This is a genomic window from Paenibacillus sp. FSL R10-2771, assembly GCF_038000205.1.
In the GTDB taxonomy this organism is placed as follows: Bacteria; Bacillota; Bacilli; order Paenibacillales; family Paenibacillaceae; genus Paenibacillus_AQ; species Paenibacillus_AQ phytohabitans.
The window spans coordinates 6,977,779-7,035,449 of the sequence record NZ_JBBOBM010000001.1; the positions used below are offsets into that span (position 1 = coordinate 6,977,779).

51 protein-coding genes (2 of these 51 only partly in view) are annotated in these 57,671 nt (G+C 52.2%); 14 read left to right on the plus strand and 37 right to left on the minus strand.

Annotated elements, in window-relative coordinates:
• The 24 genes from NSU14_RS30030 to NSU14_RS30145 form a co-directional block, all read right to left on the minus strand.
• Window positions 1–440, minus strand: partial view of a hypothetical protein gene (locus tag NSU14_RS30030; RefSeq protein WP_042132999.1) — the 5' portion only. The gene continues 286 nt to the left of window position 1, outside the view; the window shows 440 of its 726 coding nt (coding positions 1–440); the start codon lies at window positions 438–440; its stop codon lies beyond the left edge, outside the window.
• Between the two features lie 36 nt (window positions 441–476).
• Window positions 477–1,532, minus strand: coding sequence for an ATP-grasp domain-containing protein (locus tag NSU14_RS30035; protein ID WP_340948226.1), 1,056 nt, complete (start codon window positions 1,530–1,532; stop codon window positions 477–479).
• Window positions 1,529–2,362: an HAD family hydrolase gene (locus tag NSU14_RS30040; RefSeq protein ID WP_042132998.1), complete on the minus strand. Its 834-nt coding sequence runs from the start codon at window positions 2,360–2,362 to the stop codon at window positions 1,529–1,531. Before NSU14_RS30040 ends, NSU14_RS30035 begins: the two co-directional genes overlap by 4 nt.
• A complete protein-coding gene (locus NSU14_RS30045) occupies window positions 2,359–3,513 on the minus strand; it encodes a cysteine protease StiP family protein (RefSeq protein ID WP_340948227.1) in 1,155 nt (384 codons plus the stop codon). Before NSU14_RS30045 ends, NSU14_RS30040 begins: the two co-directional genes overlap by 4 nt.
• Complete coding sequence (locus tag NSU14_RS30050) at window positions 3,510–4,802, minus strand: phosphoribosyltransferase family protein (RefSeq protein ID WP_042132994.1); 1,293 nt, start codon at window positions 4,800–4,802, stop codon at window positions 3,510–3,512. The genes NSU14_RS30045 and NSU14_RS30050 overlap by 4 nt, the downstream gene beginning before the upstream one ends.
• A 76-nt stretch (window positions 4,803–4,878) precedes the next feature.
• Complete coding sequence (locus NSU14_RS30055; RefSeq protein WP_171720333.1) at window positions 4,879–6,087, minus strand: HpcH/HpaI aldolase/citrate lyase family protein; 1,209 nt, start codon at window positions 6,085–6,087, stop codon at window positions 4,879–4,881.
• Window positions 6,088–6,319: 232 nt separating this feature from the next.
• The gene (locus tag NSU14_RS30060; protein ID WP_042132991.1) at window positions 6,320–7,063 is read right to left on the minus strand and encodes a TerC family protein; all 744 of its coding nucleotides are present in this window, start codon (window positions 7,061–7,063) and stop codon (window positions 6,320–6,322) included.
• A 27-nt stretch (window positions 7,064–7,090) separates the two neighbouring features.
• Window positions 7,091–8,413: a TerD family protein gene (locus tag NSU14_RS30065; RefSeq protein ID WP_042132989.1), complete on the minus strand. Its 1,323-nt coding sequence runs from the start codon at window positions 8,411–8,413 to the stop codon at window positions 7,091–7,093.
• Between the two features lie 93 nt (window positions 8,414–8,506).
• On the minus strand, window positions 8,507–9,088 hold the full coding sequence (locus NSU14_RS30070) for a TerD family protein (RefSeq protein ID WP_042132987.1): 582 nt from the start codon (window positions 9,086–9,088) through the stop codon (window positions 8,507–8,509).
• Between the two features lie 51 nt (window positions 9,089–9,139).
• Window positions 9,140–9,715: a TerD family protein gene (locus NSU14_RS30075; protein ID WP_042132985.1), complete on the minus strand. Its 576-nt coding sequence runs from the start codon at window positions 9,713–9,715 to the stop codon at window positions 9,140–9,142.
• 29 nt (window positions 9,716–9,744) lie between these two features.
• Complete coding sequence (locus NSU14_RS30080; protein WP_042132983.1) at window positions 9,745–10,341, minus strand: TerD family protein; 597 nt, start codon at window positions 10,339–10,341, stop codon at window positions 9,745–9,747.
• 123 nt (window positions 10,342–10,464) lie between these two features.
• Window positions 10,465–10,911 (minus strand): tellurite resistance TerB family protein, encoded by a 447-nt coding sequence (locus tag NSU14_RS30085; protein ID WP_042132981.1) that lies wholly within the window; start codon window positions 10,909–10,911, stop codon window positions 10,465–10,467.
• 256 nt (window positions 10,912–11,167) lie between these two features.
• Window positions 11,168–11,890, minus strand: coding sequence for an amino acid ABC transporter ATP-binding protein (locus NSU14_RS30090; RefSeq protein ID WP_340949020.1), 723 nt, complete (start codon window positions 11,888–11,890; stop codon window positions 11,168–11,170).
• Between the two features lie 15 nt (window positions 11,891–11,905).
• A complete protein-coding gene (locus NSU14_RS30095) occupies window positions 11,906–12,553 on the minus strand; it encodes an amino acid ABC transporter permease (protein ID WP_039299378.1) in 648 nt (215 codons plus the stop codon).
• Between the two features lie 110 nt (window positions 12,554–12,663).
• Window positions 12,664–13,479 carry a transporter substrate-binding domain-containing protein gene (locus NSU14_RS30100; RefSeq protein ID WP_081969796.1) on the minus strand — a complete coding sequence of 272 codons (816 nt, stop codon included), beginning with the start codon at window positions 13,477–13,479 and terminating at the stop codon, window positions 12,664–12,666.
• A 260-nt stretch (window positions 13,480–13,739) separates the two neighbouring features.
• The gene (aguB, locus tag NSU14_RS30105) at window positions 13,740–14,615 is read right to left on the minus strand and encodes an N-carbamoylputrescine amidase (protein ID WP_076243521.1); all 876 of its coding nucleotides are present in this window, start codon (window positions 14,613–14,615) and stop codon (window positions 13,740–13,742) included.
• Between the two features lie 160 nt (window positions 14,616–14,775).
• Window positions 14,776–15,807, minus strand: coding sequence for an agmatine deiminase family protein (locus NSU14_RS30110; protein ID WP_042132976.1), 1,032 nt, complete (start codon window positions 15,805–15,807; stop codon window positions 14,776–14,778).
• A gap of 147 nt (window positions 15,808–15,954) precedes the next feature.
• Entirely contained in the window at window positions 15,955–16,497 is a 543-nt protein-coding gene (gene yfcE, locus NSU14_RS30115; protein WP_042132974.1) for a phosphodiesterase, read from the minus strand.
• A gap of 473 nt (window positions 16,498–16,970) precedes the next feature.
• Window positions 16,971–18,455, minus strand: a complete 1,485-nt coding sequence (locus NSU14_RS30120; protein WP_042132970.1) for a glutamate synthase subunit beta — start codon at window positions 18,453–18,455, stop codon at window positions 16,971–16,973.
• Between the two features lie 282 nt (window positions 18,456–18,737).
• A complete protein-coding gene (locus tag NSU14_RS30125; protein WP_076243574.1) occupies window positions 18,738–19,712 on the minus strand; it encodes a permease prefix domain 1-containing protein in 975 nt (324 codons plus the stop codon).
• A gap of 5 nt (window positions 19,713–19,717) precedes the next feature.
• A complete protein-coding gene (locus NSU14_RS30130) occupies window positions 19,718–20,044 on the minus strand; it encodes a PadR family transcriptional regulator (RefSeq protein ID WP_076243519.1) in 327 nt (108 codons plus the stop codon).
• A gap of 156 nt (window positions 20,045–20,200) precedes the next feature.
• Entirely contained in the window at window positions 20,201–22,156 is a 1,956-nt protein-coding gene (gene pulA / locus NSU14_RS30135; RefSeq protein WP_340948239.1) for a type I pullulanase, read from the minus strand.
• Between the two features lie 199 nt (window positions 22,157–22,355).
• Window positions 22,356–22,982 carry a C39 family peptidase gene (locus NSU14_RS30140; RefSeq protein ID WP_042132965.1) on the minus strand — a complete coding sequence of 209 codons (627 nt, stop codon included), beginning with the start codon at window positions 22,980–22,982 and terminating at the stop codon, window positions 22,356–22,358.
• The gene (locus NSU14_RS30145) at window positions 22,979–26,533 is read right to left on the minus strand and encodes a PAS domain S-box protein (protein ID WP_336102895.1); all 3,555 of its coding nucleotides are present in this window, start codon (window positions 26,531–26,533) and stop codon (window positions 22,979–22,981) included. The genes NSU14_RS30140 and NSU14_RS30145 overlap by 4 nt, the downstream gene beginning before the upstream one ends.
• Window positions 26,534–26,836: 303 nt before the next feature.
• On the opposite strand from NSU14_RS30145, the gene NSU14_RS30150 reads away from it, so the two are divergent.
• The 3 genes from NSU14_RS30150 (at window position 26,837) to NSU14_RS30160 (ending at window position 29,418) form a co-directional block, all read left to right on the plus strand.
• Window positions 26,837–27,658 carry a hypothetical protein gene (locus NSU14_RS30150; RefSeq protein ID WP_052421636.1) on the plus strand — a complete coding sequence of 274 codons (822 nt, stop codon included), beginning with the start codon at window positions 26,837–26,839 and terminating at the stop codon, window positions 27,656–27,658.
• An 89-nt stretch (window positions 27,659–27,747) separates the two neighbouring features.
• Window positions 27,748–28,851: a glycosyltransferase family 4 protein gene (locus NSU14_RS30155; protein ID WP_042132961.1), complete on the plus strand. Its 1,104-nt coding sequence runs from the start codon at window positions 27,748–27,750 to the stop codon at window positions 28,849–28,851.
• A gap of 240 nt (window positions 28,852–29,091) precedes the next feature.
• Entirely contained in the window at window positions 29,092–29,418 is a 327-nt protein-coding gene (locus tag NSU14_RS30160; RefSeq protein WP_039300108.1) for a P-II family nitrogen regulator, read from the plus strand.
• 135 nt (window positions 29,419–29,553) lie between these two features.
• Here NSU14_RS30160 and NSU14_RS30165 read toward each other — a convergent pair whose 3' ends face one another.
• A complete protein-coding gene (locus NSU14_RS30165) occupies window positions 29,554–30,795 on the minus strand; it encodes a DUF445 domain-containing protein (RefSeq protein WP_042132959.1) in 1,242 nt (413 codons plus the stop codon).
• 312 nt (window positions 30,796–31,107) lie between these two features.
• Between NSU14_RS30165 and NSU14_RS30170 the strand changes: the two genes are divergently transcribed.
• Entirely contained in the window at window positions 31,108–31,971 is an 864-nt protein-coding gene (locus NSU14_RS30170; protein WP_039300103.1) for a Cof-type HAD-IIB family hydrolase, read from the plus strand.
• A gap of 323 nt (window positions 31,972–32,294) precedes the next feature.
• On the opposite strand, the gene NSU14_RS30175 is transcribed toward NSU14_RS30170, so the two are convergent.
• Window positions 32,295–32,462: an aspartyl-phosphate phosphatase Spo0E family protein gene (locus NSU14_RS30175; protein ID WP_076243512.1), complete on the minus strand. Its 168-nt coding sequence runs from the start codon at window positions 32,460–32,462 to the stop codon at window positions 32,295–32,297.
• A 161-nt stretch (window positions 32,463–32,623) separates the two neighbouring features.
• Here NSU14_RS30175 and NSU14_RS30180 point away from each other — a divergent pair, with 161 nt between their 5' ends.
• Window positions 32,624–33,079: an Imm30 family immunity protein gene (locus NSU14_RS30180; RefSeq protein ID WP_042132955.1), complete on the plus strand. Its 456-nt coding sequence runs from the start codon at window positions 32,624–32,626 to the stop codon at window positions 33,077–33,079.
• 483 nt (window positions 33,080–33,562) lie between these two features.
• The gene (locus tag NSU14_RS30185; protein WP_340948247.1) at window positions 33,563–35,899 is read left to right on the plus strand and encodes a UvrD-helicase domain-containing protein; all 2,337 of its coding nucleotides are present in this window, start codon (window positions 33,563–33,565) and stop codon (window positions 35,897–35,899) included.
• Window positions 35,900–35,986: 87 nt separating this feature from the next.
• Here the strand turns inward: NSU14_RS30185 and NSU14_RS30190 are convergent, their stop codons facing one another.
• The gene (locus NSU14_RS30190) at window positions 35,987–37,315 is read right to left on the minus strand and encodes a 6-phospho-beta-glucosidase (RefSeq protein ID WP_042132952.1); all 1,329 of its coding nucleotides are present in this window, start codon (window positions 37,313–37,315) and stop codon (window positions 35,987–35,989) included.
• Window positions 37,312–38,292 carry a BadF/BadG/BcrA/BcrD ATPase family protein gene (locus NSU14_RS30195; protein WP_042132951.1) on the minus strand — a complete coding sequence of 327 codons (981 nt, stop codon included), beginning with the start codon at window positions 38,290–38,292 and terminating at the stop codon, window positions 37,312–37,314. The genes NSU14_RS30190 and NSU14_RS30195 overlap by 4 nt, the downstream gene beginning before the upstream one ends.
• Before the next feature lie 286 nt (window positions 38,293–38,578).
• Between NSU14_RS30195 and NSU14_RS30200 the strand changes: the two genes are divergently transcribed.
• Window positions 38,579–39,295 carry a GntR family transcriptional regulator gene (locus tag NSU14_RS30200; protein ID WP_042132950.1) on the plus strand — a complete coding sequence of 239 codons (717 nt, stop codon included), beginning with the start codon at window positions 38,579–38,581 and terminating at the stop codon, window positions 39,293–39,295.
• An 84-nt stretch (window positions 39,296–39,379) separates the two neighbouring features.
• On the opposite strand, the gene NSU14_RS30205 is transcribed toward NSU14_RS30200, so the two are convergent.
• A complete protein-coding gene (locus NSU14_RS30205; protein WP_340948250.1) occupies window positions 39,380–41,923 on the minus strand; it encodes a hypothetical protein in 2,544 nt (847 codons plus the stop codon).
• 23 nt (window positions 41,924–41,946) lie between these two features.
• Window positions 41,947–43,947, minus strand: coding sequence for an S-layer homology domain-containing protein (locus NSU14_RS30210; RefSeq protein WP_042132947.1), 2,001 nt, complete (start codon window positions 43,945–43,947; stop codon window positions 41,947–41,949).
• Between the two features lie 730 nt (window positions 43,948–44,677).
• On the opposite strand from NSU14_RS30210, the gene NSU14_RS30215 reads away from it, so the two are divergent.
• The 3 genes from NSU14_RS30215 (at window position 44,678) to NSU14_RS30225 (ending at window position 47,936) form a co-directional block, all read left to right on the plus strand.
• Complete coding sequence (locus NSU14_RS30215; RefSeq protein ID WP_340948253.1) at window positions 44,678–45,973, plus strand: ABC transporter substrate-binding protein; 1,296 nt, start codon at window positions 44,678–44,680, stop codon at window positions 45,971–45,973.
• Between the two features lie 93 nt (window positions 45,974–46,066).
• Window positions 46,067–46,951 (plus strand): carbohydrate ABC transporter permease, encoded by an 885-nt coding sequence (locus NSU14_RS30220; RefSeq protein ID WP_042132944.1) that lies wholly within the window; start codon window positions 46,067–46,069, stop codon window positions 46,949–46,951.
• 106 nt (window positions 46,952–47,057) lie between these two features.
• Complete coding sequence (locus NSU14_RS30225; protein WP_197074320.1) at window positions 47,058–47,936, plus strand: carbohydrate ABC transporter permease; 879 nt, start codon at window positions 47,058–47,060, stop codon at window positions 47,934–47,936.
• A 129-nt stretch (window positions 47,937–48,065) separates the two neighbouring features.
• Here NSU14_RS30225 and NSU14_RS30230 read toward each other — a convergent pair whose 3' ends face one another.
• The 3 genes from NSU14_RS30230 to NSU14_RS30240 form a co-directional block, all read right to left on the minus strand.
• On the minus strand, window positions 48,066–48,653 hold the full coding sequence (locus NSU14_RS30230; protein ID WP_042132942.1) for a 50S ribosomal protein L25: 588 nt from the start codon (window positions 48,651–48,653) through the stop codon (window positions 48,066–48,068).
• Window positions 48,654–48,737: 84 nt separating this feature from the next.
• Entirely contained in the window at window positions 48,738–49,685 is a 948-nt protein-coding gene (locus NSU14_RS30235) for a DUF1861 family protein (protein ID WP_042132938.1), read from the minus strand.
• Window positions 49,651–49,947, minus strand: coding sequence for a helix-turn-helix domain-containing protein (locus NSU14_RS30240; protein WP_042132936.1), 297 nt, complete (start codon window positions 49,945–49,947; stop codon window positions 49,651–49,653). The genes NSU14_RS30235 and NSU14_RS30240 overlap by 35 nt, the downstream gene beginning before the upstream one ends.
• A 199-nt stretch (window positions 49,948–50,146) precedes the next feature.
• On the opposite strand from NSU14_RS30240, the gene NSU14_RS30245 reads away from it, so the two are divergent.
• The 3 genes from NSU14_RS30245 to NSU14_RS30255 are packed head-to-tail and all read left to right on the plus strand — an operon-like array spanning window position 50,147 to window position 53,509.
• Window positions 50,147–51,328, plus strand: coding sequence for a glycosyltransferase family 4 protein (locus tag NSU14_RS30245; protein ID WP_042132935.1), 1,182 nt, complete (start codon window positions 50,147–50,149; stop codon window positions 51,326–51,328).
• The gene (locus NSU14_RS30250; protein WP_042132933.1) at window positions 51,328–52,434 is read left to right on the plus strand and encodes a glycosyl transferase; all 1,107 of its coding nucleotides are present in this window, start codon (window positions 51,328–51,330) and stop codon (window positions 52,432–52,434) included. Before NSU14_RS30245 ends, NSU14_RS30250 begins: the two co-directional genes overlap by 1 nt.
• Entirely contained in the window at window positions 52,427–53,509 is a 1,083-nt protein-coding gene (locus NSU14_RS30255; RefSeq protein WP_340948258.1) for a mannose-1-phosphate guanylyltransferase, read from the plus strand. Before NSU14_RS30250 ends, NSU14_RS30255 begins: the two co-directional genes overlap by 8 nt.
• Window positions 53,510–53,702: 193 nt before the next feature.
• On the opposite strand, the gene NSU14_RS30260 is transcribed toward NSU14_RS30255, so the two are convergent.
• Window positions 53,703–53,939, minus strand: coding sequence for a DUF6953 family protein (locus NSU14_RS30260; protein WP_336102906.1), 237 nt, complete (start codon window positions 53,937–53,939; stop codon window positions 53,703–53,705).
• 181 nt (window positions 53,940–54,120) lie between these two features.
• Here NSU14_RS30260 and NSU14_RS30265 point away from each other — a divergent pair, with 181 nt between their 5' ends.
• On the plus strand, window positions 54,121–55,029 hold the full coding sequence (locus tag NSU14_RS30265) for a copper amine oxidase N-terminal domain-containing protein (protein ID WP_340948260.1): 909 nt from the start codon (window positions 54,121–54,123) through the stop codon (window positions 55,027–55,029).
• A gap of 101 nt (window positions 55,030–55,130) precedes the next feature.
• On the opposite strand, the gene NSU14_RS30270 is transcribed toward NSU14_RS30265, so the two are convergent.
• The 3 genes in view from NSU14_RS30270 to NSU14_RS30280 are tightly spaced (at most 41 nt apart) and all read right to left on the minus strand, a layout consistent with a single transcriptional unit that may run on beyond the window.
• Window positions 55,131–55,910 (minus strand): ABC transporter permease, encoded by a 780-nt coding sequence (locus NSU14_RS30270; RefSeq protein ID WP_336102908.1) that lies wholly within the window; start codon window positions 55,908–55,910, stop codon window positions 55,131–55,133.
• Window positions 55,911–55,926: 16 nt separating this feature from the next.
• The gene (locus NSU14_RS30275) at window positions 55,927–56,703 is read right to left on the minus strand and encodes an ABC transporter ATP-binding protein (protein WP_042132928.1); all 777 of its coding nucleotides are present in this window, start codon (window positions 56,701–56,703) and stop codon (window positions 55,927–55,929) included.
• 41 nt (window positions 56,704–56,744) lie between these two features.
• A protein-coding gene (locus NSU14_RS30280) for an ABC transporter substrate-binding protein (protein WP_340948262.1) crosses the window boundary here: on the minus strand, window positions 56,745–57,671 show its 3' portion. 102 nt of this gene lie beyond the right edge of the window; only the last 927 of its 1,029 coding nucleotides appear in the window; its start codon lies off the right edge, out of view; it ends in the stop codon at window positions 56,745–56,747.

Below are 57,671 nucleotides of genomic sequence, written 5' to 3' on the forward strand. Positions count from 1 at the left end.
AACAGCGCCAGTGACTTCTCGACGATCTCATTGTCCAGCGTATCCTTCTGCCCTTCAGATATAATCATATCCTCCAGAATGCTAAGATACTCCACTACCGGAGCGAATTCCGCTCCGATGGTAATCTCCCCTCTGGTCTCAGCTCCCGCTTTGACCGCAGAAGCCTGTCCCGCAGCCGGGAGTGGGCCTGCGGCCGGGGCGCCGCCAGCCGGGGACTGAAGCGCCCCGGCTGAAGCTGCAGGAGCCGCTGCCGGCTCTTGGCCGGCGGGAATAACCTCCACCGGGAGATTCACTCTTGTGCGCCTGAAGCCCGGCACCGCAAGGGCGGCCCCGGCAACCGGAAGCAGCAGCGAGATCAGCTCGGGCAGGAACCCGCTGGTCAATACAGCCACAACATAGCCGGCCCCGGCGTATACCAGTACTTTGAATTTAGCTTGCATTCCTTCTCACCTCTTATGAGCGTGAATGCTCCACACTCAATTCACGGAATCCGTAACCACGGATTCTCCGTTTATTTTCATGATCAGCGGCTGCTCAACATGGCTTGCCAAGACATTGTGCGCGAATTCTACAGGCTGAACTTCGCCGCCCAGAGCGCTTTTGACTGCCAGATAAGGGAAGTTAATTCCGGACAGACACGAGATATGCAGGCCCCCGGACATCCGCGGATTAATCTCAAGCAGCTTGGGTACATCGCCGCTATATTTCATCTGGACATTGAAATTATAAGGAATCCGGTAGGTCTCGGCCACCCTGCGGGCAACCTCTTCCAGCTCCGGAATATGCTCCATCAGCCGCAGCCGTCCGCCCGCCTTACGGCGCGGGACAGCGGCAAGCAGATTGCCATCCGCATCTGCCAGACAATCAATACTATATTCATATCCCTCCAGCAGCTCCATAACCATCAGATTAGGAAAACTCTCCGCTCCGGAAAGAATACGGTAAGCATCCTCGAAGGAAATTAACGGCGTTACATGTCCAAACAGCTCTTCCAGCGGGCTGCGGTTATTGTCTATAATCCGGAATCCGAGACCGCCCTCTGTTTCGGTCGGCTTGAAGCAGACCTTATGTCCCTTGGAGACGAGTTCTTCATAGGCTTCCTTGAACTGCTCTGCATTACTTACGACATGATAATCTGGAATCGTCATGATTCCGTTAGACTTCACACTTTCGTAGAACTTGCCTTTATCCATAATCATTTCCAGCAGATCCTGATCGCGGCAGACCAGCACCTTCGTCCCGATGGCATCGAACAAGGACACATGCCGGGCGATATCCAGCATATGCAGCCGCGGAATGAAAATATCAATCTCATTGCGGCGGCAGAAATCAACGCAGAACTGCACGTATTCGATTCCCGTAAGCTCAGGCTCGGCCCCTGCAACATCAGCGCCCTGCAGCGACATATGGCGGATATCCGGGTGGGTGGCGAATATTTGAACCGGGATGCCGTCTTCATTGTTCCGGATGAGATTCATGTAATGAAAAGCCACGGAAAACCAGCGATTGAAATAAATATTTACCTTTTTCATTGTGGCCCAACTCCCAATGCTGTCAAATTATTATAAATCGTTTGAACATACTGCATAATCTCATCCCCGGCAAATACACCCGATTGCTTCGTGAAAGGATACTCTAAGTTTACTAGACCCGCCTGCTGCTCGGCAAATATTTCTCCGTGACAGGGGGCAATGGCATAGTCCGCAGCCGCCAGCAGACTCTTGTCCAGCAGGGAATCGCCTGAAGCGACCATCGGCTCTGACCGGACGGTACGGCGGACATGAAGGATCGCGTCACTTTTGTTCACGGCCTCCGGCACAATGTAGAGCTTGCGCCCCTGCAGCGATACCTTCCAGCCCAGTCCATCCAGCCGCTCAGCCATGCGGGTAATCTCATCCAGCGGCAGAGAATCACGGTGCACTACGAAGGTGTAGAACAGCTCGTCACAATACCGCTCACTGGTAATCCATTCTGCCCGCACTACAGAGCGGACAATCCTGCCGGCTTCCTCAGCCGGCACGGACCCGCGTTCCACCAGCCGCCCGACAGCCGCCCGCCATTCCTGGTCCACTACCCCGTTCACGAGAATGTTGCCTCCATTACTGGTAACGGCATAATCCGGAATAACGGTCTCCTGGAACAGGTTGATCCGCCGGTACTGTGCGATAGTGCGCGTAGTGACCGGCATGAAGATGATCTTCGCCGCAAGCTCTTTCAGCATATCCAGAGCCTGCTGCGATATATACGAGACCGTTCTGCCGTCAATCACTTCGGCCGGCACCAGACCGGGGGCATCCCCGGGAACTCCGATGGCATTCAAAGAGTAGATCAGCGTACGGTCCAGATCACTGGCGTAGATCATTCACTCTCCCCTTTCAGCGGCTTAATGATCCCGCAGCAGGAATACGTCAGTCCGGGGAATACCTCCACAGGCACACCACGGTCTTCGGCCAGCAGCAGAATATGCCGCAGGTTGGGATTGTCCAGCCGATCAACGAGGATTCTCCAGGGCACTCTGCGCAGCAGCACACGCGTGGTCTCGCCAACCCCCGGCTTCACCAGATTGATATTATCAATGCCGAAGGTCTCCTGGATACTGCGGATATCAGCCAGCCCCTGCCAGGTAATCTCCGGAGGATCCGCCTGCATCTCTTCAGCAAGCTTCAGCCCCTCCGCAGCCACCTCACGGAAATAAGGAGTCACAGCTTCCACGAATACATTAGACAGATCACTATCCAGCCATTCCTTATAGAATTTGGCACCATGGAACTCCTCCGGTCCGATCAGATCGTCGCGGAGCACGGTACGGCTCATCAGACCGGATACCGTAGAGTTCAGGCAAGCGCTTGGGATCAGATAATCCTCCCTTGTGCCGAAGGTTCCCGAACAGTATCCGGGATCGGCGAGAACCGCCAGATCATCATTCAGGGTAATCCCATATTTGCTGTACATGCTCCCGCAGGCCTCGATCAGCACCTGGCGGATAGCCCCTTTGCCGGTCCAGCCGTCAATGAACTGCAGCTCCGCACCGCTTCCGTGCTGCTGCAGCATATATAGCACAGCGTTCTCATCGATACCTTTACCCCGGATAATCGAAATACTGTAATGCGGCAGATCCGCTTCATAGCGCTCCAGAATATACCTTTTGATCAGCACGCCTATCGGGGTACCTGCTCTTGCCAGTGAGACCAGAACCGTATTCGCCGTTCCCCGCTGAGCCACAATCATCTCAGATACGGCAGCTACAGCAAGCGCCACCTTCCTCGCGGTATGCTGCAATGTCTCATGGAACAATTCGATATACTGCTCCGTCGGCTGGTATTCTACAGGGAGCATCTCTGAGTAATGCACGCCCGACTGGATTGCTTCCTCCCGTTCGGCTGTTCCCCGCTCCAGGGATACATCGCTGAGGTCCTTGAGCAGAAACGTAACATCGGAGGCAGGGTAGCTGCCCAGCGGAACCGGAGGGGATATTCTTCTGTTCATTATCTCTTCCATTTCGATTCCCTTCATATCCGCGAGCCTCCAGTTTCAGGTTCAGAGGCCAGTATAATAAGATGCACCTTATTGCCTGCCAGCCTCTGCAAAATATCCGTCATCGGTTCAATCCGCTGCCGCGGCACATCCCGCTCAAGCAGCACAAAGATATCATCATACTGGCCGGGATCCACATTATAGATGAAATTGGTGATCTCTGTGTCGCCTGCGGACGGATACGCTGCTGCACTGTGCACACCGTAATCGGCACGGCGCTGCGGATGGATCGGACTGCGGGTAGAGGATTGATAGGACACGCCCTCACCCATCTCCGCGGCAATCCGCATCGGCAGATACATGAACTCGCCTACGCCCATCACCAAAGTGCGGGAGCCTTCCCGTAAGTCACGGAGCTTCCCGGCCACCCTGCTGACGCCTTCGTCAATCCGCCGGTTATCTGCAGATTCCAGACCAAAACGGCCGCTGTATTTCAAATAGGGGGAGAGATTCACAACACCCTGCGCATCCGCAGAGGACACCTGCAGCCGCTCTAACCCGTCCTGTATATACGTGGTCACTAGCTCTGCAACTGCTGCGGATGGTTCTGCGCTTCCGGCTTGCGGCTTCAGCAGAGGGGTTCCAGTCACCTCAATGCTGCCCTGCAGCAAAGATAAGGCGGTGATTCTAATTCCCAGCTCCTGCTCCAGATCACGGTAAGCCTGAATATTCGCGGTGCTCCGCCAATCCAGAAGTGAAGCCACTACATACTCCCGGCGCGGGAATTTGGACTGGATATCACGAATGGTATTGATCGCCGTATTGCCGGTCGTAATCTCATCATCCACCAGCACAATCGGCTCTGTTCCCGATAACAGCTTAGGATTCAGGGCGTAACAGAGATGATCTACAGCATGGGAATGCTCCTCTTCGAAGGTGACTACGGATTCCAGTTCAGGAATATTCTCACGGGTCGTATGAATATATGAGGCTCCGCCGGCAAACATGTTGTACATGCTGTGACCCAGGGCGGTAGCGGTTTCGGCAAAGCCGATAAAAAGGGCAGGCTGAGGCAGAACCAGACGTGCAGCAAGCAGATCATGATAGGCCTCTTCCGCGAATTCAGGATGAATCAGGCCATGAACCGCCTGGCTCATCAGCTTGTCCATGATTTCCCGTTCAGCGCTATCCGCACTCATCTCTAAGTACAGGAGAAGGGCAAGTGCCGCTCCGCTAAGCAGAGGGGTATAGGGACCTACAGGAATGTGTTTGCCAAGCACTTTGCTGACGAATAGAAAAGAGCGTTTCTTGTTGATACGGGCGGCCATGGAGAATAAGGCTTCCACGGGCATATGAAAGGGGTTGGAGGTTTCCGTTACCGTAACCTGCAGATTCTCGACGATATTAAACGTGTGTATATTCGTTCTCGGGTAGTAATCCGACAAAATGCTGTTGTTCATGTAACACCCCGTATATTTGAGATCGTAGTAAAATACGTCTGGCCCAGTTCAAATGCGGCTTAATTTCATTCATCTTGTTGTAATATTCGCTCTTGAACACTCCGCGGCTGCCATCATTGCTCTCCACAATACTTAAGGCGTCCACATATTCTTCATGCATTACTGTATACATCGCCTGCACGGGTCTGAGATGGGAAGGATGAATGATCGTTTTGCCCACAATACCGTTTTCCTTGTCCAAAATCACTTCACGGATCAGGCCATCCATCGAGCTGGAAATGTACTTATTCCGCATCTCGCGGCCATGCTTGCCATAGGTATCTTCAAAAGGAGTCTCGCGAAGCTGAGGACGCAGAACCCGGTGTCCTTTGCTGGCGAAGTATTCCCACACAGGTCCCGAGATGACATACCCTTCTTCCACACGGCCAAATATATTAATAATATCCGACATGCAGTCGCGGATCGGCGTCAGGTCATAGATGCTGATATCGGGACTGCGCCGCAGTCCGAACAGGCTGGAGAAATCCGTTGCTCCAATTCTGACATTGAGCACATATTCGCGGTATTGCCCCAGCAGATCACGGATGGCCAGCAGGCTGTCCAGCCGGCTCTCCCGGTAGATGATCGGAGCATTCTCCAGAATCGGCATTCCGTACAGCACAGGGGCTGAATAAGTACGCGTATTATTGTAGTCGGCAATGGCCTCAAAAAATTCCACACCGTTCAGGACAGAAAACTTGGGAAACACAAAACCGGTCAGCATCGTTATTAAAGAACCCAGCCGGAAAATCAGATCCCGCAGCTGCTCCGGATTGCGTACACGGATGAACAGCAGCGGCAGACTGCCTCTGGGCTCCGGATCATTCTCGGCGTAAGCGGACAGGAAGGCGAGATGCCGCACAACGGATTCTTCAGCATAATCCACCTCGCCATCCCCTATGGCATCCTCCAGATCTATGATTACCGTAACGAGCCCCGAGGCTCTCAGCTTAATAATATCTTCGGCAACACTGGACCTTGTAGCAGGCATATAAAGGGCAGCTCCGACGGCATAAGCCAGTAAATCCTTGCTGGTTGTATGATCAAATGAAACCGGCGGAACATGAAATAATGAAGTTTCCTGTTCTTGCGTAAGGTAATCGAAATATCTCAAGGCCTTTCCCCCTTAATGTTGTGCCAAGCACAAAACGAATAGCCTCTCCATATAGAGACAAGCAGAACCGGCTATGCCGTCCTCTCGGGGACGGCATCCGGCTTTCTCAAATACAAGCAAAGGCCATGCTATAACATATAACGATTACCCGGAAGCACGCCGGAGTCCACCCTTCCCGTGAACTCCCCGGCTTCCTGTACAGCTATGAATCTAAAGCTATCCATCAGGGGAATCAGGCTTTGCGGTTCGCCTCTTTTTTGCGTTTACTGGCGCTGTACACAATGGTACCCACAAACACTGCAATCAGAACCGTGAAGAAGATCACATGCGGCATCTCATACCCGAACGCACCAGCAAGCATTTTACCGGCAATAAGTGCAATGAGCAGGAAGGCTGACTGTTCCAGTTCAGGGTATTTAGCAATCAGCTTGAGGAATACCTGTGCCACGCCGCGCATCATCAGCACGCCGAGGATACCCCCCAGGAATAGCACCCAGACTTGATTACTAAGACCGAATGCAGCAACTACACTGTCAATACTGAAGGCAATATCCATTAATTCAACCAGGAGCACCGTCCTCCAGAAAGAGGTGCCTTTGTTCTTCGTCTCCCCTTCTTCTCCGCCACTCTTAAACAGACCTTTATAGGCAATGTAGAAGAGATACAGAGCACCTAGAGCCTTAACCTCCCAGAATCCAATCAGGAAGGTACCCAGACCAATCGCCAGGAATCTGAATAAATAAGCGCCGAGTATCCCGTAAAACAGTGCCTTACGCTGCTGCTCTTTCGGTAAATGCTTAACCATTACCGCCAGCACGAGCGCGTTATCTGCGGAGAGCAGGCCCTCCAGCAGAACCAGACTCCCTATAATCCCCCAGCTGACAGGATCGGAGAGCGTCGCTACAACATCACTCCAGGAGAAGAAATGCCCATAATTCTCACTGATACTCCTAAAAAAATCACTGAACCAGTCCATTCCACTTGCGCCTCCGGTAAAATAAAATTATTTGCTGCCTGCTACCCAGCGAAGCCCCCAGCCATAGGCCTCATCCATCTCCTTATGACCGCTGAAATATTGCACAAGCCGTTCAATACTGAAGGTCTCGTTGCCTACATTCCGGATCAGCGCGATGGCGCACATGCCCTTACGGTTGTTATGCTCGTCCAGATTAACGACAATATCCGGTCCTCCATCCTGCTTCAGGGTAACTACCCCATCCGCCTCAGACCAATTGGTAACTCCCTTGTAAATAAAAGAAAACACTAAAATTCTTTCGATTTGTGCAACCTTACTTCCGTTTATACGCAGATTCTCGCCGGATGTTACGGAGCCTGTCCGGTCATCCCCATCCAGCATGATGTACGGCGGCTGCTGCAGGTTGCCGAAAGCATTACCCAGTGCCTGCACAACTCCTTTGCTGCCGTTCTTGAGTTCATACAGGCAGGCAAGATCGAGATCCACGCCGCCCTTGTTACGGCTGAACAGTCCACCGCCCTGCTTCTGGTTCCAGTTCAGGTTGATGACGAGCTCACCGAGACCGGAGGCTGATTTCTTCAGGTTGATGGAATCGCCCTTCTTCTTCAGCTCAATCTTCTTCAGATTGAGATTCAGCGGCGGTGCGGGAGCTTCCGTCTGCTTCGGCGCAGGCGGAGGAGGAATTACTATAGCAGGTCTGGCTTGCTCCACCTTCGGTGGCGGCACCTGAAGCGGCGTGCGTTCCGGCGGTGCCGTCTTCTTCTCAGGCTGCGGTGCAGCCGCCGGAGCAGGCTCATCCTCCACTTCTATGCCATAGTTGCCGCACAGCGCTTTGAGTCCGCCGGAGAAGCCTGCAACGATCGCACTGAATTTCCATTCTTCGCCGTATCTATATAATTCTCCTACCACAACAGCTGTTTCCACAGAGAAATGATTTCCCAGGTTACACCGCAGAATTTCCGCCCCTGTCGCCTGATCCAGGATCCGGCACTGGGCCTCGCTCATCTGTCCGAACATTTGCTTGCGGTTCTCGCCATCATACAGGGTAAGGGTAAAGGCTATCTTCGCGATACCTGCAGGAATCTTGTCCAGTCCCACCTCGAACTGCTTAAGTCCCCCCGAAGTTGCACCCGGCACATCCTTATATCTGATATAAGGCGTAGACGGGTTATTATAAAAGATCAGATCATCGTCACTATTTACTTTGCCTTGCGCCCCGAGCAGGAACGCAGAGGCGTCAATATCCATGGAAGATGGAGCTTTCCACCCGATCTCTACAATGATATTGCGGATTCCCGGGTTTCCTTTGGTCAGGTCTGCTTTCTGCCCTTTAACTACTTCAGTACTCATTCTTACGCCACCTTTATAAATGGATAAGAGTGCAACTTATACACTTTTGTCTATAAAAAGGGCAGGATCGATGATGATCCCGCCTTTGAAGCATTATTGTGCATCCAGTCCATAATTCTTGCATAGAGCGCTGAGCCCGCCGGCAAACCCGCTGCCGATCGCCTGGAACTTCCAGTCCGCCCCATGGCGGTAGAATTCACAGAAGACAACAGCTGTCTCGGTGGAGAAATCCTCACCCAGGTCAAACCGCAGAATCTCGCGGTCGCTGGAAGCATCTACAACACGAACAAATGCGTTCGATACCTGTCCAAAGTTCTGCACCCGCGTCTCATAATCATAGATCGTCACTGTAATCCCAATGCGCTGAATATTCGCCGGCACCAGGCTGAAATCTACAAGAATCTGCTCATCGTCCCCGTCGCCTTCACCTGTACGGTTATCGCCTGTATGGGTTACAGAGCCTGTCCCGCCGCTTGGGTTGTTATAGAATACAAAGTCGTCTTCGCCTTTGGCTTTGCCGTCCTCATGCAGCAGAAATGCTGAAGCATCCAGGTCGAAATCCTTGCCGCCGCTATACTTGTTTGTATCCCAGCCAAGTCCTACAACTACCTTCGTCAGGCCCGGATTGGTCTTGGTAAGATCAATCCGCTGTCCTTTGGAAAGACTGATCGTCACTGGCAAAAACCTTCTTTCCTCAAAGATTTAATTCCCGGAGTCATCAGGGTCTTATTGCAGACCGTAATCACGGGTCAGTCCGGAGAGGCCGTCTTTGTAGCCGCTGCCGATGGCATTGAATTTCCACTCTGCACCATTGCGGTACAATTCGCCGACAACAACGCCCGTTTCAACGGAGAAATCTTCGCCCAAGTCAAAACGGATCAATTCTTCACTGTTCGCATCATTCACGATACGCACATAAGAACGGGAGACTTGTCCAAAGTTCTGGCTTCTGGCTTCCGCTTCGTAGATTGTAATGGTGAACGCAATTTTATCAACATCCGCAGGAACATTGAGCAAATCAACTTGAACCTGCTCATCGTCTCCGTCGCCTTCACCTGTGCGATTGTCGCCGGTGTGAACAACGGAAGCGTTCTCGTTCTGCTTATTGTTGAAGAAGATGAAGTTTGTTTCTTTATCCACTTTGCCGTTAGCATTGGTCAGGAACACAGACACGTCGAGGTCGAAGTCCTTACCGCCATCGTATTTATTCGTATCCCATCCGAGGCCGACTGTAATTTTGGACAAGCCCGGATTAGTTTTGGTCAAATCGATTTTTTGTCCCTTGGATAAGTTAATAGCCATGAATAGAACCCTCTTTTCTCAAATTGGAATTAGATATAACGTTCAGCCAGTTGATTGATATGTGCTGCGTGCGCGCCTTCACCGATAGCTGCGAATTTCCACTCTTCGCCATGGCGGTACAGCTCGCCGCAGATCAGTGCCGTGAAGCCTGTGTAATTGTCCGTCAGATTAAACTTGATCAGCTCGCCGTTCCCGGCCGCGTTGATAATCCGGATATACGCCGATTTGATCATTCCGAAATCCTGCTTGCGGTTCACCGCATCGTAGATGTTAACCACAACCAGAACCTTATGGACATCGGCAGGAATCGACTTCAGATTCACCATGATCTGCTCGTCGTCGCCGTCTCCTTCACCCGTCAGGTTATCTCCCGAGTGAACTACAGAGTTGTTCGTATTCTGTTTGTTGTGAAAGCAGACGAGGTTCAGCTTATTGGTCAGCTTGCCATTCTCATTCAGCAGCAGAGCGGAAGCATCACAGTCCACATTCGCCTGTTTCTTGACACCAAAGAAGCCTCTTGCCGGTTCGGCAGGGTCCCAGCCCAGTCCTACGATAACGTTAGACAGTCCGGCATTTCCTTTAGTTAAATCGATCTTCTGACCTTTTACCAGATTGATTCCAGCCAACTTTACGTACCTCCGTTTCCAGTAGTAATCACTGCCTGTAAGTCCTTCTTGCGGGTGTTATATCAGTGATACGATGGAGAAACGCCTAAGTTTCATCCAATTGCGGATGCCCTCCGGCCTGTATTACAGACTGAATTCGCTTGGGCTCAGTCCCAGCACACTGCAGATATTCCGGACAACCGCTTTCTCATGCTCGTCGAAGTCGCCGTCAGCTGCACCGATCGCGGAGCATACGCCCACAATGACACGTCCGATCTCCGGTTTGCCGCTGAATTTCGCGATCGATTTGAGCGCTTCCTGCTTGCCGATTTCCGGCGAGAACTCGAAGTTGCTCACATAGAAGTTGAACTGGTTGATGACATCTCTCATGTCAAATACCTTCAATTCATTGCTGAGGTTCATATATCCGGCCATTTTATTCTTCTCGGATTCCTCAATCTTGCCGTCAGCCGCAGCAACCAGTGCGCAGCCTGCAACTACCGCGTTCATAAAGTCTTTATTTTTAAACTTCTTAACTTGTTCTGTCAGTCCGGTTTTTGTCGTATTTAGCCAATTTTTAAATGTGCTCATCGTATTCTCCTTCTATCATTCTGAATTATGACCAGTAGAAAGGGCTGTGCCGTACTATAAGCACCATATCCGCTTCTGCCGGAAATATAAGGATAAATTATTATGCGTAGCCCATAAATCCTTATACTTTAAAAAAAGATATCCCCGAGCCTCCTCCCCGCCATTCCGGGCAGATATTCAACCAATGGTCCCATTGCCTAATTCTTACTCTTCTAATATAACCGATTAAATAACAATATTCTACTTTGACAGATTCTCACAGTACCTTGGACAGGAATTCCCGGGTGCGCTCATGTGACGGATTTCCGAACAACTGCTCGGGTACCCCCTGCTCCACTACAATTCCCTGTTCCATAAAGAGGACACGGTCTCCCACTTCACGGGCAAAGCCCATCTCATGCGTTACTACAACCATAGTCATTCCTTCACCGGCCAAATCCTTCATGACCGCGAGCACCTCGCCCACCATCTCGGGGTCCAGTGCAGAAGTCGGTTCATCAAACAGCATGATCTTCGGCTCCATCGCCAGCGCGCGCGCAATCGCCACACGCTGGGCTTGACCGCCCGAGAGCGAGGATGGATACATCTCCGCCTTCTCGCTCAGTCCCACCTTTTGCAGCAGCTCCAGCGCTTTTTGACGGGCTTTGTCAGCCGGCCATTTGCGGACCTGCATCGGGGCCAGCATAATATTCTCGATCACTTTTTTGTGCGGGAACAGATTGAACTGCTGAAAGACCATGCCTACTTCGGTACGGATATCGTTAATCCTTGTGCTTTTGGCCATCAAGGAAGTGCCTTCAATTATAATATCGCCTTCCTGCGGCTGCTCCAGCAGATTGAGGCAGCGCAGAAAGGTCGATTTGCCCGAACCCGAAGGTCCGATGACCACCACAACCTCCCGGCTGTGAATGTCGACGCTGATATCGGTCAGTACCTTATGGGCACCGAAGGATTTATGCAGATGCTTCACTGAGATAATAGGCTCCATATAGGGTTACACCTTCCGTTCGATATAATTAAGCAGCTTGCTGAGGGAGTAGGTCAGAATGAAATAGATCAGTGCAGCGGTCAGATAAGGCTCCCAGATCCGCAGATATTGGCCTTTCATGGTATTGCTCCAGTACATAATCTCCGGTGCGGCAATCAGCGCCAGCAGCGAGGAATCCTTAACGAGGACGATGAATTCATTCCCGAACGCCGGAACCATCCGTTTGATGGCCTGAGGCAGAATAATGAAGCGCATCGCCTGGAGTTTGGTCATCCCGAGTGACAGGGCAGCTTCCCGTTGTCCGGGGTCAATTGACTGGATGCCGGCACGGAAAATTTCTGCGGAATACGCCGCGGAATTGAGCGAGAGCGCCACAAATGCGCTCATCAGCGCATAGGTTTTACCATAGAACAAGGGAATCAGCCCGAAATGGACGATCAGAATCTGGACGTACAGCGGTGTTCCGCGGAAGATGTTGATATACGCATGAAACGGCCAGCGGAAATACCATCTGGGCGCCATTTTGCCGAACCCGATAACCAGTCCCAGAATGGACCCGCACAGGATCGAAACCAGCGATACACCTATGGTGAACAGGGTCCCCTTAAGTAAAACCGGTAAATAATGAACGATGATGTCAAATCTGAAATCCATAGAACTCTTCCCTTCTCTTCTGCTTATAGCTTTCTCTATGTTTCTCTTGTGTTTCAAAAAAAGAAGCATGCGCAATAGCAATCATTACGCATGCTTAATTGTTACTCCGCTTACTCTGCGCTCAAAAGTGTGGCCGTATCCGGCTCATCGCCGAACCATTCTTTGTAGATTTCCGCATATTTGCCGTTCTCGATGATCTTCTTGATCGCCGGGTCCAGCTTGGCTTTCCATTCACTGCCCTTAGGATAGAGGATACCGTAATATTCGGAACCGAAGTTCTCCTTGTCGATGATACCGGTCAGCTTCTCATTCGGATTGTTCTTGATGTATTCGTTCACGATGGCGATATCCGCAACCACCGCATCCGCTCCGCCGCCGTTCAGCTCCATCAGGGCTACGGCATTGCTGTCATAACGCTTCAGATTGCCGTTGTCGATCCCCATAATGCCGCTCATGAGATCATCCGCAGTTGTTGCTGCCTGAACGGCAACCTTCTTATCCTTCAAATCAAGAGCAGACTTGATATCGCTGCCTTCCTTAACCATGATCATGTTCGTGGATTCGAAATAAGGAATGGAGTAGTCATAGGTTTCCTTGCGCTCATCTGTAATGGATACCGAAGATAGCCCCGCCTGATATTCAGTGCCTTGCTGAACACTGGTCAGCATCGTATCCCAGCCTGTGTTCGTCACGGTGTAATCGATACCCGCTTCCTCCATAACCGCTTTAATGAAATCAATGTCAAAACCCTTGATAGTGTCTGTATCCATATACTCCATAGGTGCATAACTGGCATCGCTGGCGAACTTGATGCTCTCTCCGGCCGCATTGCCGCTGCCTGCGTTATTATCCGAACCACAGCCGACCATTGCCAGGACCAGGAATGCCACCATACCTGACATTGCCCATTTTTTTCTGATTCCCATGCTCCAATCCCCCTACTTATTTATAAAATAACTTAAAGAGATTTTATCAGATTAAAGCGATGGTGACAATTAACTTTTCCTCTGTATGTTATATAACATGACATAATATCGATGTATTGTAACATTTACAGCTGCCTAATCTTAGAATTCAGGTCTATCTTCATATAAAAAGCAGCCAGGAGGCTGTCCGGAGAGTGATATCCCCGGCAGCGTCCTGGCTGCTTGCTATCATAACTGTTATTCACTTCATTCATTTCCAATCAGAACGTCAGGTCCCCGTCATATGAAGCAATCAGCCGGTACAGCTCCGGACGGCGGTCGCGGAAGATTCCCCATTCGATCCGGCCAACCTCAAGCGCATCAAGGTCGAATTCACTGACCAGTACACCCTGCTCATCGCGCCCGGCTTCGGCAATCTTGTTGCCCTGCGGGCCGGCAATGAACGAAGAGCCGTAGAAGTTAATGCTGGAATCCTCGTCAATCTCCTCACCGATCCGGTTGGAGGCGACGACAGGAATCAGGTTAGCGGCTGCATGACCCAGCATGCAGGTCTGCCAGTGATCCTTGGAATCGATCGAGCCGTCCTGCGGCTCCGAGCCGATAGCTGTAGGGTAGAACAGAATCTCCGCCCCCATCAGACTCATTACCCGCGCTGCTTCCGGATACCATTGATCCCAGCAGACGCCGACACCGATTTTGGCATAACGGGTATTCCACACCTTGAAGCCGGTATCGCCCGGGTTGAAGTAGAACTTCTCTTCATAGCCGGGGCCGTCAGGAATATGGCTCTTGCGGTATTTGCCCATCACCGTTCCGTCGGCATCAATCACGGCCAGCGAGTTATAACGCGCGTAGTTCTTTTTCTCATAAAAGCTGATCGGCAGCACCACTTCGAGTTCTTTGGCTATCGCCTTGAAATGGTTCACAGCCTTGTTGTGCTCTAGCTCGGTGGCATAGGCGTAATAATCGGATTTCTCCTTCTGGCAGAAATACGGTGTCTCAAACAGCTCCTGCAGCAGAATAATCTGCGCGCCCTGGGCTGCCGCTTCTCTGACCAGCGTCTCGGCCTTGCGGATATTCTCATCAATGTCGCCGGAACAGCTCATTTGTGTTGCGGCCACTTTTACTTTTCTCACAGTTGTTCCTCCCATTATGAACTTTAAATTCCCATCTGGGCGAAGTGTAACTGCGTTGAATGTTTGGACTTCCGGCCGCTTTCGCTCCTTCCGGTTCCAAAATTCCCCTCCGTTACTTTTGCCCTTTATGTTGTTAGTAAGTTCAACTTCAAGTTACAGCTTAGTTCACAGCAGGCATCTGTTGGGTGGTGCAGTGCACGTTCCCGCCTTCACCAATTACGGCCATTCCGTTCACTGTGCGAATTCTGCGTTCCGGGAACAGTCCGGCAAGCGTCTCTTCGGCAAGCCTGTCTGTCTCTGCCGCCGTACCGCCGAATACCGGCAGTATAATCCCGCCGTTTACAAAATAGAAATTCAGATAGCTCAGGGTCAACCGGCTGCCTTCATAATCTACACGGGGCGGCTGCTGAATGCGGATAATCTCCAGCTTCCGTCCCTTGGCATCGGTAGCCTGCTCCAGAATACGCAGGTTCTCCTCCGAAATGGCATAGTTCTCATCCTGCGGGTCCCCGCAGACCTGGATGATCACCTTGCCCGGCGCGGCAAAGCAGGCGATGTTATCGACATGACCGTCCGTCTCGTCCCCGCTGAGGCCGCGCTTCAGCCAGATGATCGACTCAGTTCCCGTATATTGCTTCACTAAGCCGGCAATCTCTTCCCGGTTCAGCTCAGGATTGCGGTTCGTGTTCAGCAGGCATTCTTCGGTAGTCAGCAGTGTGCCTTCGCCGTCGGTATGAATCGATCCGCCCTCCATGACAAGCGGTGCATCGAAGCTGCTGATCTCAAGCTGCTCCAGAATTTGCGGAGCTACCTTATCGTCAAGATCCCATGGCGAATATTTGCCGCCCCAGGCATTGAACTTCCAGTTCACACCGGCAAGCTTGCCTTCAGCATTCACTACAAAGGTCGGTCCGTTATCGCGCAGCCAGGCATCATTGTGCTTGATAGGCAGCAGCGTCACATTAGCCCCAAGTCCGAGCTGTTCTACTGTCTCCATATCATCAGGGTTCACAATCACCGTTACCGGCTCGAACTCGGCAATGGCTCTGATAATCTCGGCATAACCCGCACTTACCGCCGCATGGTTGTCCGGATATACCATAGAGTCCTGCACCGGCCAGGAGATGAAGGTCCGTTCATGCTCGGCCCATTCCGCCGGCATTGTATAGTTTAAATCTTTGGGATACGTCATTTAGTTACCTCTGCCGTTTATATTTGAAGCTGCCCTGTTAGCCGCAAGCTCCTCACCCATCATACAATAATATGCCTGTGTGCTCAATTGCCGGACCGCAATAATCCCCCTGGAAATATCCAGAGGGATTAGCGTTATGCTGCTATTTTACAGTGTAATATGCTTAATGACATTGCCCGCAAAATCCTTGATGCTGAATTCACCATTGTCCAGGATTCCGTAAGAATTGGGATTGTTCTCTTTGGGCAGGGAGATCGATCCGGGGTTAAGCACAACAATACCCTCCTTCACATCCGCCACCGGCAGATGCGTATGTCCCTGGATGAACACATCCTGCGGGGACAGCGCCGGCAAGTTATCGATGCTGAATCCATGCCCGTGCGTAGCGTAAATCTTCCGGCCCTCATGGAGAATCATTACGTAGTCGCCCATCATTGGGAACTGCAGGAGCATCTGGTCTACTTCAGCATCACAGTTACCTCTCACGGCAACCAGCGATTTACCATAAGCATTCAGCCTGTCAGCAACGCCCTGGGGATTATAACCCTCCGGCAGCGGATTTCTCGGCCCGTGATACAGGAAGTCTCCCAGAATAACCAGCGTGTGCGGCTGCTCCTCCTCCGCCTTGGCCAATGCCTGCTCCAGCCAGTGCAGCGACCCGTGAATATCGGAAATAAACATCAGTTTCATCTTTGTTCTTCCTCTCCGTTATATAGCTTTAGCTTAATGATGTCTGGGTAATTTTTTGAAATCCCAGCCTCTGCTGCCACAGGAATTTTGGACTACCCACTGTTAGTGGTGGAATCCTGCACGAAATACAATATTCTCCTCATAATATCGGGCGTAATCGGAAATTGTTGTACAAAAGGCAGCAATTGCTCTCCACCAGGCGGCTTTGCGGGACAATTGCTGTATTTCATACAACAATCCTCCCAAACACCCCGGTATCGCCCAATTAAAGTTGCAATACGTACAACAATTATGCCTGTGCAATATGAACTTAAGAATCTCCGGTTCTGGGTCTGCCAGCAACGAATCAAACAGGAGGAATGGGGTAATTCCATGCATCCATTGTAAACGCCCCCGCCCGGTCAACGCAAAGCAAGACGCCCCGGCGGGGCGCCCTGCTGTTAACTCCGCTTACTCGTATATCTAAAAGCTCCTCATGGCAGGTTGGACGAGCCCATCAGGAAGCGGTCCACTTCACGGGCGGCCTGACGGCCCTCGTTAATTGCCCAGACCACAAGACTCTGGCCGCGCCGCATGTCGCCGGCCGCGAAGACACCCGCCACACTCGTGGCCTGCGCGCCAAATTCAGCCTTAACATTGGAACGCTCATCGCGTTCTACACCAAGCTGTCCAAGTACCGTTTCCTCCGGTCCGGTGAAGCCCAGCGCCAGCAGCACCAGCTGCGCCTGGATAACCTCTTCACTGCCCGGAACTTCAACCGGTACCATCCGGCCGTCCTCCGTACGCTTCCATTCAATGCGCACGGTGTGCAGCTCCTGCACATGTCCGTTCTCATCGCCGGCGAAGCGCTTAGTGTTCACAAGATAGCGGCGCGGATCTTCTTCATATAGGGAAGCGGCCTCCTGCTGCCCGTAGTCCACCTTCAGCACCTTCGGCCACTCCGGCCAAGGATTGCCCGGCTGGCGGGTTAGCGGTGACTGCGGCATAATTTCGAGCTGGATAACGCTTCGACAACCATGGCGGATAGAGGTAGCTACACAGTCTGTACCTGTATCGCCTCCGCCGATAACAACAACATCCTTGCCCGCCGCCGACAGATATTCACCGTCAGCCAGCCCGGAATCCAGCAGGCTCTTCGTATTCAGGGTCAGGAACTCCATCGCCTGATGGATGCCCTGCAGCTCCCGGCCTTCCAGCGGAAGCTCCCGCGCCTTGGTAGATCCGCCACAGAGAACTACGGCATCATGCTCCTCCAGCAGCTGGGCTGCAGGGATATCCCGGCCGATCTCGGTCCGGGTTACGAAGGTAATCCCTTCCGCTGTCAGCAGATCCACCCGGCGCTGAACCTTCTTCTTATCCAGCTTCATGTTCGGAATGCCGTAGGTCAACAGACCGCCAATCCGGTCAGCCCGCTCATATACCGTCACCGTGTGTCCCGCCTTGTTAAGCTGCGCTGCACAGGCAAGCCCCGCAGGTCCGGAACCGACGACCGCAACCTTTTTACCCGTACGGGTAAGCGGCGGCTCAGGTACAATCCAGCCTTCGGCAAAACCTTTATCTACAATCGACTTCTCAATGGATTTAATCGTTACCGGATCGCCATTCTTACCAACGGTACAAGCGCCTTCACAAGGCGCAGGACAGACGCGTCCTGTAAATTCAGGGAAGTTATTCGTCTTATGCAGCCGTTTCAGCGCTACCTCCCAGTTACCGCGGTATACCATGTCATTCCATTCCGGAATGAGGTTGTGCAGCGGGCAGCCGCTGGCCATTCCGCTCAGCAGACGTCCTACATGACAGAACGGTGTTCCGCAATCCATGCAGCGGGCACCTTGCTCCCGCAGCTGGTCTTCCTCCAGCGGCACCGAAAACTCATTCCAATTCTTAATCCGTTCCAAAGGCTCGCACTCCGCAGGCGTACGCCGCTGATATTCTAAAAATCCGGTTGCTTTACCCATTCCTGTCTCCTCCGAGTCTCTCTGATTGGCCGCCGAAACTATAAAAAGCGGCATTCATGCCCACATTTGGCTCCAAAAAGAAACCTACTCTTCTGTCGCCAGCCGTCATTCTGTCACTGTAAAGCAGCGAAGCAAGAGGCTGCACAGGGGTATGGAATCACCCCGGTACAGGCTCTTGCACGGTTGTAATAAGGGGAATAAATGCCTTCATATTAACATCTATCCGCTAAGCGCGAACATGAGCAATGTCACCTTTTACAGCAAACGGTTCGGCACCGGAACTCAGGCTGCGTCTTTCCTCTTAAGAATATTGTAGGCGGAGCTGAATACCCCGAACAGAATCCCTGTTACAGGAAACACGATCCAGTTGATGTGCCACTGATCGTACACAAACCCGCTGACCAGAAAGACGCAGGTAACCAGCGGCCAGACGATGGAGGCTACTGCACCGATGACCCGGTCCTCTTCCTTCTTTTCTTTACTGAAATCCCCGGTCTTCAGCAGCATCTGATACGCTCCCCGGATATTTCCGTAATAGACAAAGAGGAATACAGCTACAGCCACAACGGCCAGCAGCACCACAACCCCATACGAGGAGGCATCATCCCCAAAGGCTGAAGCTACAAAAATAGCAATTGGCGATAATACGCACAAGCTGACTCCCATGATGAGCGACAGCATATACGTTGCGGCAAAACCGGACTGCCTCTGCTGAATATCCGCTTCCAGATGGTAAGGCAGATGAAACCCGGACTCCAAATATTTATACTTTTCCATTCGCATGCCGCTGTAAATAAACATCGCAATAGCCGGAACCAGCAGAACTAACAGAAAGCCTACCCCGATCATGCTCATCGCATCCTCCGAAAAGACAGAGCTCATAAACCCGTTCTCCCCAAGACTCGCAATCAGAATGAGCAGGCCGGCGCCCACCATAATCAGCCCTGTGCCAAGACCTATAAGCAGCCCTGATCTCCTTTTGGCAGCGATGAATTCCTCCGTCTCCATTTCAGTAAGCATTGGAAGCAGCTCTTCCTTAGGGTGCTCCCCGATCCCCAGCTCGCTGACCAGCTCATCAATGTTGCCGAATTCGGAAATGACGATGCCCACCGCCTCATTCTCCGACTTCCCGTCATCCTTCAGTTCGTGATACTTCTCCTCCATGTTGCCAAGCAGCTCCTGCTTCAGCTTATACATCTGTTCCGTTCTGGGCAGAGAAGCGAACATATTGTTCAGATAACCTACGATTGTATCCAAGTTCATCACAGCTCCTTTATGAATTTGTTGATGACTTCTTGCGTGACTTGCCATTCCTCGCATTTGGTGCGGTAATAGGCCAGGCCCTGCGGGGTGATACGGTAATAAGTACGTCTTTTCCCAAAAGTCTCATCCAGATAAAATGAATCGATATATCCGTTCTTCTCCAGCCGGGTGAATGCGGAATAGAGCGTAGTTTCCTTCATAATGTATTTCTCTTCCGAAAGCTTCCGTATATTCTTGGAAATCTCATAGCCATAAGACTCCCCGTCCAGAAGCATGTAGAGGATCATCGTATCGTTGTATCCCCGGATAACGTCACTGCTGATCAATTGCCTGCCTCCTATACTTCATCTGTCGTAGTAATTAGGTTCATTGTAGCATAATTACTACGACAGATGAAGTAGTTTTTATCCCGGGAAAAGGTTTATTTATAACAGGCAAAAAAAACAGGCTGCCCGGGCAGCCTGTTCTGTCTTTCAGGTATATTACAGCACAGCCAGTACAACCATCCCAATGCCTCTGGCCGCTAAAATTCCGTTGTCCAGCTGTCCCGCATGCTCCCCGCCGAACAGAACCGTCCATTCCCCCAGCATAGGCAGCTCAAGAACGGCACCATCCGGATTGGCATTGTACAGGACGTAGAGATGCTGTGCGGAATCTCCCCCGGCATGATCTCTTAGCGAGAAGGCAACCGAATGCGCCGGAGACTCCTCGAAGACCAGATGGTCACGGATTTCATCGGCGGTCCGCAGCCGGAAGGCGGGACGTGTCGCGCGCAGCGCAATCAGCCGCTTCATGTAATCTATAGATTCCGCATGGGCGGCGCAGCGTTCCCAGTCCAGCCAGTTGTATTCCACTGGCGATTTATAGCTGTTCTCGATCCCGTCCTTGGTCCGCATGAACTCCTGTCCGGCATGGATGAAGGGAATCCCCTGGCTGGTCAGGATCATCGCTGAGGCCAAGTGGTGCATGGCGCGGCGCTGTTCATCCGTTATCCCTCCGGTGGACAGCAGAAGCTTATCCCATAACGTGTGGTTGTCATGGCACTCCACATAGTTAACACTTTGCTGGGGCTCCTGGGCGTATTGCCCGAGGCCCGGCCCGTAGTAGATCCCTCCGGCAATCCCAGCCTTCACATTCCGTTCAAAGCCGCTACCGCCGCTAATGAAGCCTTTCTGGTCATGCAGAAAAATATTGCCTTTGACCGCATCGCGGTAACCGTCATTGAAATGTCCGATGCCCGGCAGCTCATTCGCATGGCGCTGGTTGGCGCGGAGATCCTCTGCCAGCTCCGTATCCATCACCCAGCCCTCCCCTATTGTCATCAGGGAAGGATCAAGCTCATCGAGCCGGCGGCGGATTTCTGTCATGGTGCCAATATCAAGCAAGCCCATCAGATCGAAGCGGAAGCCGTCGATATGATATTCCTCCGCCCAGTAGACTACCGACTCCACGATGAAACGTGACATCATCTTCCGCTCTGAAGCGGTGTCGTTACCGCAGCCGGAGCCGTTGGACAGCCGGCCATCCTCTTTATAGCGCAGATAATAGCCGGGAACCAGCTTGGTAAAATTCACGCGGAACCCGTCATAGACATGATTGTAGACAACATCCATAATGACACGCAGGCCGCGGTCATGCAGCGCCTGTATCATAGTCTTCAGCTCCTTGATGCGCAGGCCCGGCACATACGGGTCTGTAGCATAGGAGCCTTCAGGCACATTATAGTTCTTGGGATCATATCCCCAGTTATAATGCGGCTGATCCAGCCGGGTCTCATCCACGCTCTCCGTAGCATAATCGTAGACAGGGAGCAGCTGCACATGAGTCACCCCAAGGGCGGCAATATGGTCAAGGCCGGTCGGAATCCCTTCAGGGCCGCGCGTCCCGGCTTCTGCCAGGCCTAAATATTGTCCTTTATGCGTAATCCCGCTGGCGGGATGCATTGACAGGTCGCGCAGATGAAGCTCATAGATCACCGCATCAACCGGATCCTCCAGCGGCGGCTGCTCCTGCGTCCAATGCTCAGGATCTGTCTTACGCATATCAAGAATTGCACCTCTGTCACCATTCACACCGACAGCACGGGCGTAGGGATCTGCTGCTTCATTCCACAAATCGCCCAGCCGCACACGATAGGTGTAGAATTTCCCGTTCAGATCACCGGGAACGGTGATTCTCCAGGTTCCCCGGACATCCCGGATCATAGGAATATGCTGTCCGGCTGCCTCCTGCCATGATTCATAGAGCACAAGCTCTGCCTCCTGGGCGGTAGGCGCCCATAAACAGAACGCCGAGCCGGTCACTGAATAGCTCAAGCCAAGATCGCTTCCGTCGTAGCTGAACAGTTCATCAAATTCCCGGTCAAACACGGATATACCGCTGGTAGCCGCCGGATCACCATAATAGATCGGCTCCTTCATTTCCTTTTGCACGGACAAGGCCCCCGCCTCCTTTACCCTTTATAAAAATATACGTCTGCTTATACTGGGAGTTACACTAAATCCATTCTTCATAAATGGAATTTTATCCTAGTCTTACGTTTTGTGCAAACGTTTGTATTATGCAGTACCGGAAGGCCGGACCTCTCTGCTGTCCCGTCATGCAATCCAGCCGGCAGGTTAGCCCTTCCTTATGCGGTTAAGGCGCCTCTGAGGATTCCGCTATGTTAAGTGCCACCATTGTAAGAATTGCCTGATTCGCTGGATATGAAATGCGCCGCTCGCGGCCGGGAATATACCCGCGGCCCGGATGCCGCACCCCATTATCATGGACAACCAGCGTACATGTGCCATCAGCATTATCCTCATAACCGATTCCAAGCACCCAATGATAATCATAGACATAACTTCCCCGCCAGCGGAGGCTGAACCATTTATCAAATTTAAGGGCTACAGGCCGCGAGGCATCGATCTCGGCTTTGTATCTTGCGATATCATTAAATACGGAAACCGTAAGCAGTCTGGAGCTATCCTTCCCGCGCGGAGCAGCATGGCTGATGTAGGCCCGGAGACCTTTGGCGAAGCTGCGCACACTCATTCCCCAAGGTGTTCCGCCATGATGAGTGTATATGTAATTGATATGTGCTGCCTTGGAATCAAAATGACCGGCCCCCGGAATAAACAGCCTGCCCATACGCGTGTGCCAATATTCCATAAGCGCGGCCATAGTTGCCGGACCGCAGGCTGAGGCGGGAGAGGCTACTCCCGTTTCCCACTGCGTATACGGTTCCGCCTTCAACTGCCGGCTGGACGGCTGTCCGCTCATAGGGATACCCTATTCCGGCAATGCTGCAATACGCGTTCAATATCTGTGGTCAGGTACGGCTTGCTGACAAAGTCATCCATACCGACCGAGAAGCAGCGTTCCCTGTCCTCATCCCTGGCATAGGCTGTCACTGCCGTGATATAAGGCTGATGATCCGGAGGAGCCTGCTGACGGATTCTGGCCGTTGCCGTCAGGCCGCTCATCACCGGCATTTGCACATCCATAAATACAAGATCATACGGCTTGCGGAGCACAGCCTGCAGTGCCCCGCTGCCGTTGTCTACGAGGTCAGCAGTATATCCTCTTGTGCGGAGCATGGTCAGCAGCAGCTTCTGATTGACCGGATGATCCTCCGCGATCAGAATGCTCATAGGTCCGAAGTTGGCAGCAGGCAGGCCCCCTTGCGCAGGAAGCAGCAGTTCCTTGCCGTCAGCCTCAGGCGCAAGGCTGCTTCCGGCTGATCCCCCTTGATCTGCCGGGGTAACCGGTACAGATACATGCTGATTGGATTCAGCAGAATCGGCTGATTCCGCCCACCCTTCATCAGGATCGATGTCAATATCTATAGGCAATGTGAAATAGAAATCCGAGCCTTCTCCTTCAACGCTCTCCACGGTGATCGCTCCGCCCATCAGCTCAACCAGCCGTTTGCAGATCGCGAGGCCCAGTCCGGTCCCCCCGTATTTGCGGTTAATTGACGGATGAAGCTGGGAGAAGGACTGGAACAGCAGCGGCTGTTTCTCCGGCGGGATTCCGATTCCTGTATCCAGCACACTGAATTTCAATATCAGCTTCCTGCGGTCCCGGCAGTATTCCGTACCAAGACGGATAGAGACTTGGCCCTCCTCCGTGAATTTGACTGCATTGCTGACGAGGTTCACCAGCACCTGGCGCAGGCGGGCGGCATCGCCCATAATCAGCTCCGGCACATCAGGAGCCTTATGACAGGAGAGTTCAATGCCCTTCTCCCGGGCTTTGGGCGCGAACAGCTCCGTTACGTTTTCAAGCAGTCCTTCCAGGCTGACCGGCTCATGAGTAAGCGTCATTTTACCGGCTTCTATTTTGCTGAAATCCAGAATTTCATTAAGAATATATAACAGGGACGCGCTGCTGTCGCTAATGATCTCAGCATATCCGCGCTGCTCCTCATTAAGCTCCGTCTCCATGAGCAGATCTGTCATCCCCATAATTCCGTTCATCGGCGTACGCAGTTCATGGCTCATGATGGCGAGGAATTCCGATTTGGCCTGGTCTGCTTTCTCTGCCAGCTCCTTCGCTCTAATAATCTCCTTCTCATCGGTAATGTCACGGAAGACAACGACCGCTCCCTTGCGCTCGCCCTTGTCAAACAGAGGGGTAACCTGATATTCGGCCAGAAAGCTGGAGCCGTCCTTGCGCCACAGCACCGCATCTTTGCTCTGATGAGATTCCCCTGCCCGCACCGCCCGCATCAGCGGAGATTCCTCCGGCCGGTAATGAATGCCGTACAGCGCCGTCTGTTGAAGGTGATCCAGGTAAGGATGGCCCGTGATCTCTCCATATTCAAAGCCCAGCATCTGTGCCCCGGCGGGATTAATAAAGGTTACTTTCCCCTCGGTATCCAGACCGAATATTCCTTCGGAGACCGCATTCAGGATCAGAGTGTAGTCATTGCCCAGCTTCTCAATCTGCTCGGTGTAACGGATACGGTCCGTAATGTCGCGCGATATTCCATATACACCCACAACCTGCTTGTCCACAATAATAGGAATATTGATCGTGTTAATCTCCACCAGACGGCCATCCTTATGAATCAGCGTAAGGTCATAGCTCTGGGGAATGCCTTGGGTAGCCAGAGTGAAATGATGCATCGTCTTCCCGATATCCTTGTCCGCCACGAGCGGTCCGAAATAATTACCCAGCAATTCATCCAGCGAGTACCCGCTAAGCTCCTCCAAATAGGGATTAGCCGTGAGATATTCACCCTGCAGATTCATGGAATATACCGCGGAAGGATTATACTCGAACAACGATTTGTAGCGCTGCTCGCTCTCCTGCAGCTTCGAGTCGAACTCTTTGCGTTCTGTAATATTCCGGCCGACGGCAATAATCTCCACCGCTTGACCCTGCTCATCAAAAATATAACGGCTGTTCGTCTCAAACCAGATGTAGCTGCCGTTCTTATGACGATAGCGGTAGGAAACCGGCCGGATAAACCCGGAGATTTCGCTTTCAGCCATAATCGCTCTCATCATCTCCAGATCATCCGGATGCAAATAATGATAAGCGCTGGTACCGATCATCTCTTCAGGCTCATAACCCAGCAGTGATTGGCTGGCCGGTGAGCAGTACAGGAAGATGCTGTCCTTGATGGCGTGGCGGGAAATCAGATCGAGTGAATTCTCCGACATCAGGCGGTAATTGCGTTCGCTCTCCCGCAGCAGCCGCTCCATCTGCATCCGCTCGGTAATATCCTGCATCATGCCGATCAGCTGAACCGGCTGGCCGCCCGGTCCGAAGGTTACATCCCACTGGATGTGTACAGCCAGGATATCTCCATTCGGCAGAATCAGCCGGTAAGACGTGTCCCCGGACTCGCCCTTGATTACAGCACGCTCTACAGCAGCCTGCAGGAGAGAGAAATCCTCCGGATGAACCAGAGCCATGAAAGCTTCGTAATCCACATTGTCATTCCCGACAGCATTCTGCAGAATACGCCGCACCTCTTCCGAGAATGACAGCTTTCCCTTGGTCAAATCCCAGCCCCACGAGCCAATTCTGGCTACCCTCTGGGCGATGGCGAGCGCTTCCTCGCTCTGCTTACGCCGGGTCACATTACGCCCGATTCCCATAATTCGCGTAATTTCGCCGTTCTCGTCCCGGATTTCATGAAAAGACATCTCAAACCATAAATAATGCCCTTCCTTGTGACGCAGCCGGCGGCTGTAAGTATCATTCTTCAACAGGCCGTTGGAGCTGCTGATCCCGTCAAAATCATCCGGATGATAGAATTCTGCCCGGTTTCTTCCAACCATCTCCTCCGGCAGATATCCAATTTGCGGGAAGGAGGAGGGGGAAATAAAGCTTAAAGTCCCGTCCGGCAGCGAGAAGGAAATCATGCTCTGATCATCTTTTATAAATAAGTTGTACAGATCGCGGCTGTCTACTGTCAGCTGGTCAGCAATCTTGCGGTCCGTAACATCCTGTGCATATACAATAATATTCCGGTCCATCCGGCCTGCTTCTGCCGGAACAAACGTAAGGGAGAGCCAGAGCTTCCTCCCGCCGCTGCCAGGGAAACGCAGCTCTTTCACAAGGGGCTGCCCGTTGGTCTGCGACAGCTCCTTCATGATTTCGGGTAAAGAGAATCCCCCCTGCTCTTCCAGCCGGACCCGGCCTGTCCCGGATAAAGCGCCCGCGAGAAATTCCGGTTCACTGCAGCCAAGCATCGTGCAAAAAGCAGGGTTAACCATGACCCAGCGGTCCCCTTCAGAAGACAGCACAGCCATCCCCACTGGAGACATCAGGAATGCTTGATCCAGAATGGTTCTATTCTCTGCCAAGTTATCCATTAAACAAGGCCTCCTTCATCTCGAGCCGGCGCTTCTGCAGACTCTCTGTTGTCTTCGCTTGTCCTTCTATATCTCACAGTATACGATAAGAGCAGCAGGGAATGAAACGTACAGCCCCCATTGGATCAGGAAAATTTAAATTGTAAATATTGACTATTCCAGAAATGCGCCCTATATTAAAAGGTAATTATATAACCGTGACTCATTACGCTGGAAGCACCCGTAATAGAGGCCTATTGGCCTTTACTGCGGGTGCTTTTTTGCGTGTATTATCGGGACACGGAAACAAGAGGAGGAATATTAATGAGGAATTTGTGCAGGAACGCTGCCATAACGCTGCTCTCCCTGCTGATTGCCCTGGCCACCCTGGCCGGGTCTGCTTCTGCATCTCCGACGGTAATAACCGCATCGATTCAGGCGTCTTTTGATCTTACTGCGGCAGCGGCAGATAGTACTATCCGCGTCCGGCTGAAGAGCCAGTACAGTGAATTAACCCTCCTGTCAGCCCAATATGACAGCCGGGAGATACAGATTAGAGCGCTTCATGATCAGAATGCAGAGTCGCTGATTGTTGTCCGCGAGGCTATCAAGAATATAGACCAGGCTTCCGTAGCCCGGCTTACCGCAGCTGTCAGCAGCGCCAAGGAACGCTACCAGCCGCTGTTCGATCAATACAGTGCGCTCAACAAACGGATTTCCCTGCTCAAAGGGCTGAAGGACAAGACGCTGAATTCCGTACTGAAGGCCCAGTCCGAGGCTATGAAGCTCCTTGTACAGTTGGCCCGACAGGAGATACGCGACAAGGAAGCCCTGCTCAAGGCTGCCAAGGATACACGCACCAAGCGGGTTGCCGCTGCCCGCAAGATTCTGGCCGGAATGGATAACGCGCAAATTTCAATGAAATCCCAGAAGAGTGCAGCCTCCGCATTGAACAAACGGCTTACCGCAGACTGGAGCGATTTCAAAGCTGCGGTCCGCAAGCAGAACTCCGTCCTGGCCGGCCAATCCTTATCCTCAATGGTCTCCGGCTACCGGCAAATTGCAGCCAGCAAGCTGAAGATTATTGAGCTGGAGCAGAAGATCGCAGCCATTATTACCGCTACCCATAAGCAAATCGGCACTTGAACCTCTATCTGTCCTGTATCTTCCAACCGTAAGGGCGCATATGGTAGTTAAAGAAGACCATCATCATGCGGCGGGAGGAGGCATTCACTATGCGTATCTGCATCATTGCACCCGAACAGTTCCCGGTTCCAGGGGATGGCTCTGTAGAGATCTGCATCTGGAATATTGCCCGGCGGCTTGCCCGAAGGCACAAGGTAACTATAGTGAGCCGGAGATCGCCTGGACTCCCGGACATTGACGAAATAGAGCAGGTCAGGTTCATCCGCCTTCCTTCCGGGACCCCTGCCCGGTACCGCAGTTCGGTTCTCGGATATCTGGAGGCGGCAGAAGCCTTTGAACTGATTCAGATCGATAACCGGCCGCTGCTGCTGGCCGCTGTCAAACGGCGGCACCCCGGCACTCCGGTGCTGCTGTTCCTGCATTCCCTGACCTTCGTGCCGCTGGAATCCAGAATCGCCCGCAGCCTCGCCCTGGCGGACGCTGTCGCGGCTAACAGCCGCTCCCTGCAGCAGCGGCTCGTGCGGCGGTTCCCCGGTATCCCGGGCAAGCTCCGCGTTGTTCCGCTGGGAGCGGACCTGTCCCGCTTCGTCCCCGTGCCGGCGCAGGAGAAGGCACGACTGCGCGCGCTGTACGGCCTGGCCCCCGGCTTCACCGTCTTGTTCGTGGGCCGGGTAATCCCGCGCAAGGGAGTGCCTGTGCTGATCCGGGCCATGCACCGGCTGAACAGGAATATGCCCGCCCGGCTAGTGATCGCCGGAGACGGCAAGCCGGCTTATCTCCGGCAGCTTAAGGTACTCGCGCGCCGGCTGGGTGTGCGCGTGTCTTTCCTGGGGAATATCCCGCATGAGGATATTCACAGCCTGTATCAGGCCGCAGACTGCTTCATCTGTCCTTCCCAGCGGCATGAATCCTTCGGCCTCGTGAATGTAGAGGCCATGGCCACGGGACTTCCGGTGATCGCCTCGCGAAACGGCGGAATCCGGGAGATTATTGATTCCGGCCATAACGGATATCTAGTGGGGAGATACCGGGACCCTGCTCCTTTCGCCAAGCGAATGCTGATGATCGGCCGCAATCCTGTGCTCGCGGCAAGGATCGGAATGCAGGGGCGGAGCGATGCGCTGCAGATGTTCGAATGGCAGCATACTGTAGAGCTGCTGGAGAATCTCTACCTGAAGCTGGTACCGCAATAACCGGAGGAGACGGGTCCGTGCACCTCCTCCGGGATGCGATACAGCAGCCCCTTTGACGCTCCCCGGCAATGCGACATTGTGTCATACGAATTTTGTGATCCTTCTCGCAGGATACGGCTGCAGTTAATATTATACTCATATTGTAAGCGTTGCCATTAAGCAAATGCACTGCACAGTAAGCCAACAAGACATTGGCAACCCCCTACAACACAATATTCGCTGTAGAAAGGGTGCATCGTTATGTTAATGATCAAAGCTATAGTACGGCCGGAGAAAGCGGATGAGGTCATGGCTGAATTACTGCTTGCCGGCTTCCCCTCCATCAGCAAAATGGACCTGCTCGGACGCGGTAAGCAAAAGGGAATCCAGGTCGGAACCAACCATTACAATCAAATTTCCAAGAAGCTTCTGATGATCGTAATTCAGGATGATGAGAAGGATGACGTCATCAGCATTATTATGCGCACAGCAAGAACCGGTGAGCATGGCTCATTCGGCGACGGCAAAATTTTTGTCCTGCCCGTACAGGAGGTCTTCACCATCAGCAACGGTAAAAACCAGCTCTAAACTTCCCGGTCTTCCTTATGACCCGCTTTCCTGTAGCGCATATGAAAGAGGCAGCCAAACGTTCCGCCAGTCTCCGTCTTCACGGACGGTCCGGGAACGCCTTGCTGCCTCTGCCTGTTCTTGCTCATGCTACTGTCAGATCATCTGGATAACTGTAAGCACCAGCCCTACAACAAAACCGCACACAGCTCCATTAACGCGAATCCACTGCAGATCCTTGCCCACCTTCTCCTCCAGCATGTTCACGAGCGAGGCGTCATCCATTTGATCAAGGTTCTCCTTGACCAGCTGGCCGATCCGGTAATGATTCGATTCCACGAAGGCGATCAGCGTGCCGCGGATCCGCTCCTCGGAAGCCTGAATCCATTCCTGCTCCTTGCCGATCCGCCGGACCAGCATAGCATACAGCCAGAACAGCTTGCGGCCGCCGCGTACCCGGTCTTCCTCAAGCAGCGCAACCGCCTTAACGCGCAGTCCTTCCAGCTGCTGCTGCACGAAAGCCGTAGCAGCCTCCCCTTGCAGCTCATTCAGCGCCCAATCCTTCAGCGAGGAGATCCGCTCCTCATTGCTCAACAGCTGGAACAGAGCGACACGGATCTCCCGGATGACCTCCTCACGGTACGGGCTGTCCTCTTCCTTGAAATCACGGATAGTGGACTGCACCATGCCCTGCAGCATTTCACCCAGCATATCGGCATCAACGAATCCGACAAAAGCCTGAAAAGCCATCCCCTTCAGCCCGCCAAGCTTCACCTCAGCCAGCTTCTCGCTGGCGATCTTGCCCAGCATCGCACGGGTTTCCGGACGCCCGCTCCAGGAGGAGATCCCTTCCAGCGCATAATCAAGAGCGGCAATATCCTTGCCGTCATTCATCAGGCTGGTAGCGATTTTATCGGCGGCAACGCCAAGCTCAGCTTCACGCAGATAGCCTGCTGCTGCAGATTGAAGATACGGAACCGCCTGCTCTACCGGAAGCCGCAGTACGAATTCTTTAATCTGCTCCAGCATTTCCGTTCTTGCTTTCTTTCTGGAGAAGAACCGTGTCAGCATGCCGGCGCCCAGAGAGATGATGTTGATTTTGCGCAGCTTGTTCTCAATGCTCTCCTTGTTCAGCAGTTCATTCTCCATCGCGGAGATTAGAGACTGTATAAGCTTATCCCGGTTCTTCAGCAGCAGCGAAGTATGCGGAATTCTAAGCCCCAGAGGATGGCGGAACAACGCGGTCACTGCAAACCAGTCGGCAATCCCTCCGACAAGACCGGCCTCGAAGCCCCCTCTCAGCAGAATAACAGCCAGGTTCTCCGGCAGAAATAAGGTGAACAGGAAACCGCATGCCATGATGGCAAGAGATATGGTAGCTAAATTTCTGGATTTCATGTGTTTATTATCCCCCTTACATAACGACCCCAAGCCATCTTTTGCCCGAAAAAATTGCTTTGCAGACAACAGCAGACATTCCCGTTACAAGATTGCAGGTCTACATTCAATTGTACCACGAGAAGACTCTTTTCTGAAAATCCGGCAAGAAACGCAGCTTAAATATACGTACCCCGGACTATATATGGATGAAAATGTGATTTTTAAATTTCAGGGAAATAATGATAAGATACAGAAAGATAAGTTATCGCGTGAAATTCAGAGCCCTTGAAGGGGCACCTACAACTATAGATGGAATAGGAGAACTGCAACATGCTAATTGCACTGGATATGGACGGAACACTGCTGAACGGGGATGGTGAGATAAGCAGGGAGAACAAGGAAGCCATACTGCACGCACAGCGCCTGGGGCATACCGTGATCATAGCCACCGGACGTTCTTACATGGATGCGGAGCGTCAGCTGCGGCTGGCAGATCTGGAGTGTCCTGTAGTGAGTCTGAACGGCGCTGTTGTCACACTGCCTGACGGAACGCTGGCCGCGAGTACACCGCTGAACAAGGAGGATATCATCCCCGCGCTGCGCTGGATGAACGAGATTCCTGAATTGTACTATGAGGTATACACAGAGGATAACGTATATGTAGAGCTTGATAAGCGGGTACGGCTGGAGAAGCTGTCGGCACTGAAGGAAGATGAGGTTCCCGAAGAGGTAGGCTGGCTGCTTAAGGCGATGATCGACCAGCAGTTTCAGCAGGCGGCTGTAACCTATGTGGAGAGCATGGAGGACATCTGGAGCAAAGAGGAGAATCTGATCTACAAGACACTCGCCTTCTCGCTGAACCGTGAACTGCTGAAGGAAGCCTCTACACGGTTCGCTGCGATTCCCGGGCTGATTATTACGGCATCGCATGTCAACAATATTGAAATTAATCATAAAGATGCTAATAAAGGCAACGGCGTGAAGCTGATGGCGGAGCATTACGGCATCCCGGCAGCGCAAATCGCAGTTATGGGTGACAGCTATAATGATCTGCCGATGTTCGAGATCGCCGGCTACCGGATTGCAATGGAGAATGCCGCACCCATCCTCAAGGAAACCGCCGATTTCATTACGCTAAGCAACTCGGAGCATGGTGTTGCTGCGGGTCTGCGGCATCTTTTGGATAAGCAGTAACTCTGGCTTCATAGCACAAGTGGAAACGGCTTTGCCGTCCTTTTGTAAGGACGGTACTGTTTCAGCGAGAAATAGAAGGATAAATTATCGTGTGAAACATATAAATTCTTATATTTCAAAGAAAAAACAGCCCTCACAGGAAGGCTGCTCTTCTTCAGCGGCGGCCGGCTCCAGAGCGGTGAAGAAAGCAGACAGATATTGCACCCAGGTTTAATGCGAGAAATATGATGACAGTTAACCGCTGGGCGGTAGTCAAAGCCAACAGAACGGGAATAAACACGACATCCCTCCAAATCTCACCTTTTATTTGTGAATCTATCCAATCAGCTAATCCTTTGCGGATAGCTATACTGATTAAGCAAATGATCCAGGGCAACCGATTGTTCAACTACTTTGGGATGTGTCAAAATACCGTATCTCTGCTGCGTCTGGTACAACTTCTGTCTGGCTTTCTCTACCTGCAGCAAAAATGTACGATCATTGGTCTGCATGACACTTCCTCCTTTGTTCAATATATTAATCTCAGCTGTCAAAAATTGGACCTTAAGATAAATGGCGTGAACTATTCTTACATAACCCGCCGCAAGCTGTACTCTGCCCGGCATAAACACCTGGCAGCTTCAGCTGCAAGGTGAATTAGGAGGAATCTCAGATGAACCTGTACCCGGGGATTGCCCGGCTATATGAGAACCGGCTGCTGCGTACCGAGCTGGAATGTGAGCAATTTGATCTTGCGCTGGAAGGCCTGGCTGGTGATACGGAGGATGCCGTGATTCATCAGATCTTCAAGGTATTCGATGATGATACGGAACAGGAGGAGGTCATGTTCAGCCTCGTCCATTTCGTGGAGAGCGTTCAAATGGAGATGTACCTGACCCAGCTGCTCGAGTCACTGCCGGACATGATGGAGCATGCACGCAACTGGGCCATTGTGCTGAATACAAGAATCCTGAATGACGATAATTACCGCAAAGATTACGCAGAGATCGCCGCTCTCATGCCGGTGAAGGTCAAGAGATGCCTGGCTTTTCTGCTGGAGGAAATTAAGGAAGACAATCCCCGGCTGTTCGAGCGCAAGGCTAATTACATTCTCGCTAAACTGAAGTAACTAATCTATCCATACTTCGCAGCCCCGCTAGCAGAATGCCCAAAGGTATTGCCGGACCCTCCTGAAGAATATCCAGAATCACATGTCTTGGTTCCAGTCCCTTAAACCCTTGATGGGCTGGTTCTGCCTATTATCCCGCTCCTCTTATTCACTAGACTTCCATGCAGGGGAACGGGCAAAATGGTATATTGTATACTGGTCAAAATGTTGTACATATTGCAACTTGGATTCATAGATACCAGGAAATTCAAAGAATTGTTGCATGAAATACAGCAATTGTCTGGATTATCCGCTTAAATGAGGTGGAACGCTGCATTTTATACAACAATTTTGGGATTAGGCGGGATTTAAAGAGGGAAATGTTGTATTTCGTGCAGGATTTAGAGCTGGTGCAGTGATAATCTACGCCTGAAAGTTCCCCAACGGTAAACCCGCAGCATAACTTGCACATAAGCTTATATAGAACAAACGAAGGTGAATCTAATGAACAAGCTTTTATTTCATAATATACCGCTGGGCGCTACCGGCGAGAAAATCCCCCAGGCGAAGGTTGCCTCCGCCCGGACGAGCAGGGAGACCGTGAAGCCCGGAGACAGCGACGCGGCTTACTTCCGCAGGCTGGAGGAAGGCGGCATTCTGCTCAATCCTCCGCAAATCTCAGCGGTGCGGCATCATCTCGGGCCGCTGCTGACGCTGGCGGGAGCGGGCTCCGGCAAAACCTCGGTGCTGATCTGCAGAACCGGGTATTTGCTGTCTGTGCGCGGCATCGCCCCGGGCCGGCTGCTGCTGCTCACGTTCTCCAGCAAGGCAGCGGCAGAGATGCGCGAGCGGATTGCGCTGCTGCCGGGTGTGGATGCGGGCGATGCCGCCCGCCTGCAGGCCCGCACGTTCCACTCGTTCTTCCTTTATTTCCTGCGCCGGCAGGGACTGCGGCAGGATATATTCCATGAAACCCGGCGCCAGCACATTCTGCTGAAGCAGATCATGCGTCAGCTCGGGCTGCCGAAGGATGCCTATCCTCCAGAGAATCTGCTCACCCTGCTCTCCTCCTGCAAGATGAATATGGGCTTGCCCGAGGATATGCCGGAAACGACGGAAGCGGAGAAGGAAATGAAGGCCATTCTCGCCTTGTACGAGCAGTGGAAGACCGATAATTTCAAAATCGATTTCGACGACGTGCTGCTGATCGCTTACCGGATGCTCCGGGAGCAGCCGGCACTTCTGCTGGAGCTGCAGCAGAAATACCAATATGTAATGGTCGACGAATTCCAGGATACAAATGCGCTGCAATATGAGCTGGTCAAAATGATCGCCCATCCGCAGGACAACCTGATGGTGGTCGGAGACGATGATCAGACCATCTATTCCTTCAACGGGGCGCGCAGCGAGTTCATCCTGGAGTTCGAGAAGCTGTATCCCAATGCCAAGGTGATCACCCTTGATATCAATTACCGCTCCGGACCGGCCATTATCGGGCTCGGGAACGGGATTATCCGCCATAATTCGCGGCGCCGGGCCAAGACGCTGCAAGCTGCCAAAAGCAGCGGCAATCCGCCCCGCTATCTGCGTCCGCAAACGGCGGATGAAGAAGCCGAGCAGATTGTAGAGCATATCGAGCGTGAGATCGGCAGCGGAGCAAGAGAATACCGCGATTACGCCCTGTTATACCGCGCTACCAGCAGTAACCGGGCAATCCTGGAGCTGCTGCTGATGCGCGATATCCCTTATGTGGACTACGGCGAAGGCCAGCTGCTCTACGAGCATTGGCTGATCTCCCCTGTGCTGGATCATCTGCGCCTGTCTGTTAACCGCCGGAACTTCGCCGCGATGGAGAACATTCTGCCTACCCTCTACATGAGCCGGGAAAAAGGGATGGAGCATATCCGCCGCATGGAGGCCGTGCAGGCGAAGCAGGGCCCGCTGATTCACCTCCTGTCCATGCCGGGCATGGAGGATTTCAAAGGTACCAAGCTGCGCGAGCGGCTGGATCTGATCCGCGGGCTGAGCGGGCTGACACCGGTGCAGGCCATCCGCCAGATCCGCACTGTTTTCTATGACTATTTCATCGAAGCCAATGAGCGGCATCAGGCTACCCTGCACCGGGAGACGCTTAAGGAAATGCTCGATGAGCTGGAGGCATCCGCAGAGCGGTTCGGCACGATTCCGCTGTTCCTCGAATTCATAGATAATGTAACCGAGCGCAACGAGCAGAGCCGCCAGCCGGGGCTTAAAGAGCAAGGCAACCGGATTGCCCTGATGACTATCCATAAATCCAAAGGACTGGAGTTCCCCGTTGTCTTCCTTATCGGGGCTTCCGAGGGCATTCTGCCGCATAGCTCCGCATTGGAGGAGGGCCGGCTGAAGGACCGCAAGCCGGCGAAGGCAAGCGTTACTGTGGTCGGCAGTGCTGCCGCCAGAGCCGCAGCCGAGGCAGGAATAGCTGCACTCGAAGAGGAACGTAGACTCGCCTATGTAGCTGTTACCCGGGCCCGCGAGGAGCTGTTCATCAGCTCGCCCGCAAGGCACCGGGGCAAGAAGGCAGAGGTCTCGCGCTTCATGCTCTCCGCTTTCCGCACTGCTGCACCGCCTCAGGCAACTGCACCGGCCGCCGCAAACAGAAGCACTATAGTGCGCAGCAGCTATTCGTCCGGGTCCCCCGTAGCCAGAACGCATACAGTTCCCGTCTGGAGCTGTACCGGCAAGTCCTGCCCGGGCTGGACCCGGATGAAGGCGGGCGGAGCCGAGGATCACCTTGTCTCGAAGCCCTGTCCGCTCTGCAAATCCGCCATGCAAAAGAGCACCCGGGAAGTCCCTGTATAACGGGACGCACGGCCTCCTGTACACAACCATCAGCCCCATTCAGCAGCTAACCGGCGCTGAATGGGGCTGATGGTGTTATTCCCGGGTTTATCTTGCCCGCACCTGGAATTGGGGCAGATAATCGGCATTCTGCTCAAGAATATCGGCCAGAACCTCCTTGGCGATCCGCTCGTCTCCTACCAGCGGGTGGATCGTCAGCGCCTGCAGCGCAGAGGCATAATCCCCTTTAACCGCTGCTTCAATCGTCAGCTCTTCATAAGCCTTCACCACCTGCAGCAGACCTCTGATCTGGGGAGGAAGCGGCTTGCTCGGGGCAAGCGCATGCGGCCCGTCCGATTTGATAACACAGTTGATCTCAATGGAGACATCGCCCGGAAGATCAGGGATTATCCCCTGATTACGCACATTGACCGTCTGAATGTCGCCGGTATCATTATAGATGGACTTCATCAATTGAACAGCCGCTTCCGAATAGTAGGCACCGCCGCGTTTCTCCAATTGAGCCGGCTTACTGTTCACTTCTGGCTGCTTATAAATCTCGAACAGCTCGGCTTCTACTTCTTTTACCTCATCGGCACGGGTCTTTCCGGTCTCTTGATAATGCCCGGAGATCTCCCGGTACATCTCTTCCTTCATATAATAATAACGGTGGTAGGGGCAAGGAAGTGCTCCCACGGACTGAATGAATTCGGAATCCCACTCCAGATCGGGTATATTGGCCATCGAAGGCCCTTTGGCTCCGGACAGCTTGTTCAGGAAATCCTCCGTCACGTCCTCTCCTTCAATCAGCACCCGGGTCGTCCAGTTGAGGTGATTGATCCCGACAATCTCAATGAACATATCCGATTGCGGAACCCCGTAGAGCTCAGCGATCTGCATCTTCGTGCTTATCGGGAGATTGCACAGCCCGACAGATTTGACAGTGGAATGCTTCGAGACAGCTTCCGTAATAATACCGGCCGGGTTGGTGAAGTTGATCATGAACGCACCCGGGGCCAGTTCCTCAATATCCCGGCAAATGTCCAGAATTACCGGAATGGTGCGAAGCGCTTTGGCGAATCCGCCCGCTCCTGTTGTCTCCTGGCCGATTAAATGATGGGCCAGCGGTATCTTCTCATCTCTTGAGCGGGCATCAAGCATGCCCACACGGATCTGCGTAGCGACAAAATCCGCACCGCGAATCGCTTCGCGCCGGTCCAGCGTCGTATGAAGCTTGATAGGTTTGCCGCTTGCATCAATCATACGCTGTGCCAGTTCGCCTATGATTCTCAGCTTGTCCGCTCCGGCCTCGATATCTGCCAGATACAGCTCAGCAACCGGGAATTCATCATAATACCGGATCAGGCCCTCTACAAGCTCCGGTGTATAGGAGGAACCTCCTCCGATTACTGCGATTTTCAAGTGGTTCTTCTTCATTTGCGATTCCCTCCGTCTCTCTTGAAATTCTCTATTATTGCCGGGGTTACGGGCAGGCCAAGCCGGTCCATTGCAAGCATCACCGCACCGAATACAGGCGGCAGCTCCGGGATTACAAGTGTGCAAAGGGGATGCTCCGCCTTCGCCTCTTGAAGCAGCGCATCCAGCAGCAACGGGTTTCTGCCGGATTGAAGGATACTCCCGGTAAGGATGACCGGTACCGCTTCCTCTTCAAAGCCGCCCAGTTTGCGGATCACAGCCGATGCAGAAATCCCCAGCTCTCTGCCCATATCTGCAAGCAGCTGGCGGGAGAGCCAGTCGCCTGAGTCTGCCGATTCGTGAACAATCAGCGACAGCTCCAGCGGCGCCGCAGTGATCTCATCATCGAGATACCGGTTCAGCATCTCCCCGAAGCTTGTAAACCCAAGCCTCAGAGGTATCCGCTCGACCAGATCACTGTAGGGTTCCCTGCCTTCCCAGCAGCGCACCGCCCTGCCGAGTGCCTGTGCAGCGAGATAAAAGCCGCCGGCCCGGTCACCGAACAAAGTGTCAAATCCGCCTACCTGCACCGTTTGCCCGAGCCGGTTGCGGCCCGCCGCGTTCGTATTGCTTCCACAGACAAGCACCACTCCCGTGTTATCCCGGCTCCCGACACGGAGTCCCTCCAGCGTATCGCAGACCATATTCCAGCTCCGCAAGTCCAATTGCCTGCTGATTTCCGGAGAAAGCCTGTCCATATCAATACTGCGATCAGCACCCGCAAGACCGAACTGTACAAAATCCAGCTGATCCATGGCAATTCCTGCCTGCGCAAGCGCGCCAAACAGCGCTCCGCGAATATTGAGCACAGCCGCCTGGACTCCAATGATTTGATGGTTGCCGCAGCCTGTCACTGCGGATCCCAGCACTTTGCCGTAATGATCAGCTATAATGGCAATGGTTTTGCTCCCGCCGCCGTCTACACCCGCGAAGTACATAGCTTTCACTCCTGATTGGTATATTGAGTTTATTTATAGTAACATTTTTATATATTGTTCCTACAAATATATTTCCTTTTTCATGCGTCCGTATAATCAGAGAATTCCCTTACAGAAAAAAACAATAGATAAATCTCTTTACCTGGCATAGGGTGAACAAAGATCGAATTCCACTTTTAGGAATTACATATTCCCGGAAACCCCGAATTCTTCTCTTTTCTATTAGGTTTCTCCTGCCCTTTTTCCGTGATATAATATAACAAATTGGCATCGGAGGAAACTTGTAATGACAAAGAGAACAAATAACACATTATATTTCAATATTAAAGAACAACTGCTCAAACAGATTCAATCCGGGTTCTATGCCGTCGGAGAGAAACTCCCCACCGAAGCCGCATTATGCGAGATGTTCTCCGCCAGCCGGACTACAATCCGCCTCGCGCTCAGCGAGCTTGAGGTTCAGGATATTCTTGAGCGGCATCAGGGCAAGGGCACCTTCGTCAAACGCAAGGAGCTCCAGCTTAACCAGAAACGCAGCTTCACAGAAGATGTGCTGATGAGCGGCAAAGAGCCGACCAGTAAAATCATCGAAGCCAAAGTGATGCCTGCGGAAATACCGCTTAATGAATTCCTTAATATCTCGGTGAAAGCTCCCGTGAACCAGCTTTTGCGGATCCGCTACGCGGATAATGAACCCCTTCTATATGAAACTACTTATATTGCCTGGGATCTTGCCCCGGGGCTCATCAATGAGTATAAAGACGGATCACTCTTCTCCTTCCTGGAGTCAGAGTACAGCCTGAAGGCTTACCGCTCTGTGGAGCAGTTGAAGCCTGTACTGGCGGACAAGCTGGCCAGCAGATTGCTTGGCGTCAAAGAAGGCTCCCCTTGTCTGCAAGTAAGAACTTTTACGTATCTGGCCGACGGCTCCCCGCTGGAATACAGCTTCGGCGTATTCCGGGGTGATTTCCCCAGCTATACTATCGAGAGGCAGTTTGGATAACAGAAGGTTAGAACAAAATTAGAGCAGAGAGCATGCGGAGCACCCCTCATGGGTGCTCCATTGCTTTTAATTCATTAAGCTCCGCTACTCTTTGATGATTTCAAAATAACGCCCCAGCCAGTATGGCAATGTAAAAACCGACCCCGCTTCAATGCTGCCTGAACGGTAGTTATACCCGGGATTGGCGCCTGTTGTCTGGCTGTCATTCTCAAACGGATTCGAATTATGCTTAATGATGCGCCGCTCATCCGGTGCAAGTGCGTAGTTCGTCTGCTTGTAATCGTCGCGGTCACCCGGTTCAATATAGAGCACATCCTGACGGTCCCATTGCACCGGGAATTCAATCTGGAATTCAGGGAAACGGTACAGGAACCGGACAGCAGATTGCAGATCGACATCGGTTTTATCCGGATGCGCAAGCTGGTAGAGGAAGGTGTAGAACGGATTCTCCTCCCGTACCTCATTGGAATACCACTGATCATAGGCTGCTACAATCTGTGCATGTCTGCCTGCATCCTGCTCAAGGGTGACAAGCACGAATACCGGGAACCAGCCCAGCTCTTCATCCGAGTAATTGATATACTGGGTCCAGTCATTATGAATCGTCGCATTGGTATTCGTGCCATCCCCTGCATTCTCCATGGTTACGGCCTGGTTATCGTTCTCGCTGTAAGCGTTGGTAGCCTGACGCACAAGTCTCCGCTCAATATAATCAAGTGCCATATCCATATAGCCCTGACCGTTGATATACGGTTCCTCCTTGCTGTAGCTGCCGGCAAAAGCCTGCTCATAGGCCAGCTCATATTTCGCCGAATCGGCCGGATAGCTCTCTGCGACAATATAGCTCGCCGACTTCAGCGCAGCCATGACCTGCAGTGCGTTGAGCGGACCGTCTTCGTAGCCGTAGGACAGCGCATCGTCTCCGTTCTCGTCAACCCCAATCTTGGACTGCCACTGTACTTGCTGTTCCATAACGCCAAGGCTGTCGTTGAAATATTTGGCGAACCATCTGGACCACTGTGTTGATTTGCCGGTAGCATCCTCAATGTAATAATGGTCATCCTTCAAGATCAGCTCTGTCATGCGGTGCGTTGTTTCTTCAATGAGGGATTTCAGCTCAAGAAGTTCAGGATCGGTGCTGTCACCGACCAGATATTTATAAGCTGTGTAGAACATGGCGTAGTGCCCATCCACTTCATCTGCGGAGGTATCTGCCTTATACACAATCTGATTCATGTCGATATGGCCGTCCACAATGGCGCTATCCGGGAACAAATCATTGAAGAAATCCGGAATCTGCTCATAGACGGGAGCCGTCAGCTGAAACAGCGGCTTATTATTTTCACCCGTTGTTTTGTCTTCCTTCGCATCATTATTGTTAGTGGCGGCCGTAATGACAGGCAGCACCTGATATACCGCACCTGTTGCGGTAGTTCCTACCCGTGTCTTAATATCAATTCCCAGCTTCTGTCCTTCTGGACGTGTCAGGTTGAGCTCATCAATCGCAGCTTGACTAAGCCCAAGTCCGTTGTAGTTGAGCACATCCGTGCCTCCGCTTGGGAACAGCGTGGAGCCTTTTTTGTTCTCTGCGTCCTTGGTTACCCTAACCATGGAATAGCCAATCGGCTCTGTCCCGTCGTTACGCTGCATGCTTGGAATAATCCCATTGGGGTTAATCATGTCCGGCCCGACGAAGTTCTGGAACCAGAACCCGTTCGTAGACTGGTAGCCATACACTGAGTTGCCCACTGTAGCCGCAGTGGCTTCGCTGGTCAGCATATAGGAACGTGCCGGGAACCCGTTTCCGCGTCCGGATACATAATCAAGCAGCAGCACAGCCTTGGTTGCTCTAAGCGCTGCCGCTCTGGCATCGGCGATTTCTGCCTGCTCTCCAGAGGCCGGACTGGTCCCGTACTGCTCCTGTAGCGCTTTATAGCGGAATACCTCACCCATTGCATACATCGCGGTCCATAAGCCATCATTATCGCTGGTGGTAGGCGTTGATGTGAACAGTCCGGTCGCAGAGTTGTAATTGACCGCGTCCAGCGTGCCGTCTGTCTCCGTAAAGTTAAATCCTGCGCCATGAACCATGCCGCGCCGGTCAAGAATTGATTCCACGAGATCCTCATAGATAAATGATTTGTCATGCAGCGTCTTCTCCGGCATCGCGATGTGAGTGACACCGCTTGCCGTCCGGACCCAGATGCCGCTCTCCCCGTCACTGGCAAGACCTGTCACATGATCGTCGCCGCCATACAGATACCTTGGTCCAGCCATATACTGAACGATATCCTTAGTGTCGCTTGCGGTGAAGTCAACCCGCTGCAGGCCGGTCTCCGTTCCAATCCAGTAGACGCCCCCGTCCAGAACAACACTGGTTACATCGCCGATCACCGACAGCGGCAGAAATTTGAGTGCAGCAGTATCGGTAACCCATTCGATGCCACCCGGGATGGACACCGATCCGGTTTTGTAATAGGTCATTTCTTTGGTCTGCACGGCTTCCAGCTGAACAGGAGAGTAGCTCGCACCAGGCAGCTTGTCTGCGAATACAGGTGCCGCCGGCAGGACAGACAACGTCAAGGCAAGCAGGGCACCCGTAATCTTCAGGCCATTCTTCTTCATCATGTACATGGTAAACTCCCCTTTCCTTATTGGTAGATATGCGATACGCCGGTTTGTGTTATAACCAGTACGCCCGTACTTCCATCCGATAGCAGCAGAAGTACTTTATCATCGTACAATTCCTTGCCTTGTGCAGAATAACTGGTCATTTCATTCGTTTTGAGATTGATTTTTGTTACTCCGCTGTTTGTTCCGATCCACAAATAAGTACGGGTTTTGTCCAGAATGGATGTGTTAACCCCCCGCAGGGAAGCGAATAGAGATGGTTTGACATTAAATTCATAGTTAACAAAGGTTATTGCATTCACAAGGTTCGGCATGGTCACATCCGGATTGGCTATCGAAGGAGTGTATGAAGGGTCCTGGAGGAAGGTCAGGTATTGCTTGGCCAAGCCTTCTGCTCCCGTCGAGCTGAACGAGCTTAAGGCTTCGGCATAGGAATACCGCTCGGGAGTTTTGGTCGTTGGTGTTGGTGTTGGCGTTGGTGTCGGCGTTGGTGTCGGCTTTGGCGTTGGTGTTGGTGTTGGCGTTGGTGTCGGTGTTGGTGTTGGCGTTGGTGTCGGCGTTGGTGTTGGTGTTGGTGTTGGTGTCGGTGTCGGTGTTGGTGTTGGTGTTGAAGTCGGGGTTGGTGTCGGACTTCCCGTATCCGGGCTAGGGCTTGGAGCAGGAGTGGATGTTGAGCTTCCCGTGCCGCCGCTTGAACCCGTTCCTCCCAAGTTGCCGGTTGTTGAAGCGATCAGATTGCCTGAAGCATCATAATCTTGTCCGCCTATGCTTACCTTTGAAGCATTAATCGTCAGCTTGTCCGGCTTGACAGAGAACGACACGCCTTCTACATTAACTACCGCTTCTATGATTGCCCCTTCGCCAGTTACGGCAGCTGCACTGCCTAAAGTCATTTTCCTGACGGTTCCGCCCTTGTTCAATTTAATAGCTGAGCCGCCTGCTTTGGATGAGACATTAAAGCTGCCAACCTGGCCGCTTTCCAGCGTGAACCCTGTCTTTGCAACCACATTCAGCTCATTTACATCCCCTGCCAGGGAAACAGCATCTGAAGCTCCCGTAAACACATTAACGATATTTACTGCCTGCCCCGATTCATTAACAATCCGGGCACCGGAGGTCACATCAATCTCCGTAGCTGTTGTCTTTCCCTTCAGCAGAACCCTTACAGGAGCGGCGGGCTTGCTGACTACAATCCGGTTCACTTTACTGTCCGTTAGGGTGATGCTGTGTATACCGCCGCCGTTTATGTAAACGACGCCTCCAATAGTCGTGTTGACCAGACTCAGATTACCTTCGCCAACACCAGGCGTAATATATAAATTCCCCGAGAAGTTCAGATCGGACAGGGTGCCTCCAGCCGTATTAACAATCAGATTTCTGCCGGATATTCCTGAATGATCCCCGCCGTCGGCAATCAGGAGGCCCATGGCGTTATTAATCATCTTCACAGCCTCGGCCCGCGTCAGTGCTTTTTTGGGCTGGAACAAGCCTTGCGGTGTGCCCTCCACATAACCGGCTTCCTTCATAGCATATACGGCTTCCTTGGACCAGCCGGCAATCACAGCATCATCTGTAAATGGGGAGATGGCATTCCCGGAAGCTGCAACATTGAATACTCTGCTGAGAATAAGGGCCGCCTGCTCACGGGTCAGAACCTCAAGCGGGCCGATCTCGCCTTCTCCGCTGCCAATAAGGGCACCAGCTGCAACTGCTTTGCTGATTTCAGTGGCATACCATGCCGTCCGGGGGACATCGGTAAAGCTCTGGGCACTTTCTTCACTGAAATTAAAGATCCGGTTAATCAGGGCTGCGAATTCTGTTTTTCTGATTCCGTCATTCGGCAGAACAAGGCCATCCTCGTTGCCTTTGAGCAATCCCATTTCCTTCCACGAGGCAATTTCCTCTGCGGCCCATACAGGAATCTTCTCTGTTGTTTCTGCAGATGCTGCGGACACGCCGGTAAACGCCACGGATGACACCACGGCGAATACTCCAAGCGTCTGCTTCCATTTGAACTTCATATGCGTTCCTCCTAAAGTTTAGATTGCGTCTGCTTCACCCGAAAACCCTCTTACACACCCCGGTTTGGATCTTACTTCTAATGGCGCTCCTGACTTTCGAACCCTCTTACCCGAAACAAATCTTCAGGGGTTACATCCTTTTCAGGTTATCTTATTGATTAATCCGTTTCTGTTATGTCACCTCCATGTCATATCATTAATGTTATTGTAGTAACATTTACCCACATTCTATTTTTAATCATAACAAATTGTCAACACATTTCTTTAACAGGCATATATTTCTCCTTTCTTTTCCACATACTCCCATAACATCGTAAAATTCCATATAAATTCAACGTTGTTTGCGCTTACATAAAATCGGTGACTGAAAATAATTATTCGTCCTTTCCGGAACAAAATGAATTTTATAAGTTTTTTTGCATGAAAAACAATTGACAGGGGCCTTGGTATAATTAATAATGAAAACTATATTGTTACTACAAATTTCCTTTAACGTATCAATTTCATTTGCCGTCCAGCATTATCTCACTCAAACACGTCATGTAAAGTTACATATCGAGACGAAAGTTCGAGGAAAAGGCAAAATCCAAGGTTAAAAAGATTCTTTTAACGTCACATTATTTACCATTCCAACTTGAAAGGGAGGAACTGCCGCTAACCACTCTGCCTGCGGGCAATCCCTACGGTCAACCAATATAACCCCATTCCATATTAAGGGAGCGATTAACTAATGAAAAAGTGGATGATTGCACTGATCTCAACGATGCTGGTTACCGCCATAACGGGCTGCTCTTCTGCAGATCCAAATAACAGCTCAGCAAATAACGGCAGCTCTGATGCCAAACCGGAAACACTCCGAATTGCCATGGGTTCACCGGGAGAAGGGCTGATTAAGGTCTGGGAAACCATCGGCAAAGAGTTCGAGGAACAGCATCAGGGCATCAAAGTTGAATTCAGCTATCAGGACGATGACACCTATCAAACGATCGGACTGCCGAATCTGCTTAACGGCAAAAACGCTCCCGATCTATACTTCGAATGGGCCGGGCAGCGCCTGCAGACCAGAGTAACAGACGGTTATGCCGCGGATATTACAGAGCAGCTTCAAAGCTCGGGGCTGAAGGACATGTTCGCCGAAGGCACCTTCAATGGCATGGTAATTGACGGCAAGACCTATATGATTCCCACTGCGGGCGATGTGACGAACGTTATCTTTTACAATAAAGCGGTGTTCAATGATCTGGGGCTGCAGCCTCCAACCACCTGGGAGGAGTTCCTTCAGGTATGCGATACGATTAAGCAGGCAGGCATCACTCCACTCGTGATCGGCAACTCCGATCTGTGGACGGCAGGCAACTGGGTGGCCCATATCATTTCCCGTGTCGTGGGGGAGGACGCCTACAGCGAGGCTATGCAGCTGAAGCAGCCGTTCAATACCCCGGATTTTGTCAAAGCCTACGGTTATGTACAGGAGCTATGGGACAAAGGATATATTAACGAGAATGTAACTGCCTCCAGTGACAGTGAAGCGGATATGCTGTTCCTGAACGGCAGCGGTGCCATGCATCCGATCGGCAGCTGGCTGGCCCCGACCGCAGTGGAAGAAACACCGGATCTTGAGCTTGGCTACTTCAATACTCCTGCCATACCGGACGGGAAGGGCAATCAGGACAGTGTGATCGGCGTGCTGAATGGAATGGTCGTCAATAAAAATTCCAGGCTGATCGATGAGGCCATTGATTTCATGAAGCTCTACAGCTCTGCCGAATCCTCCAAGAAGCTCACTGACGCCGGCGCCGTGCCGATTACCAAGGACGGAATCGATAAGGAGACTATGCTTCCGCTCTCACTTGATTTGAATGATCTGATGGAGAATGCGCCAGTGCTGGTGTCCCCGCCTGATACGGGCTATTCCATCGAGGTAGCCAATGCGCTTAACATGGCCACCTCCGAGGTCATTGGAGGCGCCAAATCACCTGAAGACGCCCTCGCCGAACTGGAGACAACCATCGCCCCTCTGAAGTAACGAAGAGATCACGCGCACAGCAGCCCTTTCACAAGTTGAAGCTATCTGCGGACCCTGTGCTTAGATTGATATCCTGAAGTGGAGGTGGACCCATTGTCCGGCAAAAGCAATAAACTCTCTCCCTACCTGTTCATCTCGCCAGCCCTTCTGCTGTTTGCCTTTGTTGTGCTTATTCCGGTCCTCATGACATTCGTATTCAGCTTCTACGACTGGAACGGGATCGGCCAGATGAAATTCACCGGCTTTGACAATTACATCCGGGCTTTTCAAGACCGCATCTATATTAATTCCTATGGACACACACTGATTTATATTGTAGCCACGGTCGTTGTTGAAGTCCTTGTCGGACTGGGACTCGCAGGCTTAATCACGATGGGCCGCAAGGGCAGCGGAATATTCCGGCTGGCATTCTTCGTGCCCGTTATGCTGCCGATGATTGTCGTATCCTACTTATGGAAATTCGTCTACAATTCTGATTTTGGTCTCATCAATATCCTGCTGGAGAAGATCGGCCTGGAGAGCTGGACCCGCGTCTGGCTAGGCAACCCTGATACCGCACTTTATGCCATCTGTATCGTATCCGGCTGGGTCTACGCAGGGTTCTATATGACCATCTTTTATTCCGGAATCCAGCGCATTTCCAAAGAAGTCTATGAATCCGCCTATCTGGACGGCGCCGGAGAAGGACAAATATTCTTCAAGATCAAAGTGCCGATGATCCGCAATCTGGTAGAGACCGGTGTCATGCTGTGTGTGCTTACCGGCTTCCAGTCCTTCGATCTGTTCTATGTAATGACCAACGGCGGGCCGTATAATTCTACTGAAATCGTTACGACCTATCTTGTAAAAGTAGTCTTTACCCACATGAGCATCGGCTACGGGTCTGCGCTTGCCGTCATCATGACAATCGTGATCGCGGTCATCGGGCTTGTTGCCGGCAGACTGAATAAGAAAGACTCCGGTGTGCTGGAGTATTAAAATAACCCCACAAAGTGGGGCTTTGGCGTAGATAGATGACTCAGGTACTTTGCGGGGACCCCGAAACATGTAAACTCTGATAGTATGAGAAAGCGAGGTGTTCTCCTTGACGACCACAGTCCTGGATATCAAGAAAGACGCTTACAGCGGAGGGGAGGCGGCAAACCGCAGACCGTTCTCACATATTCTGTATTATCTGTTCATGATCTTCATTTCCTGCTTCTATTTCTATCCGATCCTCTGGCTTATTCTCTCCTCATTCCGTGAGAACCGGGAAATATTCTCCGCCCCGTTCGCGCTGCCGGAACAGGTTAATCTGCAGAACTGGTCCAAAGCTTGGACTGTCGGCAATATGAGCACTTATGCCGGCAACAGCGTAATCGTCACCTCGGCTACCGTAGCAGGCATTCTGCTCTTCGCCAGCCTTGCAGCCTTTGCCTTCAGTAAGCTGCGCTTCCGCGGCAGCGGCTTCCTGATGCTGATGTTCGTATTCGGACTGTTCATGCCGCTGCAATCCTTTTTCATTGCCCAGAGCTATATTTTCGAGCAGCTGAATTTGAAGGATTCCTATATGGGGTTAATTCTTCCTTATATAGGAACAGGACTTCCGCTGGCTATCTTTCTGCTCAAGGCGTACTTGGACTCCGTACCAAAAGAACTGCTGGAAGCTGCCCGCATGGACGGCTGTAATGACTGGGTGATGTACAGCAGAATTATCCTTCCGCTGCTTGTTCCAAACATGGCTACCGTGGGGATCTTCTCGGCGCTGAATGCATGGAATGAGCTGCTGCTGGCCATGCTGTACATCCAGAATGATGCACTGAAGACCATCCCGGTCGGCCTGCTGGCCTTCTCCAGCCGATATATGACCGACTATAAGCTGCTTTTCTCCGCACTGGCGATTATTACGCTCCCGATGATTGTCGTATACCTCTTCTTCCACCGCTATATCGTTGCCGGCCTGACAGAGGGAGCACTGAAGTAGCTGCTTCCCGGCAATATGCCTGTTAGAACAGCAAATAGCCCCTTCCAGCAGACGTAGCCGGAATCATGACATTATCATGAGTTTCCAAGTACGCTCTGCCCGAAGGGGCTATATTCGTCAATCCTCTATTTAAGCCGGAGTAGCTGCTACTGCCGGTTCTTCAGCTTCTTCATGCACAGTCTTGATCTGAATCATTACTGTACTTGGATCAGTCAGCACTTCAATACCATCCTGGAAAATCAGATCAGATACAAGTAATTGGTCACCGATAGCAAGGCCGCTGATATCCACTTCCATGGAAGTCGGCAGATCGCCCGGCATACAGCGGACTTCTACTTCATAGATTTCTACCTGCAGAACGCCGCCTTCTTTGACCCCTGCAGCTTCGCCTGCAAAATGAATCGTAACTTTACTGTCCATGCTGATGCTCATGTTCACATGCTGAAAATCAATATGCAGCACTTTACCGGACATAGACTGCTTCTGAATGCTCTGAACTACCACCGGAACGGTTGTACCATCAGACAATTTCGCTTGCAGGATTGCACGCGGATTGGTTCTCAGCATTTCCAGCAGTTCCTTCTCACTCACTTCAAGACTAAGAGTATCTTTACCAATTCCGTACAGTACTGCCGGGATGCGGCCTTGCTTTCTTGCCACATTCAGGTTGGACTTTGTGTCAGACGTACGATTGCTTAGTTGAATAAATTTACTCATTGCTTAATTCCCGCTCTCTTCGACCATAAATTCTTGTCACCTTAAGTTTAACATGACCATAGAATCTAGTCAAACCTGCAGATATCAGACTTCATATTCAATAAAAGGATCGGGGATCTCAATTCTGTAGGCTTCCGCATCGCTGACGCCTACAGACAGTACCGCCCGGCCGTCCTTACCGCGCACCAGCCCGCCGCTGAAGATAACATCCTGCAGCTCGGGGCGTTTGCCCGGACCGATGGGGAAATCGCTTCTGGCGGCAATGATTTTGATCGGGGTAGTTTCGAAGGTGCCCGGATTAAGCGAGAAGACCATAGCGTAATAATGCTTCTGCCCCATACGGTCGAAGCAGGCGATATGCCCGAGCACACCGATATGGCCGTTGCTCAGCAGAGTGGCCTCATTGGCTCCACCCCACTCCTCCTGCACGAACTGGTTATGCAGAATCTCCGCTTCCAGGAAGGTCTGTTCATTCAGCTCATCCAGTGAATCAATAATGGTGAAGCCAATCTGTCCTCTGCCGCCCCGGTCTCCCTGCGGTCTGGTCAATACGCCGATTCTTCCGTCCTGAAGCTCGATCAGCCGGATATCCTTCATCGTGCCCGGCCCCGAGGAGAAATGGCGCATGGAATCAATCCGGTACCCCCGGTAGAACTGAGTGACCCACGAAACGATTCTCTGCGGGTTATCCCCGGCCGTGATCACTTCAACTCCGCCGACAATCAGCTCACCCTTAATGCGGGTCACGCAAGGGTCCTGCAGATTATAGGTATGGGTGTGCTCCCGGGGAATCCAGACGCCATCCTCCCGGAATGTAAAAAAGAAGACTTGAGAGAACTCACTATCCCGTTCCTCAACTCTTCCCAAGATGACTTCCTCCCCGTCATGCTGAAACGGAGCCGTTATATTGTATACATCACGTCCGCCCACACCGGAGAAGACCAGCTTCTCCACGTGTACGGTACGGAGATTGGCATAAAAGGTATCCAGCAGTTCGTTACAGGTTGCAATCTTGGCCGGGCTCCTTGTCATTGCCTTCCTCCTCATATTCATGTGCCTTATCTATTGCCCAATCGTTCTCATCTGATTCCATCCGGATCAATTCTCCGGGCTGAATATTGAAGTAAGTACACAGCTTCAGCAGCAGATCCCGGGGGTACTGCACCATCTCGTCTTTGTACATCCGCCGGACGGAATCGAAATGGTAATTAATGTCTTTCGCTAGCTTGCGGATCGATAATTTCGGGTCATGCTTCTCCATAACCTCACTCAATTTGCTGCGTATGACTGGCATCCATACACCTCCTACATCACTATATCTGGAGATTTCAGGGGAGTCAATAAATTGACAAGATTAAATGGTCATGTTATAGTCGGAGCAGGAAATAATTTGCAGATCACAAATTTTATACCACTTATCCCCGGAAAATAAAGTCCTCTTTATTTTCTTTTTTTGTCCCCAAAAGTACGATAATCAATAGGAGGCTCTTATTATGAACCACAGCAACCGCAATAAAAACATTGTTTTCCTGTCCACCAGCCTGCCTAGAGAATGCGGAATTGCTACCTTCACCCAGGATCTGCTGGATGAGTTCACCAAGCTCCAGGGCTTCAACAAACCGCGGATCATCGCTATGAACAACAACGGAAATTACCGGTACACAGACCAGGTCATGCGGGAAATTAACCAGCATCAGCTATCTGATTATATAGATGCCGCCGAAGAAATCAACCAGTCAAACACCGATCTGCTCGTCATTCAGCATGAATTCGGTATCTACGGCGGAGAAAGCGGCGAATATCTGCTGCAGTTCACTGAGCGGCTTCATGTGCCTTATGTGGCGATTTTCCATACTGTATTAACCAACCCCTCGCCGAAACAGCATGAGATTATCACCCGCATAGCTGCAGGAAGCGTAAAGGTTGTCACGATGGCCCAATCCACAGTAGATGATCTCATCTCTGTCTATCATATTAACGCCGCCAAAATTGCTTTTATTCACCACGGTGTGCCTTTTGTCAAAACTTCTACCCGCGCGGAGCTGAAGACCCAGTATAAGTTCGGAGAACGCAAAATCCTCTCCACCTTCGGCTTCCTGAGTCCCGGCAAAGGTATTGAGTATGCTATTGAAGCTATGAGCGGAGTAGTGAAGCAGCATCCGGATGCGCTTTACATCATTTGGGGCAAGACCCATCCGGTCGTCAAACAGGAGACAGGTGAAGTATACCGTCAAAAGCTGACCAGTCTTGTGCATGAATTAGGCCTGGTCAATAATGTGCTGTTCGTCGACAAGCTCCTGACCCAGGAAGAGGTCATTGAGTCCCTGGTGATGTCGGATATCTATATGACCCCTTATCTGGGCAAGGATCAGGCAGTCAGCGGCACACTCGCTTATGGAGTAGGCTATGGCAGAGTAATCATCTCTACGCCTTACCGCTACGCTCAAGAGATGCTGGCCGATGGCCGTGGCCTGCTGGCGGAATTCCGTGACTCGGCTTCGCTGGAAGCCTGCATCCTGGAGCTGCTGGATGATCCGGCCAAAGTTGAGGACATGGAGCAGCGGACACAGGCGCTTGGCAGTACGATGATGTGGAGTGAGGTTGCAAAAACCTATGCCGCCATCTTTCAGGACAAAATAGCCCTCTCCAAACCGGCTGGCCGGAGTGTGATTTGATGCAGACATCTGCGGTATTGCAGTTCAAAACCGGTTATATGCGCCAGATCACTGATGATACGGGGATTTTCCAGCATACGAAGTTCGGCGTGCCCGATCGTGCCAAAGGCTACACCACTGATGATAATGCGCGGGCTTTGATCGCAGCCGTGTTAATGTATAACAACAGCAGGGATACAGCTGCACTCGATCTGATCCATACGTACCTCTCGTTCGTCCACCATGCACAGAATGAAGAGGGGAACTTCCGGAATTTCATGGACTACAACCGTTCCTTCCTGGAGGAGCGCGGCTCCGAGGATTGCCAGGGACGCACACTCTGGGCGCTGGGCTTCGTGCTCTCCTACTCTTCCATTCTGCCGGATAATCTGCTGAATACCTGCCGGTATCTGATCAACCAGGCGCTGCCGCATATCGGAGGCCTGCGCTCTCCCCGGGCCTTGGGCTATGCCGTCATCGGCCTCAGCTATTTACTTGAGACTCCCGGAGCGCTCACCTACTCCTTCCCTTATCCGCATATACCAAGTACAGAAGAGGAGCTGGCCTTCCTGCCGGAAGCCTTCATTAAAGAGCTTATCGAATCCGTCACTATCCGGCTGCATGACCAGTATAACCTTACCAAAGGGGAAGACTGGTACTGGTATGAAGACAGCCTGACGTACGGGAACTCCATGCTGCCTTGGGCACTGCTTAAGGCTTTCACGATTACCGGCAATCCGGCGCTTCGTGTAACAGCCAAAGAAAGTCTCGATTTCCTGATCTCCCGGACCTTCGCACCGGAAGGCTATTACAGACCTGTCGGCAGCCACGGCTGGCTGCTGCGCGGCGGTACGCCTGCACTCTATGACGAACAGCCGATTGAAGCCTGTGAAATGCTGCTCGCCTGCCGGGAGGCTGCCGTAGTGCTGCAGGACCCGTCTTATCTCCAGCGGGCTGAACTGTGCTATGCCTGGTATACAGGGAACAACTCCTTGCAGCTCTCCCTGATCGATCCCCAGACCGGGGCTTGCTACGACGGGATTCACAGCTCGGGGCTGAACCTCAATCAGGGTTCGGAGAGCATCATCTCCTTCTCGATTGCCCATCTGGTGACTCATCATGGATAAATTCGCAACCATACTCGCAGGCGGAGGCGGCACCCGCTTCTGGCCGCTGTCCAGACAGGAAATCCCCAAGCAGCTGCTGAACATCAGCGGCAACGATATTATGCTGAACGATACGATTGAACGCTTCAAGGGCATCATCCCGCAGGAGAATACCGTCATTGTAACGAACCGTACCCAGGCGGTACTGCTGGAGAGTATTATGCACAGCAGTGTGCAGAAGAGCAATATTCTGATCGAGCCTGTGGCCCGGAATACCTCAGCAAGCATCCTGTTCGCCGCCTTCTCCATCCAGCAGTTGAGTGAAGGGGATTCCTTAATGGTTGTCCTGCCTTCCGATCACTATATTACCGATGAGCCGCAGTTCCGGCTTACGCTGGACGAAGCCTGCACCGTGGCGATGGAGAGTGATGCCATTGTCACGATCGGGATCAAACCTACCTTCCCTTCCACCGGCTACGGCTACATCGCTTATGACAAAGAGCCGATCGCAGTCAATCCGGTTGCCGTATACGATGTAGCTGAATTCGTGGAGAAGCCGGATTTCAAAAAGGCACAGGGATATCTGGCCTCAGGCAATTATCTCTGGAACAGCGGGATTTTCATCTGGAAGACCTCGGTCATTATCGATAACTTCAAGCGGTATCTGCCGCGGCTATATAATACGATGCTGCCGATCAGTGAAGCGCTCGGTACAGATCAGGAGCAGGAGACGATTAACCGGATCTATCCGCTGCTGCAGAATATCTCGATTGACTACGGCATCCTCGAACGTTCTGATGAGGTAGTGGTACTGTCCGGCCAGTTCGGCTGGAATGACATCGGCAGCTGGGATGCGCTTGGTGCCATCTTCCCGCCTGATGATGAAGGCAACATTATCAAGGCCAATCATGTCGGCATCGATACCCGCAACTCCATTATCTATGGCAACGGGCGGCTGATTACCACCATCGGCGTAGACGGCTTCATCATCGCTGACACCGGGGATGCGGTCATGATCTGCCCCAAGGATAAAGCCCAGTCAGTCAAAGACATTGTCGATCTGCTCAAGGAGAAAGGCATGCTGGAATATGTATAGGCTATGACGATTATGTAATAACAAAGGGAGCACTGCTATTACAGCAATGCTCCCTTTGTTAAAATATAAGAATTTCTATGTTTCACATGATAATTTATCCTTCTATTTCTCGCTGAAACGAATGCCGTCCTATCAAGGACGGCGTAGCCGTTTCTGCTTGTGTTCTTATGGTTCTCCTATGCCGAGTCAGTCCTCAGGTCCAGGCCCACAGGAACCCGTCGCGGTCCCAGGCAATCCGGCCGCCGTGCAGCTTGCGGAACGACTTCTTCACTTCTTTGGAGAGCGATGCATTTCCATTCTCATTCACAAAGACAAATTGTTCGCCGAAATTCGCCTTCACATATTCAATCGCTGCGGTCTGGTGCAGGGTTCCTGTAAATTTGATTTCCTTGACCATCCATTCCGCCACTTCCTGTGCGGTTACTTCCATGGGGTAGTGCTCCTTCCTGCTTATCCTGCTTGTAGATTTCCCCATTATAGCATGAATACAACGGCTTCCAATGAATCAGTTCCTGAAACAATCCGGAGTTTATTAGAAACATAATAGAGAGAGCTGCGTCTATATATGGAAACTTATTCTATTTAATTCCAACAAAACAGAAAGGAGATTAATGATGAATCTGTATAAAAGAATATGGCCAGCTTGTCTGCTGCTCCTTCTACTGCTGCAAAGCTTCACCTCAGCCGCCTCAGCCGCTTCCCTTGCCCCGGCAGCTGCGCCAGTCCGTCCGATTACCGTCAATATCAACGGAGCCTTTATTGCCACGGACAGCAGCCCCTTTATTGAGTCTGGCAGAATCAAAATATCTGTCCGGACGCTCGCCTCACTCGGACTGACTTATTCCTGGGATACAGCAACCCGCACCGCTACAATCACTAATCCGGCCAAGGATACATTCCGTTTGATCCAGGGACAGCTGACAGCCTACAAAAACGGCCAGCCTGTCCAGTTGGATAGTGAGGCAGGTAATTATAACGGCCGGATGATGGTTCCGGCCCGCTTCGTCAGTGAAGCCTTCGGATATAGTGTGTACTATGAGCGAACGCGCAGCATACTCTTCATTACCAGCAAGGATTATGTCCCGGATACCGCTGCCCTGCTCTCCAGTGACTTGGCGGCAGCCCGTCTCGCAGCCATCTCTCTGCCTATCCAGTACAACTTCACGCCTGTTCCCGCAGCGGAGAGCGGACAATCACGGAATTATACGTACAGATTTGCCGCAAATGACGCTACGCGCTATGTCTATGAGAACGCGCTTGTCTCAACCGTCGTTGAGATTAAGGACGGAGCCGCCCATGCCGTCTGGCAATACGGCACGAATGGTATTCCCGGCTATGATCTGTACACTACACTGGGAGGACAGCAGCCCGGATATATGGCTGAGATGTCTCATGATCATTTCCGCTATTTTGGCGGAGGCTACCGGGCTTCCTACCAGACAGCAGCGGATGGCTCCTATCAGTCCTTTCCTTATTTTACCCGGAACTACGGTGAGATCATCCAGCCTATCCCTGAATAACTGAGTAGAACCAGACCAAACCACTGCCCATGATTGATGGGCAGTGGTTTGTGTACTGTAAGTCGCCTTTGTGTTATTGCCAAGCCGGGTAAGTCCAGCCTCTACCTTCTCCGCGCAGCCACATTGACCACACCATAGCGGTAGAGCACCTTCTTCCCGAACCAGCCGAACAGCCTGTCGGTGAAGAAGCCCATGAAGCCCAGACAGAACAGCCCGACGAATATCCAGTCGGTACGGAAGAACAGCCGCGAATTCCAAATCAGATAACCGACACCTTCGTTGGAAGCAATCATTTCTGCCCCGATAATAGCCATGTAGGAGGTTCCCATTGCCAGCCGTACACCGGTGAAGATATATGGAATCGTAGCCGGCACAATCACGTGCAGCAGAATCTGCCATTCATTTGCCCCCATGCTGCGGGCCGAGCGGACCTTATCCTCCTCTACCGACATTACACCGGTCAAGGTGTTCAGCACAACAATGAAGAAGGTAGCGTACATAATCAGGGCAATCTTTGACTGCTCCCCGATGCCGAACCAGACCAGAAAAAGGGTGATGAAGGCAATCGGCGGGATAAAGCGGATGAAATTCAAGAACGGCTCGGCAAATATGCGGATTACGTTTACTTTTCCGATGATCAGCCCTGCCGGAATAGCCAGCAGACTGCCGAGTACCCAACCGACAAGCACGCGGTAAAAGCTGATGCCGATATACTGCATCAAGGTGCCGTCTTGGACCAGTTCCCGCCCTCCCTTAAGCGTGGCCCATGGCCCGGGGATGACATCCGGACCATACACCCATGCGCCCAGCTGCCAGATGCAGAGTGTGGCAATCCATAGCAGGGAGACCGAGACCCATTTTTTCTCCACCCATTTCAACATGTACTGCCCCCCGATCCTATTCTTCAAAATGGCTCTGAATTTGATTGTACAGCGAGTAGAACTCCGGCGAGGCCACATCCCGCGGAAACGGCAGCGCATTGTCGTATATATCGGTGATATTGGAGGAAGGCCCCACGGACATGATGCCGATGCGCTCACCCAGCAGCAGTGCTTCCTGAATATCGTGCGTTACGAATATAACGGTCTTATGCGTCTCACGCCATATTTGCACCAGTTCCTTCTGCATCGTCCGCCGGGTCATGGCATCCAGCGCGCCAAAGGGCTCATCCATCAGCAGAATCGCCGGATCATTCGCCAGTACCCGGGCCAGCTGTACCCGCTGCTTCATCCCTCCCGACAATTCCTTCGGGAATTTATCCTCATGCCCGTTCAGCCCGACTAGCGTGATATACCGGTCTGATATCGTCCGGCGCTCTGCCTTGGCCGTCTTCTTCATCCGCAGTCCGAACTCTACATTCTCCCGCACCGTGAGCCAGGGGAACAGGGAAGAGTCTGCCTGCTGAAATACAACCGCCCGGTCCCGGCCCGGCTTATCCACCTCGACGTTGTCCACCCGCAGATTGCCGCCCGATTTGGAGACAAACCCGGCGATCATGTTGAGCAGCGTTGATTTGCCGCAGCCGCTCGGACCGAGCAATACGAAGAACTCACCGCCTTTGATCACCAGGTTCACATCCTTGATAATGTAATGAACGTCCCCGGCCGCAGGCTCGCTGTAGCTCTTGCGCAGCTGCTCGATATGGATGGCATGCTGTTTGGCAGGTAAAGACATGAGGCACCTCCAGAAAGTTAAGTTATTTCGTGTAAGCTAAGCTACTTGGCAAAAGTCACTTTATCCGGCAAAGCCTGCTTCAGCGGGTCCAGACTGAGCTTGCTGTCCAGATCAAAATCCTGTTCAATGATTCCTGTATCGACCATATACTTTTTCTGTCCGGCAAGACTGTCATACGCAGCCTGGGTAAAGCCCACCTTCCACGGATTCGTCGGCAAGTCCTTCAGCGTTGCTTCCTTCGGCTGCTTCAGTTCCTTGAACATCAGATCGGCCACCTCCTCGGGATGCTCCTGGGTATAAGCCGCAGCCTCGTCCACCGCCGCCAGGAATTCGCCAATCCCCTCAGGATTCGCCTGCACAAAAGCATTCCCTGCGACAATCCCCATCCCCAGGCGCACTGGGGTCTTCGACATATCCGTCAGCTCATGTACACCCTCAAGCGCAGCCAGCTTATCCGTCAGCGCTGAACCGCTGAACCAGCCAGCATCCACATCGCCCTGCTTCAGTGCAATGAAGGCTTCGTCGAACGCACCCTGTCCTGTCAGCTTCACGTCGCTTAGCGCAATGCCCTGCTCCTTCAGGTATTCATCCCACAGATACGGCAGAAACGTACCGCGCATGAAGCTTAGGTTCTTGCCTTTCAGATCCGCAGCAGACTTGATCTCGTCCCTTACGTAAAGCTTCCATACTGCCGCTGCCTGATCCGTGGCCTGGCCGGCGGAAGCAATAATGGAATAGTCGCCCTTGGAGACGGCATTGAGCACCGGGAAATCAGCACCGAAGGCCACGTCTACCTGCTTGATGAATAGCGCATTCACTCCCTCAGCCGGAGTACCGAAGTTGATGATTTCTGCATCGATGCCGTGGTTGGCGAAGATGCCTTTATCGACTGCTACCCGGAAGGTAGGATTCGTATTGATGTCGGCAATTCTAATCTTCAGAGTCTTCTGCTGGCCGCCGGCCGTTCC

Excerpts from the sequence above, each read along its gene's own strand:
- NSU14_RS30035 (WP_340948226.1), bottom strand. The coding sequence starts at position 1,532 with ATGAAAAAGGTAAATATTTATTTCAATCGCTGGTTTTCCGTGGCTTTT.
- NSU14_RS30040 (WP_042132998.1), bottom strand. The coding sequence starts at position 2,362 with ATGATCTACGCCAGTGATCTGGACCGTACGCTGATCTACTCTTTGAAT.
- NSU14_RS30045 (WP_340948227.1), bottom strand. The coding sequence starts at position 3,513 with ATGAAGGGAATCGAAATGGAAGAGATAATGAACAGAAGAATATCCCCT.
- NSU14_RS30050 (WP_042132994.1), bottom strand. The coding sequence starts at position 4,802 with ATGGCCGCCCGTATCAACAAGAAACGCTCTTTTCTATTCGTCAGCAAA.
- NSU14_RS30060 (WP_042132991.1), bottom strand. The coding sequence starts at position 7,063 with ATGGACTGGTTCAGTGATTTTTTTAGGAGTATCAGTGAGAATTATGGG.
- NSU14_RS30065 (WP_042132989.1), bottom strand. The coding sequence starts at position 8,413 with ATGAGTACTGAAGTAGTTAAAGGGCAGAAAGCAGACCTGACCAAAGGA.
- NSU14_RS30075 (WP_042132985.1), bottom strand. The coding sequence starts at position 9,715 with ATGGCTATTAACTTATCCAAGGGACAAAAAATCGATTTGACCAAAACT.
- NSU14_RS30085 (WP_042132981.1), bottom strand. The coding sequence starts at position 10,911 with ATGAGCACATTTAAAAATTGGCTAAATACGACAAAAACCGGACTGACA.
- NSU14_RS30095 (WP_039299378.1), bottom strand. The coding sequence starts at position 12,553 with ATGGATTTCAGATTTGACATCATCGTTCATTATTTACCGGTTTTACTT.
- NSU14_RS30100 (WP_081969796.1), bottom strand. The coding sequence starts at position 13,479 with ATGGGAATCAGAAAAAAATGGGCAATGTCAGGTATGGTGGCATTCCTG.
- NSU14_RS30110 (WP_042132976.1), bottom strand. The coding sequence starts at position 15,807 with ATGACGTATCCCAAAGATTTAAACTATACAATGCCGGCGGAATGGGCC.
- yfcE (WP_042132974.1), bottom strand. The coding sequence starts at position 16,497 with ATGAAACTGATGTTTATTTCCGATATTCACGGGTCGCTGCACTGGCTG.
- NSU14_RS30120 (WP_042132970.1), bottom strand. The coding sequence starts at position 18,455 with ATGGGTAAAGCAACCGGATTTTTAGAATATCAGCGGCGTACGCCTGCG.
- NSU14_RS30140 (WP_042132965.1), bottom strand. The coding sequence starts at position 22,982 with ATGAGCGGACAGCCGTCCAGCCGGCAGTTGAAGGCGGAACCGTATACG.
- NSU14_RS30145 (WP_336102895.1), bottom strand. The coding sequence starts at position 26,533 with ATGGATAACTTGGCAGAGAATAGAACCATTCTGGATCAAGCATTCCTG.
- NSU14_RS30150 (WP_052421636.1), top strand. The coding sequence starts at position 26,837 with ATGAGGAATTTGTGCAGGAACGCTGCCATAACGCTGCTCTCCCTGCTG.
- NSU14_RS30155 (WP_042132961.1), top strand. The coding sequence starts at position 27,748 with ATGCGTATCTGCATCATTGCACCCGAACAGTTCCCGGTTCCAGGGGAT.
- NSU14_RS30160 (WP_039300108.1), top strand. The coding sequence starts at position 29,092 with ATGTTAATGATCAAAGCTATAGTACGGCCGGAGAAAGCGGATGAGGTC.
- NSU14_RS30165 (WP_042132959.1), bottom strand. The coding sequence starts at position 30,795 with ATGAAATCCAGAAATTTAGCTACCATATCTCTTGCCATCATGGCATGC.
- NSU14_RS30170 (WP_039300103.1), top strand. The coding sequence starts at position 31,108 with ATGCTAATTGCACTGGATATGGACGGAACACTGCTGAACGGGGATGGT.
- NSU14_RS30175 (WP_076243512.1), bottom strand. The coding sequence starts at position 32,462 with ATGCAGACCAATGATCGTACATTTTTGCTGCAGGTAGAGAAAGCCAGA.
- NSU14_RS30180 (WP_042132955.1), top strand. The coding sequence starts at position 32,624 with ATGAACCTGTACCCGGGGATTGCCCGGCTATATGAGAACCGGCTGCTG.
- NSU14_RS30185 (WP_340948247.1), top strand. The coding sequence starts at position 33,563 with ATGAACAAGCTTTTATTTCATAATATACCGCTGGGCGCTACCGGCGAG.
- NSU14_RS30190 (WP_042132952.1), bottom strand. The coding sequence starts at position 37,315 with ATGAAGAAGAACCACTTGAAAATCGCAGTAATCGGAGGAGGTTCCTCC.
- NSU14_RS30195 (WP_042132951.1), bottom strand. The coding sequence starts at position 38,292 with ATGTACTTCGCGGGTGTAGACGGCGGCGGGAGCAAAACCATTGCCATT.
- NSU14_RS30200 (WP_042132950.1), top strand. The coding sequence starts at position 38,579 with ATGACAAAGAGAACAAATAACACATTATATTTCAATATTAAAGAACAA.
- NSU14_RS30205 (WP_340948250.1), bottom strand. The coding sequence starts at position 41,923 with ATGATGAAGAAGAATGGCCTGAAGATTACGGGTGCCCTGCTTGCCTTG.
- NSU14_RS30210 (WP_042132947.1), bottom strand. The coding sequence starts at position 43,947 with ATGAAGTTCAAATGGAAGCAGACGCTTGGAGTATTCGCCGTGGTGTCA.
- NSU14_RS30215 (WP_340948253.1), top strand. The coding sequence starts at position 44,678 with ATGAAAAAGTGGATGATTGCACTGATCTCAACGATGCTGGTTACCGCC.
- NSU14_RS30230 (WP_042132942.1), bottom strand. The coding sequence starts at position 48,653 with ATGAGTAAATTTATTCAACTAAGCAATCGTACGTCTGACACAAAGTCC.
- NSU14_RS30235 (WP_042132938.1), bottom strand. The coding sequence starts at position 49,685 with ATGACAAGGAGCCCGGCCAAGATTGCAACCTGTAACGAACTGCTGGAT.
- NSU14_RS30240 (WP_042132936.1), bottom strand. The coding sequence starts at position 49,947 with ATGCCAGTCATACGCAGCAAATTGAGTGAGGTTATGGAGAAGCATGAC.
- NSU14_RS30245 (WP_042132935.1), top strand. The coding sequence starts at position 50,147 with ATGAACCACAGCAACCGCAATAAAAACATTGTTTTCCTGTCCACCAGC.
- NSU14_RS30250 (WP_042132933.1), top strand. The coding sequence starts at position 51,328 with ATGCAGACATCTGCGGTATTGCAGTTCAAAACCGGTTATATGCGCCAG.
- NSU14_RS30255 (WP_340948258.1), top strand. The coding sequence starts at position 52,427 with ATGGATAAATTCGCAACCATACTCGCAGGCGGAGGCGGCACCCGCTTC.
- NSU14_RS30260 (WP_336102906.1), bottom strand. The coding sequence starts at position 53,939 with ATGGAAGTAACCGCACAGGAAGTGGCGGAATGGATGGTCAAGGAAATC.
- NSU14_RS30265 (WP_340948260.1), top strand. The coding sequence starts at position 54,121 with ATGATGAATCTGTATAAAAGAATATGGCCAGCTTGTCTGCTGCTCCTT.
- NSU14_RS30270 (WP_336102908.1), bottom strand. The coding sequence starts at position 55,910 with ATGTTGAAATGGGTGGAGAAAAAATGGGTCTCGGTCTCCCTGCTATGG.
- NSU14_RS30275 (WP_042132928.1), bottom strand. The coding sequence starts at position 56,703 with ATGTCTTTACCTGCCAAACAGCATGCCATCCATATCGAGCAGCTGCGC.